The sequence below is a fragment of the Leptospira weilii genome (assembly GCF_006874765.1).
GTDB lineage: Bacteria > Spirochaetota > Leptospiria > Leptospirales > Leptospiraceae > Leptospira > Leptospira weilii.
In genome coordinates, this window is sequence record NZ_CP040840.1 from 3,527,501 (window position 1) to 3,585,171 (window position 57,671).

A 57,671-nucleotide genomic window follows, 5' to 3' on the forward strand; every position below is an offset into this window, starting at 1 on the left:
AAAAGAAGAAACTCTCAAATCCTCCGATAAGGAAGAACAAATTGAAATTTCGATCGAAGAACTCTCCAAGGTGGAACTAAGAGTCGGTCAAATCGTGGAAGCCGGTCCGGTAGAAGGCGCCGACAAACTCGTAAACGTAAAAGTGGATCTCGGCGAACTCGGGATTAAAAACGTTTTTGCGGGTATCAAAATCGCGTATCAACCGGAGAATCTCAAAGGTTTGAAAGTTGTCGTTGTTGCCAATCTCAAACCGAGAAAGATGAAATTCGGAATTTCGGAGGCGATGTTGCTTGCTTCCGGCGAAGGAGAATCCTTAAGTTTATTCGTTCCTCATAAGGACGCTAAACCGGGAGATCGGTTGAAATAAACGATCCAGTTCTGCGAGAATATAACATTTCAAAATTCAACAAGATCGTAATATGCCTTTACAATTGGATATCGCATACAGTTTTCAGAGGCTTTTAGAAAAGAGCAAGAATGTCGGCGGCCGACTCGTATCCAGACAATTGGCTCATATTGTGGATTCCTTTATTCTTTCCAAGTTTGAAAGCTCCAAAGTCGGATTAAAATCCAAAGACAAACTCTGTATCGTCGCGTTAGGAGGATACGGAAGAATGGAAATGGCTCCTCATTCCGATATCGACCTACTGTATCTACACAACGGAATCAAAGAACAAAGACTAGAATCAGTTATATCCAAAATCAACACATATCTCTATGACTCCGGAAAAGTAGTCGGACATTCCTGTAGGACGATCAAGGAATGTTTTCGATACCTGGACGATATGTCTTCTTATCATGCCTTTTTAGATGCTCGTTTTCTTACGGGATCGAAAACCCTATTCGAAAAGTTTAAAACCGATTTTTTGGAAAAACTTCCCGTAAAATGGACAAAACGTTATAACGAAATCAAAGAGAAGATCTTAACCTCCCGGTTTCTTAACGAAGAACGTCCAATTTTGTTAAGCGAACCGAATCTCAAAACGGATCTTTGCGGACTCCGGGACATACAATATATGTTTTGGATGGAAAAATCCGTTCGAAATCTTCCTTCTATAGGAGGGTTATCCATACTTCCGGTTTTTCAAAGAGGGGAAATCCAACTTCTACAAGAAGCTTACGATTTCATCCTACGGGTAAGAATCGCGATGCACATGCTCACTACCCGAAAGACAGATCGTTTAGATCTTAGTCTTCAGCAAGAAGTTGCAGAATATCTAGGCTACGGAAAAAAAGAAGAGCTTTCTTCCGTTGAAAAATTCATGCATACCTTGTATCGTCACCAGAAAAACATCTACTTCATCATCCGTACTTATTTGGATTCCATTATCGAAAAAAGAAAGAACTCCAAAGGCGAAAGTTTTTCCTACGAAGATCTTCACTTTTTTAGAATCGGAGACACTGTTTTTCCGCCCGTGATCGGAACATTATTCACAAATCCGCATACTATCTATCGGGACGTCATGCGTTCTTTTAGAATGATTCAGGAAAAGAACGTGCAGATCTCCGGAACATTGTTAAACGAATTCCGATTTGCGGCGAATTTTTTGGACGACGACTTTAAATATGCTTCCGAAGTAAACGAAGAGTTCTTAAAAATTTTAAGAACTCCTTCTCAGAGAGGAAGGGTTTTAAAGTTAATGCACGAATCCGGAGTTTTAGGAGCAATTCTTCCCGAATTCGGAGCCTGCACCAATTTTCCCCTATTCAGTTACCATCATGAATTCACCGTAGACGAACATACATTATTGATTTTGCATGAACTCGACCTTTTAGAAAAAGGAGAATTCGAAGACGCCGAAGTTCAAAAGGTTTATAAGGAATGTTCTAAGATTGAACTTTTGGCCCTTGCAATCCTGCTTCACGACGCTGGAAAAGTAAAGGAAGGAGACCACTCCGAATACGGAGCCGAGCTCGTAGTTTCCGTGGGAGACAGACTCGGACTCGACGAGGAAGACACGGATCTCTGCCGTTTTCTTGTGGAAAAACACACTCTTATGTCGGAGTTGAGTTCCAAAAGGGACATAGGAGACCCGAAACTAATTCTGGATTTTGCGAGAATCGTGGGAAACCAAGAAAGATTAAGAAAACTTTATATTCTTACCGTAATCGACACGAAGTCCGTAGGAACGGGGGTTCTCACCAACTGGAAAAGTTCGATATTAAACACTCTCTATCAAAATACGATTCCGTATTTCACAAGCGACTCAAAGGACGATCTTTGGGAAGCAGGTCCCACACGAAACATTCAGTTGGAGAATTTAAGGAGTTATCTCGTTGCCAAAGAAGATCTGGACGAAGAAATCGTCAAATCCATCGTCGCGTTCGCGGATGAAGCAACGCCCTCCTCGTATCTCAATACGGTATCCAATCGTAAAATATTAAGAAATTTTAAATCGATCGGAACACTTGCGCAAAACCCGTCCCTTGGAATGAAATTCGAAACGGAACAAGATCCGGCCTTTGTAACGATCGACGTGGTAACCGTAAATCAACCCGAGATTCTTTTGGATTTATCCTGCGCCGTTTCCTCCGAGGGCCTCAGTCTTTTAGGAATGAAAAGTTATACTTTCGGAGAATATTGGATCACGACGGTCCAACTGACAGATTCGACCGGAGGTGGAAATCTTCCGAACGAAAAACTGGACCGAATCGAAGCAAAGCTCAAGTCAATCTCTTCCGGAAATTTGAAACGGGAAAGCATCGCCTTTGAAAGGACTGATTGGAACCCGCGAAAACCCACTCCGGAAAGTATTATCAATCGATCAGTTCTATTTTATAACGACGATCTTCCGGACGTAACCATCATGGAAGTAAGAATGCCGGACGTCGTAGGTTTGGTTTATAGAATTCTCCAGATCATTCTTTATCTGGATTTAAAAGTTCGTTATCTGAGAGTATCGACCAGCGCCGATTACGCATACGATTCTTTTTATCTTCAAACTTCGAACGGAGCCAAGCTGGAAGATCCGGATCTACTTTTTACATTGCGGGAAAAAATTCTTACGATCCAATTCGGAGAACAAATTTTAGAAGAAATCCCTCTTTGAACGAAAATTCCCACTTTGGAAATTCGATTCCAGTCTATCTGAAAAGCTTTCCACTTTGTCTAGCAAGATCGATACGATCCCGTCAATATTTCCGAAAAGTTGCAGTCGAACCGTTCTTGAACAAATACCAGCACTCCATTGAACCCTTTTTTCGCTCGCTTGAAAACGAAGGTGGACTTATACTTTCCAAAGAATTTCCTTTTAAAAGTCAAAGATAGAGTGATTCGCTTCTAAAAAAGTTTAGCGAATTAGGAGAGAATGATGCAGTATCCTTCAAATCAAACCGCGAATCCAGGCCTTGCGCCTTTTGATATTTCGAATTATCGCGGCAATCGAGGAAAGAATTTTTACGAAGAGGACCGAGTATTACAGACCCTTGTGGAAAAATATTCCAAAGATTATGGTGCCGCACATAAGAAAGCGATGATCGAACATCTCTTAGGCTACGGCGCCTTAGTAGGAGGAGTTCTCGACGAACTCACGGAAGCTTCCCACAAAGAAGGAAAATACGGAGAAGTCGTTAAATACGATCGAACGGGAAATAGAATCGACGCGGTAGTGTATTCGAACGAACAAAAACTTTCCAGGAAAATTTCCTATGACTATGGAATCGTCAATCTCAATTACCATTCCTCTTGGAAATATCCTTTCACTGACTTGCATCGCTACGCACTTGCCTATCTTGCCAACCAAAACGGAGAAGGAGGAGTCACTTGTCCTCTTGCAATGACCGAAGGTATGATCAAAGTTTTGGAGGCGCTTGGAACTCCCGAACAAAAAGAAAAGTATCTATCCCTTGTCGCAGGAGAAGGAAGCGATTCTCATTTTATGGCGGGTCAGTACGTGACCGAAAGAGTCGGTGGTTCCAATGTAAGCGCAAATCGAACCATCGCAAGGAAACAGGAAAACGGTAAATGGATTCTTACCGGAGAAAAATGGTTCTGCTCCAATCCGGGAGATCTTTGGGTAACCACGGCAAGAGTGGAAGATACAAACACGATCGGAATGTTTTTGGTCCCAAGAATCAAAGACGATGGAACGTTAAACGGACATCATATTCTCCGCAAAAAAGACATTATCGGCTCCAGAGGAAAACTTACCGTCGAAATCATTTATGACGGAGTCGAAGCAGAGGCCTTAGGAAGGCCTGCTCACGGAATCGCCAATTTGATCAAATACGTAATCGGTATTTCAAGACTACATGTATCCATCGCCGCTTCCGGAATTTCCAGAAGGGCTTGGATGGAGGCCTACGAATACGCAAAGTTCAGAACCGCCTATGGAAGTAAAATATTAGAATTTTCTTCTTTACTGAAACAACTAAGCGATCAAAGACTTAAGCACACCGCCATGTTGACCTCCATCTTTAGACATTTCCATACTCCAGAACCATTAAAACTTGCTGGAGAAGTGCTAGCGCCTCTTCTGAAGTATAAATGCTCCTCCACTTCCACTGAAATTACATACAACTCGATCCTCGTATTGGGCGGCAACGGAATTGTGGGGGATTTCTCCGCGCTTCCCAGATTACATAACGATTCCATCATCAATGAGACATGGGAAGGGACACATCTATTGTTAAGCGAACATGTCCTTCGCGGATTTAAAAGGGAAAAGGTAGCAAAAGCGTTCTTCAGATACGTGGAAGAAATAACGGATTCAAAAGCCGCGGAAACGATCCGGAAAAAATCGGAACTTTTACAAGGATTACTGGACAATTCAAGTTCAGAAGAATTGGATCTGAACCGGATTTACATCGCGGATTTGGCTTTCGAAACGTTCGCTCTAGCCGCACTATCTGACGTTTCCGGTAAAAACTCGCCGAGTCTTCAAAAGGACATGTCCATGTTTCGAGACGGTTACCTGGATTTGACAAATTCCTCTCACTCGTTTTCAAAAGCAGGGAGTTTTTCAGGAAACGCCGAACGCCTCAAATCGGTGATTCATTTCTAAAAAGAATTTTAGAATTTGCTCATGAACTTAGGCCACCGCGGGTCCGTGCGATTTTAAAAAAATCCACGGATTCCGTTTTTTGATTTTTTTATGGCTTGTTCCGATCATTTCGCAAAAATGGCCCGATTCGTTGCATTTTCAACAGATTCCCTTGAAACTCGATGCACTCATAGTTTAACGTAAGTTCGGCGTAAGAAATCTATGATTCATTTTTCTCTAGGAAGTTGAAACCTGAACTTTGTGAATCGATTCTTAAAACATGGAAGCTACAACAAATTACGATTTTACGAACAAATTTTAAAAGTAGAGACTTCTATTTTTAGAAAATTCTTCTCATTTTCAACCGCCGAACTCACGTTCAATTACAAAAGCTCTTCCATCTTTTCAATAAAACGAAGACGTATCAATTGAGATTACGGCAGTTCCCATTTTACAAAACTTATCACCTAATGAACCACACCTTTCGCTAATCTCAAAATCCTGTTTAAGGTTGATGAAAAAAACGAATATAGATTGGCTAAAAAAGTTTGAAGACTACTCCAAAAGTAGACTTTCCCATTTGTCATATTCCCGCTTCGGTCGACGAATCCGAAAAGAGCGACTTTTACGTTTAAAAAAGTAAAGATCTCGTTTTCGTAAAAATTTTCAATCTATGGGAAGCAAATACGTTGTCTTGTGTTCCGTGAGAGGTTCGTAAATTTCCATGGACGCCCTTTCTTTTAGATTACAACCTCTTTCTTCGCAGGCCCTAAAAAGTTTCGGATAAACTTTGTAGATTCCGAGAAAAATGGAAAGAAAGTTTTTCAGAGGAAATTCCGCGAAGATATATCTTCGGGAAGGAATGATTCTTGTTTTAAGATCCAAAGAAAGTCCTTCGGGAACTTTTGATAATGGCTCCGCAAAAAGCGCGCCTACTTCGCATCGTAACTTTTCCTTCGGAACTTCATTTGGATTATCCAAATAAATGGAGAACAATTTAAAATCACGGATTCCTTTCTCGGGCAACTCCTTTTGAAGCGCTTCAAACGTAAGACCTACGTTTCTATAATCGCCGACTCTTTCATGAGAAAGAACGTAAAAAGGTCCTTTCGTTTCTTCCTGAATCCGAACTCGATCGAACGCGCCCATGTAGAACAAGAAAACAACGAACAACAATCCCAAAATTAAAACACTCAGCGCGAAAATTTTCATAAACTCCTCAAAGAATTAAAATTAGAAAAAAAGGGACTATCAAACTCATATTTATATAGAACATGTAAGAATACCTCTTGAAAACGGATCGTTTCTTTTTAAAGAGAAATAGATCTTGGACAAGTAGGATTCCGGCGAGAAACAATAAAAAAAGAAAAAGGAATTCCATGGAATCGTTTTTTTTGTAGGGGAAATCATGAAAAAATTTTAACCATCCCGGTCCTCTTACGAACAAACTTGCAAAAATCATTATTAAAAATAAATTCCACGGAATCAATATCGTAAGTCCGAAAGCGGAGCGATGATCGTATTTCCATAAAAGTCGAAACGATCTTAGCTCATTGAATATCCTTTCCTGTAAACCTGAAATCAGAATATCAAATAAATGGAATATTTGAAAAGATCCCTCCCGATAAGAATCCTCCAAATGAATCTGAAGGGCAACTTTCATTCTTTTAGAATAAGAAGCTGGATACGCAATTTGAATGAGAATTTGAAAACATCGAAAAACCATTTTTAATTTCCTAGAAGCTTCAACTTTTTCGCTTTTTTTAAGGCTATTTCTAATTTTTTAAGTTCATAAACGAGTATTTCTTTTCCATCGGAAGTGATTTCGTAGTAAAGTCTTCTCGGATCATCATTTTCCAGGATTTTTCTCTTCGAATGTCGAATCCAACCGAAACCGCGAATCGATTCCAAGGTTCTATACAAAGTTCCAGGTCCAAGACGGAAGTTTCCTTCCGAGGAAATCTCTATCGATTTTCCAATTCCATATCCGTGTTGCGGTCCCTCCGCCAAGGAAAGGAGAATATGAAACATTGCGGGAGTAATCCCTTTTGCCTCAGCGGATTCCTCTTTGGCTACCATATATCCATTATGGATATATCTAATTCGGACTCAAGCATTTTTCGAAAGAGAATTTAGCTATCATTCGCTACTCGAAACGTAAACTTCTTAATCGACCTTCCAACAAAATAGCTTTACTGATGTCTCTATGATAGAGTTCCACGAATTTTGAAACGATTCCCCGTTTTAAAGGTAGAATTCCCGGCACCTATTATATAGCACCCAGTAAAACCTTGGGTGTGGGAACTCCAACAGGAATTGAAACGAAAAAGGCTGTTTAGAATCCACTCAAAGAAACGATTTCTATGGGAACTCCCGCATTTATTACAAATTTACTGAATGATTGTAGCTGATTTATTCTAAGGTTTTAAATGTGGTTTTTACTGATCTCTACATAAAGGAGTACCGCCAATTTAGCACAAATTCCCGTTTAGACGCAGAATTTTGGGCACTCTATTTATAAGATAAGTAGTAAGATTGATTCATCGATTTATAATCGGAAAAAATTTCATTTTAAATTTGCTTTAAGCATCAGAATACGTGAAAGAGTCTTCAAAAATTCATAGTTTAGTTTTAGGAGCGAACCCTCTCTCTTTTATTTTTAAGACATTTGCTCTAAATTTAGATTTTTGTGGAAGTTTAATCACAAAACTGCATCTCTTTACCATGTTCGGTTGTGAAGTTCCCACATTATTCGGATACGGTAAATACATATTGTGCAAGAGTTTCTGAATATCAAATCTTTAGTTATATTTTGGATAAAGTTCCCATCTTCACGATGGCACCCAATCTTTATATTCCAAAGTGTGAAAGTAGATTTCCGGTTCGCAGTGGAGTTTGCGCGTAACTCGGTTGTTTGGCAAGTCTAAGTGAAGGATATAACTGTAAGATCGGTGGAACGCGGGAACTCCCCGAGAATCCACGGTAGAATTCCCAGCTCCCGCGGATTCTAACCGCAGAAGATAATTGAAAAGATAACAACGAGACACGCCATGGGCCATAGCAAAAGTTCCAAAAAGAGTCCAACTTGCAGAACTCACCCGAACGTTGATTCGCTTCATTTTTCTCTTTCCCGGACTGGGTTGATACAAGGTTCGTCCAGCTTTTTTACCGAGACGTCCTGAAGCAGAAAGAAGCTTACCATACGTTTTCAAAAATTGAGGAATCTTCTTTGGAAGAAGTTTCAAATCTTTTTCGGAAAAACGAAGCCAAGTACCTTCCGGAATCAAAAGAGTAACCGTTTCAGAGCGACCTTCTTGAAGAATCGAACTGATTTCATGATCGGAATTGAGCAACAAGTATCCCATACCGAATACGGTTTTTGGAAAGAATGAGACGGACTTGATTTTTTTGAAAGTTTTATAATTTTACCCACGCAAAAGAAAAAAATTTTCACAAAATGAGGAAAAGAATAACTCAAAACGCCGTGCGCCAAAGAGATAGTTTGATGAACCATAGAAAAGAAATCCGGCATATTTTAACATGAGTTTGGTATAATAAGATTAAAAAACTTTTTAAAAGTAGGAGTTCCCGCATTTAAGTGGCACTACTTCCAGAATGAGTGATTCGTAAAAGTCCTAGTATCTCAACTACTCTTATTTTTCACAGAGAATGTAAAGTAATAAACAGACACTTTCGGATTCCTTTGTGCCAAATTCTATCATTTTAGATCAAACTTCTAAATGGATTGTCATTTTTTTATTTTATATAGACGCCTAATATTTAGCCTGGTGTAAGGAGTTTAAAATGAAATTCAGTATAATCGAAAATTTGAATATAATAACTGTCCTACTCGTTTTATCTGCTTGTAAAGACGATAGGATCAAAATAAGCGATTTAGGCGTAATCGACAAAGATAAAAAGAATCAAACCGCCTTTGTTCTTCAACCCGAAAAGCTACTTGTGATGGTGCGGACAGATTCGGATTTGGATGGCAAAACGGATCTTTGGACCTGGGTACGCGGAGATGATAAGAATCCAAAAGCAAGCCTTGTCCTTTTTGAGGAACTCATCCGAAAGGGAAACCATAGTCGGACTTGGTATGGTCCGGGTAACAGAAAGTTAATCGAACAAAACGATTTGGATGAGGATGGTCGTTGGGAATCGATGGTTTATTACAACGCATTCGCCATTCCCAAGGAAACGATGCGGATCGTAGCTCATGTGGAAATGGATCTTTACGGAAAAGGAAAGCCCAGTTTATGGATTTTTCCGGAAGCTCGTATGGAATTGGATCTAGACGATGACGGAAAGCCGGATCATCTGCTTACTAAACAGGAACTTATGTTGGAAAATTTCGCAAAACTCCAAAAGGGAAAAGAAATCTCGAAAAAGGATTTCAGTCCGATGTCGGCGAGTAGTTCTTGGGTCTCCAACCCGAAACAAATCGTAAATCCTCGTTACCAAGCGTTGATTAACCAAAGTCTTTTTCCGGTAGATTCAAAACCAAATATTAGCAAACCTTAAAACTTGTTTGCGGTTGATTGGCAGAAAAATTTTTAAAATCAGAGAATTTCTCAAAATCCTCATCTCAAAAAAAGACCGCACTAAAAAGTGCGGCCTTTCCCATTTTACACAAATTCTAAAATAGAATTAGTATTTAGGATAATTTGTAGGGCAAGTTCCGATATTTTTTACGTTCGTTTCGGTTCCGACAGTAGTTTTGTTACCTGCCGCTTCTTCATCAAAATCACCGTATTTACATTGGATGGAAGTAAAGAGAACCTCTTTGACAGATTCTGCTTGTGCCGTAGTAATGATACTATCTATAACTCCACCAGTTATCGCCCCATTAAATCCCGCAGCTTGATCATGAAGAGCAAAAGCAATATTCTGAGCTGTTTCACTTTCTTTGGATAAAAGATCCTTAGCGCAAGCTCGAGTAGCTGTTCCAATCGCGTTTGCTGGATTTGCTTGAATTATTTGCCCAGCAGCTCCAAAAGCAACCAACGCTGCTCCTGATTTACCTACTGTTGTTAACTCAGACACATTGATCAAACGCCCTTTACTAGCAGCATCCGAAGTCCACTTATAATTCGATGCAGTAACCGCAGCGGTTTTTTGCTTAAAAGTAAGATTGGTTGCCATATCCGTTGCGACTGATCCAGCAATGGTTGAAAAATTCAGAGTATTCAAAAGAGCTATCTGTTTTTCTTTTGCTTGTTCAGAAGGACATGCCAAAACAGTTTTTCCAAAATATTCAGAATTAGGATCCACGCTCACTATACTCCCACCAGCAACTAGTAAGTTAAGATTCCAACCCGTACCCGCGTTCGAACAAAAACCACCACCAGCTGCAAGAGTTTGTTCCACTTTAAGAGATGTTACAGCATCAATCGCTGTTTGAAGACTTGTGCTAACAGCTGCACAATTGGCACCTGCAGTGTCTGATTTATCCTTAGCTGCCTGATAAGCGGCCTTAACCGAACTTGCAACAGCTTCTACATTGTTTATTATAAAAACTGTGTTAAAAGAAGCTGCACAAGCCGCTTTTGGTCTTGTACTACCAGTTGCCGTATAAGTAGGTTTTCCGTCTCCGGCTCCTCCACCAGCATGTGCGGCATCGTTTTTAGAAAGAGTTACGCAGTTTCCACTGGTTTGATCCACTAAATACAACAATGCTAACGTGATTGTGTCGTCATCGCTTTCACTTTTTTTACAAGCCGACAGTGCAACCGTTAAAGCGGCTACTGCGGCAAATTTCATTATGTTTTTCTTCATAAAGAAAAAACCTCTTGTGATTTTTAAGTGATTTTTGAATCACTTTCTTAAGTTCATAATATTCTTTTTATAGGGAATTTCGGTCAAATACTATACAAAAAAATGGAATTTTTGAGACCATCTTTTTATAACAATTAATAATATTTAGATACTCTAATTCTGATAATTTTTAATTCAAAATATAATATGAGATCATTTTTATTGGATATAAATCTATTGTGGTTTAAATATCCTCATTTTCGTTTCAAAATTGAAATCTTTACATTCCACAATTCTATATTTAACGTGAGTTCGGCGTAAGAAAGTTTGGGCGAATAAAAAACTAAAGTGTTGCTACCTACAGTCGTAACATAATGCACCAATTCCTTCGGAATTTAATTCAATGTTTCTCCCTAAACTCAGTGAAACGGCTTCCTAAAAGACACCGTTAACTCAGCGAATGCCTCTCTACGGGTTGGCATTCAGGTCACAACATAGAATCGCTTTCGCATTTGTTATATTGAACTCACGTTAACCAGTTTTTCAAGGGGGTAGAGCCAAGTAAGACCAACCTAAGACTTGAACAAACTCTTATTTTCAAAGCTAAAAACCGAGAACAAATTGTAAGTTTTATGGAAAACAACAGGATGATACGATCAACTCAGATTCAATCGATAACGACTGACTTGACGGCAAAATGGCACACAACTCTTTATTCGTCTGAAAAGAATAAAGCGATTTAAAAATTTTTAGAGTCTTCGGTTTATTTCTCTCTAATCGCCACTATAACCCATAGTAATCACGAAAAAGTCATGCTTCATTTTGATGCAAAAATTCAAACTCGTTTTTCAGATACTGGTTCCGATTCTTTGGACTTTAATCGGAGAAGTATTCTCATTTTTCTTTTAGACAAAATACGCACCTTCTGAGCTTGAAAAGCGTGGATTAGACACAAGGCTTGCATTTACTAGAAAGCCAATAGAAGGAACTACTACGAGAATTTAATAACAATAAAACTTATTCGAAAGTCCATAGGGACGACTATTTACTTCGTTTTAGAAACTTTCCGGACATTCAGAAATATTTTTTGAGGTTTTGAAACGGGATATGCATATAACCGGTTTCTTAGAAGAATTTTATCAATTCTTAGAGAATGCCTATTTTTTTTTAACAAAACGAAAACAATCCGTAGTATGATCCATAACCATGCCCGTCGCTTGCATAAATGCATAGCAGATCGTAGAGCCTACGAATTTGAAACCGCGCTTTTTGAGTTCTTTGCTCATCTTATCCGAGTTCGGGGTACTATTTGGAACTTCTTTGATGGTTTTCCATGAATTATAAATTGTTTTGTGATTCACGAAACTCCAAATGAATTCGTCGAAAGAACCATATTCTTTTTGAATATTCAAAAATTCTTGTGCATTAATGACAGCTGACCTGATTTTTAGCTCGTTGCGCACGATCCCCTCTTCTCTAAGAAGAGAGCGAATTTTTTCTTCCTTATACGCGGCAACTTTTACTGGATCGAAATTGTCGAAAGCATTCCGATAATTTTCCCTTTTTTTCAAGATCGTGATCCATGAAAGACCTGCTTGTGCGCCTTCTAAAATTAAAAATTCAAATAGCATTCGATCGTCATGAACGGGAATCCCCCATTCTTTGTCGTGATAATGAGTATAGAGCGGGTCTTTCGTAACCCAATCACAACGTTTTAAAAATTGTCCCAAAATTTCGCTCCCATTGTAACAAATTTCTGTTTTGACTTATTCCGAAAAACTACTCGAATTCAATCTTCCTAAAATAGAAACGATGATGTATTCCATTAAACAGAGATTTGTGCTACTAATCCCTATAAAATAGAGTACCGTTAATTTGAGTATAAATCCCGCGTTTAGACGCAGAATTTTAGACACTCTATTACGTAGAGATGAGTAAAACTGACGATATTTCCTTATATAAAGATCAGTAGAATAAAGTTGTTGAAAAATTAATTCTCCATTTGTTTTTGTTTCACTGAAATGAACGTTGAAGCAGTTTTGTTGTAGTTCCCACATTTTAAGAATAGATTTACAGAGTTCAAATTCCAACTTCCTATAAAAAAGATAAATCATGAATTTCTTACGCCGAACTTACGTTAATTCAGATCCTAAGTTACCATCTTGCGATGTGATCTTCCGCCCACCCCTGACCGTCTGTAATTTTATATTCGTTTTTTCCGAGCCGTATAATTCCCTCGAACTTTCCTATCATCTGATGAACAGAAGACGCGAAAACTCCCACATTTGTCACGGCCTTTCTATGAAAATCCGGAATAAACTGCAAATCGATTGCTTGGGAATCTTTCGTATAAAGACGCCAAGGTTTTATCCAATTCTCCCGATCCACTTCAAAAACAGCATCGGAAGGAATTTTATAAATTCTTCCATTGATTAAAATAGCATTTTCGGTCGTACCAGTTTCGTCCGTCCATCCGGCTCCCAAATTCATTCCAATTCTATTTCCTGCGTTATGTGTCATCATAGAGGCCCAATTCCATTTTGTGTAATAAGGCCATACCCCTCTCCCGTAATCCATACAGGCAAAGGAAGATTCGAGTTCGAATTTATATTCCATCGCTCCGTAGCGAACGCTTCCCTGCGCCCCGACTCCGAACAATTTTTCGGTAAATTGAAATCTTCTTTTGGACCAAGGAACCACTACGTTTAGAGTTTCCCAGTTCTCCGGAACTGGAACCAAAATCTCCGCCTGAACAGGAATTTTATTTTTGAGTGAGATGTTCACCGAAAGACGATAACCTTCTTCTTCCCTAAAAAATTGTAAACGAGCGTTATTTCCTATATACGTCGCATTGCTTCCCACGAGTTGACCGAGACTGATCCCCGAGCCGAAAGGAGTGAGAATGGTATCTTCCTCAAAGTCTCCCGTTTTTCGATTTAACCAATAAACAAAAACGACTCCTGCATAATCCACATCCGAAATCGTAAAAGATACCAAAAAATTCTCGTCGTAAATACACCAGTAATTCCATTTTTTCTTTCTCAAATAATGTCCGCTTAAATTACATCTGTGCAGGGGTTTTTTAGACCAACCTACCGAAGTTAAATTGAGATTTCCGGATTTATCGCAAAGATTCGTTTCTTGTCTAATTTCAGTCTCTAAGTTCATTTGAAGAACGCTCTCTTTAAGTTATCAGCACGAATACCATTCCCGCTCGAAAAGTCGATCTCTTTCTTCCACATCTATTCTCATCCTTAAGATAGGATAAAATACCCTACTCTTTCGAGAATTTCTTTTCGTAGAATTTTTAATCTTTGTAGTCGAAAAGTACATTGAGATTAGAAGGAGTATTATCTTGGTTCGCTTTTACCTTTTTGTTTTTATATTCATCCAAGCTTGTTCGCCCATTGGAGGATTGCTTAACTTAAACAAATCCGATTCAAAAGCAAACGATTACTGGTGGATAGGACTTCTTCAAGGGAATAATCATCCTGCTCCTATTGAAAATTCAATATCTTCGAATGAGGATGTCGTCGAAGAAAATGTCCTAAATGAAAACGCAGATGCCTTAGGATGGACCTTATTAGTCGGAGCGCCTAACGGGCACACTTCAGGTTCAGGACTTGCTATTGATACAAATGGATTTATCTACGTTGCCGGGGACACAAACGTTGGCGTTTACAACGAGAATCCTATCGGAACTAGGGATCTTATTCTCGCAAAATACAATTCTCGGAAACAAATCATTTGGTCAAAACAAGTCGGAGTCCGGGGTGTAAATTTAGATGTTGCCGATGTAGGAGTAGATGCGAGAGGAAACGTTTACGTAATCGCTAGTAGAAGTATCGCTCGTGGAAATAAAAATTTATTTGCATTTAAATTCGATACGAACGGGAATGAAATCTGGAGACGACTAACAGAACCCGGAGGGAGAAACGAGAGCGCTGAACCTGAAAAAATTTTCGTAGATTCGTCCGGAACTTCCTACATAGTCGGCACGTTACACACACAGCCTAGAAATTGGGACGACGCTCTATACGACGGATTCCTCATTAAGATCGATACTCAAGGAAACTGGGGTAATACCTCGCGCATTTCCATTCCCAACGCCCGGGTCTTATTAACAGGGGTGGTAGTTGCAAACAACACAGGAGATATATTTGTAACCGGCATCGCAAATGCAAACTTGGAAACCAACACTGCTCCGGGAATAGGAAACTTTGACCTTTTCATTCTTAAATACGATAGAAATGGAAGAAGACAATTTTTCGCACAACTTGGTCAGGCATTGAGTAGAACCGAAGGTAACTCCATAGCTTTGGATCCGTTCGGAAACGTTTTTGTCGGCGGAATGAGTAATGCAAATTTCGAACCAGAAGGCGGAGTTGTGGAGAGTGATCGTGGTATCTTAGTAAAGTATGATCCTCTCGGCGTTCGACAATGGATTCGATACTTGGGCCCGGCTAACGGTCATAGAACTACTTCCATCAACGCAATCATGACGGATTCGGAAGGAAATGTTTTTACGGCCAGCAAAAGCAATCATATGGAGGATGGAAGCCAGAACGGAATCGGAATGGATTTACTTCTGACCAAACACGATTCTTTAGGAAATCGGGAATGGATCCGACAAACCGGATTCAACGGAGGAACAATAATAGGCAACGGAATCGGACAAGACCCCCAAGGAAACCTTTACTGCACGGGAAGTACGGACGTTTCTTTAGACAACGAAAATGCCCGCCGTCAAGGGGATAGTGATCTATTCTTTCTGAAGTTAAGATAATTTAACGTGAGTTCGGTGTGACAAAATGCGAAAGCGATTCTATGTTATGACCTGGCTGCCGATCCATAGAGAGGCAGCCGCTGAGTTATGCCGATCCATAGATTAGTATGATTCTTGAACGTAAGACAGCTCGAAGTGTGATATTCTTGATTCGACGGAGTCAAGAAGGCCGGTGGAGTAACTCAGCATCTCACTTCCTAAGGGTCGTTCGATGGATTGATCGCTCTCTGAACTCAGTGTCTCACTCTCCAAGGATCGTTCGATGGGAGTGCTGGTGTTATCACCCGACTTTGTTAAGTCCTTCCGCCTCTGTCATTTTAGGAGAAAAGAAATGAAAAGTCAAGATGGCAAGTATGTAGGAATTGATTGTGGAAAGAAAAGTTTAGAGGTTGTTCGAATCAATACGGAAAACTTGCTCGAACGTCGACAATTCGGTACAACGGAAAACGGTATCAACAGTTTATTAAAATGGTTAACCTTGAATGATATTGTAGGTTTAGGTTTCTTAGCTTCGCTAAGAGCCAACAGCAGCGCTCCGCTGCTTTTTGGCAATCTCGCTCTCAACGGATCGCTCGATTGGATCTCAATCTTTTAGAATTGCAAAATCAATACTCAACAAAGGGATTCAAGTAATTGTCCTAAATCCCGGCGACTTAGCAACGATCTATCAATCTTTAAAAAAGACCGATAAAGAAGACAGTTTAAAAATAGCCAGACTCATTCAACGATATCCAAAAGAAGAGTTCCAATTCCCACAACGTGCCCCATAGGAAGCGTTGTGTTGAGTTTCTCCCGACGAAGAGGAAGACAATCGAAGACTTTGCACGGAACATGAGAACTGGACGAAACAACTAACGCAAGGAAAGAATCGACTTCACAGTTTATTCACTCAAGCAGGTTTGACTCATATTACCAAAAAGCATTTAAGAACAAAAACATCCGGAGAAGCTTCTGTAACTTTACTTCCCGATCGATACAAAAAGGAAGCGGAGCGAATCTTAAAGGTTTTAGATTTAGAACCGGTCTCAAAACTACCTATTAAAAAAGTTAAAAACAATGATTGAGCTTGCAAGATAAAGAGAAGCCAGATAGTTTTCTGCTTTTCTTTCCCAGCGAATCAAAATAGCTCTGAATCGATTATGCCAACTATTTGTTCTTTCAACGACCCAACGTCTAGGTTTTCCTTTGTATTTACCAATGAGAGGTTTTTCACCTTTTTTCCGAATATGAGGTCGAATGTTTCTTCTTTTGATTAATGCTTCTATATCTTTGAAGTCATAACCTTTATCTAAACAAAGGTGTTTTGGTTTTTTTCTTTTTCTTCCGGAAAAAACCAAGATGGAATTCAATGTATCTTTTACATTGCGTTTATCATGAACGTTCGCTCCACTCAACGTAATTGCCAATGGAATTCCGTTTCCATCCGTAAGAATATGCCGTTTAACTCCCAATTTGGCACGGTCTGTAGGATTTTTCCCGGTTAAACTCCCCCTTTGGAAGCCTTGACCATTGCGGAATCCATCGAAGCCCAATCCCAAGCTATCTTATTCTTCACATCATAATATTTTAAAATAGATTTATAAATCTTTTTGAATACTCCCGCTCGTTCCCATTCTTGAAATCTTCTGTGACAAGTTTGACCCGATCCAAAGTCATTCGGAATTGCACGCCACTGACAGCCTGTTTTCATTCGATAGATGATACCTGCCATTACGACTCTTGTTGGAACGCGATTGCGACCACCTTTCGGCTTTGACTTCTCTTTTGGGATCAAAGGGGCTATTTGTTTCCAAAGTCCCTCGGGAATCTCTGAATAATATTTGTCCATTTCACAATTATAGTATTACACTCTCAAAGTACAAGGAGTTTTGAGACCGGTTCTAAGTCGATATAAACTTCTTCTAATTTTAGGCGGAACTCCGCTTCCGTCACCGCTCAAAAGAAATCTTAACGATTGATTCTAATTTGCAAACTTCCGGACTTCGTTTATCTCGACGGCGGCCTTCTATAATTGCGGAAGAATTCTTGTTCTCTTTGGACTCTTTACCGATCCCTATAAAATAGGATACCGTTGTTTGAGCACAAATCCGTGTTTAGACGCAGAATTTTGGACACTCTACTATATAGAAGGAAATTTAAAAGATAGAAACCTGGACATTTTATGTTTAACGGATCATTTAGGAAAGCCCGCAAGCAATCGAAAGTTGTCTTTGGAAAGAATCTCTAAAATTAAAAAATATCTTTGTTCGAAGCGAGTTTATTTTCGAATCCTAAAAGATCGTACCGGCGGTTCTATTTTTAGAAAGATCGGTTTTTAGCAAATTTTGACAGTTCTTCCCTTGCAAAAGTTTTGAAAAAAGGTATGATAACACTAACCTAAAAATCTGGAGGTGAGCTATGGATCGTTTGAACCGTTGGCTACGAGAACATCGGGATTGGTTGGTCGATTTCCTTCGAATTTATCTTGGAGGAGTTTTAATTTATAAAGGTTTGGAGTTCTTATACGACACGGATGCGCTGATTCGTTTGATGGAGATGAACAACGCCCCGATGGCATCTACGTTACTCGCTCATTATATAGTAATCGCACATATCTGCGGAGGGATTTTGCTTTTGTCGGGATTATTGACTCGCTTTGCGGCGCTTCTTCAAGTTCCCGTACTGGTCGGAGCGGTTATATTTATTCACGGGAAGGAGGGATTTATGGCTCCCGGATCAAATCTTCCGTACGCCGCGATGATTCTCCTTTTGCTTTTCCATTTTTCTTTATACGGATCGGGAAGAATTTCAGCGGATTATTATATAGAAACTCATAAGAGTGTATAACGTGATAAAAACGTTTTAGAATTTGAAAATTTTCTTCGGTCAAAGCTTCATGCTATCGAACGGCGATCTTAAAACCTAAAAATGTGGAAACTCCCACATTTTTTGGAAATACAGGATCATTTAGAATTTTTTTAAGGTTTTGGGATAGATTCTTAGTTCCCCTTCCGTTGGTTTTCTTGTTTTACGGTTCATGCTTCGCATCTAACCCACGGTTTTCAAGCTCAGAAAGGCGCCCGGCGCCAATTTATCTAAGAGTTTGTCCCAAAACGTAGGAACAATTGCAGTGATCCGCAGGGATTCTGATAAGATCGAATGGTTTTGGGACGGACTCTAAATAAAAATCAGATCGCGGAACTCCCTCTTTCTCCGGTTCTGATTCGAATCACATCCTCAAGAGGAGTAATAAAAATCTTTCCGTCTCCGATCTTTCCGTCTCCGGTTTTTGCCGCTTTGAGAATCGCATCCACAGTAGGTTTTACAAATTCGTCGTTAACGGCAATTTCAAGACGAACTTTTCTTAGAAGATTCACTTGATACTCGTGACCTCGAAAAACTTCGGTTTTTCCTTTTTGTTGACCATATCCCTGAACATCGCTCACGGTAAGTCTGTAAATTTCATTCTTCGTTAATTCCGCTTTTACCTCTTCCAATTTATGAGGCTGAATGATAGCAACGATTAATTTCATAGAATCTCCTTATTCAAAATTCTGCAGTAGTTAATTAAAGAATATAACCTTTTTCGCCATGGATCTCCGAATCCAAACCAGTGATTTCTTTTTCTTCCGAGATACGGAACCCGATCGTTTTATCGATCAGAAATACAAGAATCACAGACACTATAAAAGAATACGCCCCGGTTGCAATGACACTGATTATCTGAACCAGAATCTGATCTCCTCTGCTTACAACGCCCGCGCCAAGAGTGAGAGTGAAAACTCCGGTAAGAATAGCGCCTAACGCGCCACCCACTCCGTGAATTCCGAAAGCATCCAGACTGTCATCATATCCGAATTTTCCTTTCAAGAGAATCGCACCGTAACATACGGGGCTTACGAGAAAACCCATGATAATGGCACCTTGAACGCCAACGAAGCCGGATGCGGGAGTAATCACAACTAAACCTGCAACGATACCGGAAGCAGCTCCGAGAGCGGTAGCTTTTTTCGTATGAAGATATTCGATTACAAGCCATGCGACACCGGCAGCCGCGGGAGCAATCAATGTAACTAAGAATGCTCTTGCCGCAACTCCGTTTACCGCGAGACCGGAACCCGCGTTAAAACCGAACCAACCGAACCAAAGTAAACCAGCGCCAATTAAAGTGTAAGTAAGATTGTTCGGAGCGATCAGAGAAGGACCTTCTCCTTTTCTTTTTCCGAGAACAAGTGCAGCTGCAAGACCCGCAATTCCGGAAATCAAATGCACCACGGTTCCTCCCGCAAAATCCAAGGCACTCAACTTAAAGAGCCAACCATCCGCCGCCCAAACCCAGTGCGCAACCGGATCATAAACAAGAGTGGACCAAAGAAAAATAAAAACTATATAACCGCCGAATTTTACTCTTTCAGCAATCGCTCCCGAAATCAGAGCAGGTGTGATTAATGCGAACATTCCTTGAAAAAGAAAGTGAATATATTTGGGAATCGTTAACTCCAAAGTGTTCTCGTCGATGCCGGATAAAAAAATGAGATCAAAATTTCCAAAATAAGGATTAGTTCCCGAAAACGCAAAACTATACCCAAAAATTGTCCATTGTAGAGTTAAAACCAAGATCGCCACAAAACTATGCATCATAGTCGAAAGAACGTTTTTAGATCTTACAAGACCGCCATAAAACAGCGCCAATCCAGGAATCATAAAAAATACGAGAGCCGATGCGACGATCATCCAGACTGTATCTCCTTTATCCGCTACGGGGGTCGCTTCTTGTCCAAATACGACAAATGGAAGAAGTAGAAGAAGTAATAAGATTAATCTTTTAGTCCAATTCATAATCATTCTCATCCCAAATCAATTGATGCCTATTACATGCAAAATCGATACCAACTAAAGAATAATTTAAGAATTTTCAGAATATGAAAAACTTCTCTGAAATACAGTAGATCCCACATTTTTTGAAAGAAGAGCCAAACACAAATCGGAACCAAAACTAAAGTTATAAAAATTTCAAACCCAGAATGAATCAAATGCTTCAGATTGCCCAAAAAATAAGCAATTTTTGAGATTTAGCTATTTCTCTATAATAGATGCTAATAAAATCTAAAAACTGCTATTCTTCTAACGTGAGTTCGGCGTAAGAAAATGCGAAAGCGATTCTATGTTGTGATCCGTAGAGAGGACCCACAAGTTAAGAAGGCTTTTGGGATCATAAGGGTCAAAAACTGATATTTTTCAAGTGTTCCGACAAGAATGATACTTTTTACTTGCAAAAAGTATCATTTTCTGATAGAGAAAAATCTCCCGAACCTTTCCAACCCCCACCCAAAAATAAGGGTGGGGCGCAAGTTTCACAGAGGATTTGTCGTAATTCCGACAGATTTATCTTCGGGTCCAAGTATTTGTTGGTTGGTTATGATAGGAGAGGCATTCGCTGAGTTAACGGCTCCCCTTAGGAAGCCGCTTCACTGAGTTTAGAGAGCAACACTTTAGTTCAATTCCGAAGGAATTGAAGCATTATGTTTCAACCGTCGGGAAACATTGAGTTCAAGGTTGTCGCGAGTTATCTTATTTATGAAATTCGCAAGCTGTTGCGACAACCCATCATCTTTATAAAGGATTTTTTAAATTCGCACTTTCGAAATTAACTGATTTTTTCCATATTCGGTTTTTACAAAAAGGTTATATACATTTTACTCATCCCTATAAGATGAGTACCGCTAATTTGAGAACAAATCCCGCGCTTAAACGCAGAATTTTGGACACTCTATTATGTAAAGATGAGTAAGATGAAACTATCCGAAGTATAGATGTGTCCTTAAAAAGGGTATTCCCTTTAAGGCAATGTCAAAAACAAGGAATGGAAACAAAAAAGAAAGTAACTGATACGATATACATTTTCAGTTCAATCAATCGAACTGCGGTTTAAAATTTTCTACATTCTAAAAATTCCATAACGAGGGTATTCCGGCCTTTTGGAATGGTCCGCATAAAGAGTGATTCCTAAAACATCCCTCGTTTTGGCGGGATCGATTACCCCATCGTCCCAAAGCCTCGCAGAAGAATAGATGCAAGAAGATCTACTTTCGTAATCGTCCAAGATCGGTTTACGAAATGCGAACTGCTCGGCTTCAGAAAGTTTTTTGCCTTCTCTTTCCAACTGCTCCATCTTTACCGTCAAAAGTACATTTGCCGCCTGCTCTCCGCCCATTACGGAGATTCTTGAATTCGGCCACATCCATAAAAATCTCGGATTAAAAGCCCTTCCGCACATTCCGTAGTTTCCCGCTCCGTAAGAACCTCCGATTACTACCGAATATTTAGGTACGACGGAAGTTGAAACCGCATTTACCATCTTAGCGCCGTCTTTTGCAATTCCGGAATTTTCGTATTTTTTACCGACCATAAATCCGGTGATGTTCTGAAGAAACAAAAGAGGAATCCCTCTTTGATTACAAAGCTCGATGAAGTGCGAAGCTTTCAGCGCACTTTCTGAAAACAAGACCCCGTTGTTTGCGATGACTCCGACCATTTTTCCGTAAATTTTTGCAAAGCCGGTCACGAGAGTAATTCCATAATATTTTTTGAATTCTTGAAAGCGGGATCCATCCACGATTCTCGCAATGATCTCTCGAACGTCGTACGATTTACGAATGTCCTTTTGTATGATTCCATAAATTTCTTCGGAAGGATATAAGGGTTCTTCCCAACTGATTGAACCTTTTGCGGCAACGTTCCCCGCATGATGTAAGGTAAAAACGATGTTCCTTGTGATCTCAATCGCGTGCGCGTCGTCTTCCGCATAGTGATCCGTCACTCCGGAAATTGTACTGTGAACCAAGGCGCCGCCCAATTCTTCCGGCGTAACGATTTCCCCAGTCGCCGCCTTTACAAGAGGGGGACCGCCTAAGAAAATCGTTCCGTTCCCTTTTACGATAACGGATTCGTCGGACATCGCGGGAATATACGCACCGCCCGCAGTACAACTTCCCATCACCACTGAAATCTGCGGAATCTTAAGAGAGGACAAATTCGCCTGGTTATAAAAGATCTTCCCGAAATGATCCTTGTCGGGAAATACTTCGTCCTGCATCGGAAGAAAGGCTCCTCCGGAATCCACGAGATAAATACAAGGGAGAAAATTTTGAAGAGCGATCTCCTGCGCTCTGATATGTTTTTTTACGGTCAGAGGATAATACGTCCCACCTTTTACAGTCGCATCATTCGCGACGATCACACAATCGATTCCGCAAATCCTCCCGATGCCGGTCAAAATTCCCGCTGCGGGAACGCCATCAGGATAAACACCCTCCGCAGCCAAAGGAGAAAATTCCAAAAAGGAAGTTTCCGGATCAATCAGGGAAGAAATTCTCTCTCTTGCGGTAAGTTTGCCCCTTCCTTTATGGCGTTCGATTGCTTTTTCGCCGCCGCCTAACTCGATTTTACGGATTAGTTTGCGTAAAGATCCCACCTTCTGTTTTAGATCTTCAAAATTCTCTTTATATTCCGACGAGGACGTGCGTATTTTGGATTCTATGATTTCCATAAAACCCTCCGGATTTTTATTTTTTTACTTTAGATTCGTACAAAATGCGAATCAATTCGGTTTCGGATAACGTGAGTTCCCTGTTTCTTCTCGCCATAATTTTTCGAGCGTCTCTTAAAAACAGATCGAGAATATAAGGTTGCCCCGATTCCGCCCAAGTAAACGGAAAAACATATCCGCCGATTCGAGAGGATACGACGTTTGATCCGAAATCCACTACGGTTCCCGTATTCAACATCACTCCGATCGCGATCTTACAATAGTCCGAAATCACGGAACCGAACTTGATGGAGCCGGTGATACATTCGTCGCTCTCTTCCCTAATTTTTACGACTCCGTAATTGTTTTTTAAATCGGATGTGGTCGCGAGTGCGCCTATGTTCACCCAACTTCCAAGAACGGAATGTCCTAAAAACCCTTCGTGGTGTTTGTTCGTAAAATCTCCGATCAAACAGGTTCCCACTTCTCCGCCGACTCTGCAAGTCGCTCCGATACTCGTGGCACCCGTAATTCTTGCGTTATCGATTTGAGAATTCGGTCCGATGTAGACCGGGCCTTCTATAAAAGAAAAAGAGGAAATCTTTGCGTCCTTATCTACGATCACGGGTCCCGAAGTCGTATCGAATACGACTCCGGGATATATGACGGCGGACGAGTGTACATGAAGATGTTTGGATTTTCCGACAACGTGAAAATGATTCGATTTCACTTTGAGTTTTCGAATCCATTTCTGAACTTCCTTACTAAGTTCGAGATCGTCTTCTATATGTTTTGCGATTCCGTCGATTAAATTCCACGGCAGGCAAGACTCAGGCGATAAAACCAAGTCCACGTCCTTTTCATCATAAGGAAAAAGTTTCGGATTTCTTTCTAAAAAAGCCTGTTGAAAGGTAGGATTCGAATGCGCATAAAAAATCTTCGCGTCCGGATGAAGTTCCTTCGTTCTTTGAATCGTATTCAAAATTCCATTACGAATCTCCGAAAAAGATCGAATGCGCGTCAGAGAACGTAAACCAACAGGAATCTCTCTTTCATCAATGAGAATTCTCTGAACCTTCGGCATTGAACTTACTCTACGGTTACGGACTTGGCCAGGTTTCTGGGTTGATCCGGAGGACAACCCCGAGCGATCGCGGAATAGTATGCGAGTAATTGCAAAGGAATCACGTTCAAAATCGGACTTAAGATCTCGGAACATTCCGGGATCTCGAAAGAATAATCCGAAAGAGATTTCGCTTCTTGATCTCCTTCGGTTACGATCGAAATGATGATTCCTTTTCTCGCTTTGATTTCTTGAATGTTGGAAACCATCTTCGTATAAATTTCGGACTTGGGAGCGATACAAACTACGGGAACCTCGTCGGTGATAAGCGCAATCGGTCCGTGCTTGAATTCTCCGCCCGCGTAACCGGACGCGTGAATATAAGAAATTTCCTTTAGCTTCAACGCGCCTTCGAGCGCAACAGGATGGTTGTAGGTTCTTCCTAAAAAGATAAAATCCTTTGCGGTCGTAAAGTGGGAAGACATCTCTTCGATCTTACTCACTTGCGCAAGAATCCGATCCATTTTAGCCGGAAGTAATCTGATTTCTTCGATAAGAGCTTTTTTTTCTTCGTCGCCGATCAACCATTTGAGATTGGCCATGTAGATGGAGAATAAAAGAAGATTCAAAACCTGAGCCGTAAACGCTTTCGTACTTGCGACTCCGATTTCGGGTCCCGCGTCGGTTCGGATATAAGAATCCGATTCCCTCGCGATCGTGGAATTTACGTTGTTCACAAGAGAAACCACTTTGATGAACTTAGCTTTCGCTTCGTGAATGGAAGCTAACGTGTCCGCGGTTTCGCCGGACTGAGAGATTCCCATGATGAGAGTATCTCCCTCTACGACCGGATTCCTATAACGGAATTCCGAAGACGCTTCCGTATCGGTTTGAATCTTTGCAAAATTCTCAAGATAATGTTTGCCGATCATTCCGGCATAATAACTGGTTCCCGCCGCTTGGATAATGATTCTATTAACTCTGGAAAGTACGTCTTTGCTGAGTTTGATTTCCGGAAAAACAATTTCACCGTTGTCTAATATTCTTTCTTGGATAATTTTACGGAAGATTCCCGCTTGTTCGTGAATCTCCTTGATCATGTAGTGAGGATAACCGCCTTTGTCCAGATCTTCCCAGCGAAGTTCCTGCTTTTTAAATGCGGGAACAAGTTCCTTTCCCGAAAAATCGAATAATTTAAATTCGTCTTGAGAAAAATAACCCCATTCTCCGGAGTTTACGTAATACACTTCTTCGCAGTTTCTGGTAAGGGGAGAAATATCAGAGGCCAGAAAATATTCTCCCTTTCCTTTTCCGATTAAAAGTGGAGCGCCGTCTTGGGCGAAATAAACACGATCGGGTTCGGTTTCAAATACGGTGGAAACCGCCCATTTACCGTGGATCTTTCCGAAGAGTTCTAAAAATGCGTCCTTGTTGGATTTGCCGTTCTTTTTGCTTTCTTCGAGCAAATGAGGAAGAACTTCCGTATCGGTTAAACTTTGAAATACGTGCCCCCTCTTCTTTAACTCACTTTTGAGTTCGAGATAATTTTCGATGATTCCGTTATGCACAACCGCAACGGTCGAGTTGGAATCCGTGTGCGGATGGGCGTTGATCTGATTCGGTTCTCCGTGAGTCGCCCAACGAGTGTGTCCGATCCCAACGTTCCCCGGCGCAGGAAATTCGCGCAAGTAAGCTTCCAAGTCTTTGATCTTTCCTTTGGCCTTTCGGACCAGAATATCGCCTTGATCCAAAACCGCAATCCCGGCCGAATCGTAGCCTCTATATTCGAGACAGATTAGACCTACTACCAGTACTGATTCCGCATTCTTTTTACCGGCATAACCGACGATTCCACACATATTCAGGCATTCTCCATGAGACTTCCCGCACGGTCGAGCAGAGAATTGAGATCTTTTTTGGTCCTCGCTTCGGCTATGATTCGTATGATCGGCTCCGTGTTAGAAGGACGAATGTGAATCCAAGAATCCTCGGAGGCCAAGCGCAAACCGTCCAGAGTTTCTTCGGAGAAAGCCGAAAATTCTTCACTGAACTTGGAATAGATGTCTTGGAGGTTTTTCCCCGCCACTTGAAAACTCGTTTTCTGCATATGAATGGCGGGGAATTCTTCTAAGATAGAATCGATCTTCTTTCCCGTCGCAGCCATTCCATTTAGGATATGTGCGATTCCGGAGAGTGAATCTCTTCCAAAAGAAGCGATTGCGGGATCGATCACTCCTCCGTTTCCTTCTCCGCCGAAAATCGATTTTTGGCGAAGCATTTCGGATACTACGTTTGCTTCCCCGACTTTAGAACGAGAAACGGGAACACCGTATTGCCCCGCTACGAACTCGTTGATAAAACTTGTGGAAAGATTTACGACCAGGTTGGCTTTTTTAGGCATTTTCCCCAACGTGAGAGAAAGAAAACTCAAAGGAAGAGTGTATTCTTCGGAGATCGCTCCTTTTTGGCGAGTGAGAACGACAAGACGATCCGCGTCCGGATCCAAAGCAAAGCCGATATCGGCACCGGAAGATTTCATTCTTCGAGAAGTTTGTTTGAGCGCGTCCGGAGTCGGTTCCGGTGGTCTTGGAAAGGTTCCGTCCGGGCTGCAATGTAAAAGGATCGGCTTACATCCGAGTCTTTCCAGAAGTTCCGGAACCAAGAAACTTCCCGCTCCATTGACTGCGTCTAGGAGAACCTTATATTTTTTCTTTCGAATTGCACTCACGTTTACTCGTTTGAGAACGGATTCGATGTGTTTTTCAGACCATTCTTTTCCGGAAAAGATCTTAGAAGAAGGTTTGTATTGAATTTGTCTATAGGATTGATTTCGAACCGTGTCCAGAATTTGCTCCAAATCCGCCGTTCCGGTAAAGAATCCGCCGGGGCCTATAAATTTAAACGCGTTCCATAGGATCGGGTTGTGAGAGGCGCTGATCATGATTCCACCTCCCGCTTTGGAAAGATTGACGACCGCTTTTACGGTTGGAGTGGGAACAATTCCGAGTTGCAGGACGTCTTTTCCCATCGCCTGCATCAAGCCTAAGGCGATGTTTTCGATATAAGGTCCGGAAGGTCTGGAATCGCGACCGATTACAATTTTAGATCCTTCAATCCAAGTACCGAAAGCGCGCAGCGCATCAAAAATAACTTCAGGAGAAAGTCCTGTGGGAATGATCCCTCGAATCCCAGAAACGGAAACCATGAGATCTGGATGATTGAATACGGAAGCATTTGTATTCATAAGTTTTAGAAATGGTTAATTTCTCCGGAAAAGTATATGGGCGATGACAGGATCGAACTGCCGACATCCTGCTTGTAAGGCAGGCGCTCTACCAGCTGAGCTAATCGCCCTTTATCATTCCGTAGTTTTAGGCTGCTGCAGATACTGTGTTGAGGCGTTTTGCCATTCTACTTTTTTTTCTATCTGCGTTTTTAGAATGGATTAAGTTTGTTTTTGCAGCTTTATCTAAAAGAGAGGTATACTCTATAAAAAGAGCCATTGCCGCTTTTGGGTCTTTTTCTTTGATGGCTTTCAGAACTTTTTTAGCCTGAGTTCTGAGCCTGGACCGATTCTGGGAATTGGCCGCATTTCTGCGTTTCGTTCTCCGAATGTCCTTTTCTGAAGACTTGATATTAGCCAAGGCCTACACTTCCTATCGAATAAGTTTTTCCAGCTTTTCCGTACCCTAACTTCTGTCAAACGAATTCTTCTAAAATTCCGCACCGATTAAAAGGCTTTAGAACCTCTACGAACGACTTCCGAAACCGCTAACAAAAGAAGAGGCAAAAATGAGGCAGAATCGTTTTGGAAATATTTTTTTGACTATTTTATTGGATCGGGACTTTTTTTCCCGTCTTCAAGAAGAGGAAATAGATCTTTCCGAACTTGCAGAGTTAGGAGTTGTTTTTCTAGAGGACTTTGAAAAGTCCGGGAGGTGTTTTTTGTCGACTGAAAGAGAAAAGATTTCCACCTCGTTATTAATTCGGAAAAGTTCTTATTTACAAATTTTTAATTATTGTTTCCATAGTTTTCGTTCGTTCGATTCGTTGATGGAAGAGATTTTGCATAACGTATATCTGGATTTTCACTTACGTTTGAATCAAAAGCCGGATTCTCTTCTTTTTGACAAATACGGCGTATTTCATCCCAAAAACTTTCTTCAACACAATAATATCGTATTTGAGGAAAAATCGTCATGTTAAAACGATCCGAATACATCGAAATCGATTCCATTTCTTCGGTAGATCCTAACGCGCTTTCCTTGGGCCAACTCAGTCAAAAATTTATCGATAAACAAGGGAACCGCTTTGCTCTTCGATTCAACCGAAATACCCGAAGAGCAGAATTCGTGAGAATTACTTTAGAATCTCCGAATGAAGCTCAAAAGCACAAACACGTTCCCCATCCGACTCATAGCCGACAAAGTGTAAAACCGATTCCCGTGCAAAAAATCTCTTCTTTGCAGGAGATTATGACCAAAACCCAGGAACAATCTTCCGTAAAAATTCCGAAGTCGAACTCAGACTCCGCCCAAACGACCAACGAAGTGGAAGTTCAAAAAAACGTCTTTCAAAAGACCGCTCCGGATCGTCATAAATCTCAAGAAAGTTCCGGTTTAGACTTAGAAACAATGGATCTCAACATCCTGGAAAGTCCCGCCCCCAAACAGGACTTAGGTGAACCTTTCTTAAAAATGGAATACGATTCCGTTCCTTCCTTCATTGAAGTAGACGTCATTGAAAAAAAAATCTCCGAACTTGCAAAGATGAAGGAAAGAATCAATTCTGTTTTGAACAACCTTCAGAATTCGAAAATTTTCGAAATCACGGGAGACCCTTCCGAAAATAAAAATATCGTTGGAAACTTAAACCGGGAATTCGACATAGAATTTTTTCAGAAACTGGATCGAATTTTGAACTACCACAAAGAGCTGACCACATATCCAAGATCCGTAAATTACTACACTGCAAAATACGAATCCTCTAGAAAACAAATCCTCCAGTCCAAAAATACCGACGGCGAGAAACTTAAACTCGTGACTCTTTGGGAGATGCAGGAATTGATGTTTGGATTGGTTCAAAAACTGAAAAAAATGGTTTTAAACACCTTGAACATTCTAAACATGAAAAACGACAATCATATCAAACAGCTTTCATACAATCAGCAACAAATGTTCCGAGATTCCAGAACCGCGCTTCTGTATTGTTCCGAAGATATATCTTCTTTGCTTATTTCCTTGGAAAGATGGGTCGATACTGAATAGGAGAGATCTCCTATGGAACCCCTACAAAGCTCCGAAATCAAAGCCGTTCTAGAAAAACTCAGAACGGAATATTCAGAAAATTCCAAAAAGAATCCGAAAATCTTCGATTTAAAAGCGTTTGAGTCAAGGCTTACGATGATTCTCCAGCAAAAAGGAAACCTTGCCCAGTTTCTCAAAGACGAAATTCAATTTATAGAAACCTTAAAGGCCAAGCACAAGGAATTGGAAGACAAAAAACAAGCGGCCAAGGGGGAAACGATCAATAAGATCCTGGAAGAACAAGAAGCAAAACTCAAAAAGTATCAGAAGATCGATTTTCATCCTTTGGCAAAACCAGAGATTCGTTATTTTTACGGCGCAATTCTTTCCTTTGCGGAAACCGAATTACCGGCTTTGATTTACGTCTTCAAAGGAACTCCCGAATTTGCGATTTTCAAAGATAGGATCACCGTCATTGAAAGAATGGGAATCAGCAGAAGGGGAATGCCTTCGATCCGAATCAACGAACATATCAAAGCTCTGTTGGACGCGAACGGAAATCAAAGCGCGATGGAAAAAGACGGTCAGAACATTCTGAAAGAAGTTTGTATCGCTCTGAAAGAAACAATCACTTCAATTCGGGAATGTATGGAAAAAAAGAGAGTTTCTCAAACCCTTTCCATCAAAATGGACGAGAGAGAATTTCCAAAAGCAGTGGAATCGTATCAGAATTTGGTTTTCGGAATCGCTCTTGAAAAAATAATAGTACGAGCTGATACGATTATCCGGGATTTCCGGATGGTCGAAATCACAGGTCTGGAGTTAATATGAAAGTTTCCATCGTCATTCCTTGTTATAACGAGAAAAATACGATTCGTAATATTCTGGAAACAGTAAAGAAAGTTCCGATCAAAAACAAGGAAATCATTCTCGTGGACGATTGTTCCAAGGATGGAACGAAAGATCTTCTTCAAACTCCCGCTCTTAAAAAACTGGCCAACCAGATTATTTTTCACGAAGTCAATTATGGAAAAGGAGCCGCTCTTAGAACGGGTTTTAAAGCCGCAACCGGAGATATCGTAATCGTTCAAGATGCGGATTTGGAATACGATCCGTTTGAAATTCCGGAAGTGATCGATCCGATCTACAAAGGCAAAGCGGACGTCGTATTCGGAAGCAGATTCCTGAGCGGACGTCCGCATAGAGTTGTTTATTACTGGCATCGATTGGGGAATATGGTGCTAACGACCCTTTCCAACATGTTCACCAATATCAACTTAACGGACATGGAAACTTGTTATAAAGCGTTTCGTAGAGAAATCATCCAGTCCATCGATATCAAAGAAAATCGTTTCGGCTTCGAACCAGAAATCACCGCAAAGGTTGCTAAAATTCCGGATGTTCGTATCTTTGAAGTAGGTATCTCCTATTACGGAAGGACTTACGCGGAAGGAAAAAAGATTGGTTGGAAAGACGGTTTTCGCGCAATTTATTGCATTCTTCGTTATAACTTATTCGACTGAAAAATGATCTTACGTTTAAAATTGTAGTTCCTACATTTTGATGTTTTGAGTTACCGCTCTAAATTTGGAAAACTCCCTGTTTTGTAATTCTCATTTGTTTTTTGGAACCCTCAGGAAAAAACTCAAAAAAACTTACGAAAGAACCGGGTTTAAAATCTCTTTACCGATCCTTTTTTGTCTTCGGGAAAATTCTTTTTCAAAAAATCAAACGGCATATTTACATACTCAAAATTATCTCGAAAAACCCAACCCAATCTTTTTGTCTTAATTCAAACCTGAGTTTAGGGTTCATCTCAAAATTCAAATTTTCTATTACAGAAAAGTCTAAAATGCAATTACCCTTTCACACTTCTCTTTGGCTCCAAAAATGAGGCACGCCAAATCATGTTAACTCGACAGGTTAGCGTTTTTGTTATTGCAACGCAAAATATGATGTTCGAATTCCGTTCCGTTTTTTCTTGTGGAGTTTGAAAAATCAGAGGATGAAACATTAAATCCCTTGCGAGATCAATCAAAAATTTATTTCTCATTTGTTATTGAATCTACGGATTGATATAATTAATATGAATAAAGACATCTTTGGAGAAAGAATTATGGAAACCAAATCCGACCCCCTTAACCAAAAATCCAATGAACTGAAACTTTCGATTGAAAACATTTCCTCCGCCGGAACCCTTCCCGGCCCAGCGATCATAGTTCAAATACAAGGAGACATCAACATATTCTCTGCCAAAAAATTAAAAGATGCCTTTAACGAAGCTATAGAAAAAAAAGTTTATATTCATCTTATAGATCTTTCGGGCGTACGTACTATGGATTCCTCCGGAATTGCCACCTTTATCGGAGCTCAGAACCAATTGAGCAAAATTCCCGGCGGTGGGCTCGTGCTCTATTCTCTCACTCCTCAGATCGAAAAAATGCTCGAATTAACGAGACTCAAAGCGCTTTTCCGTACGGCTTCCAACTTTTCAGAAGCGATTCGAATTCTTAGCGTATAACTGATTCCATTGGAAAACGTCTGAAAAACAATCGAAAGAATTTGTATTTTGAACTTGTTAAAGATTGATTCGGGATCTATTTTAAAAAATACCTTACAATAGGAAAAATTACAGTTTGAAATTTACGGAATCGTTAAAATGTTTCATCGAAATACAGTAAAAAGAAATTTTTATGATTTGAGACAGTGCACGCTACAAACTAAAGATATAAAGGAAAATCCCTCAATGATCAATTAGAATTTGTTCTCTCCGATTTCTCCTTCTAACATAATTCGAATCAATTCGTTTAGAATTGAGTAAAAACGAATCCTTAGGTAAAACGTCTTTTAAAAGCTTGTTTCGGTCTCAAAATGTAGAAACTCCTACAATTTTAAACAACGGGGAAAAAACCTCAATACAACATAATCTGTAGGAACTCATAACCAACCCCACAAATACTTGGATCCGAAGATAAAACCTGTCGGAATTCCAACCAAATCTTCTGTGAAACTTAGTTCCCACAACGCGCCCTAAACACCGACCCATAGGAAGGTGTTTACTGAGTTTAGGAAGCGTTGTGCTGAGTTTCCCTTATTTTTGGGTGGGATGACGAGCTCTGCTGAAGAGCGAGGCGCTGAGTTTGGAGGCGGAAAGACTCGGGAGATTTTTCTCTATCAGAAAATTATACTTTTTGCAAGTAAAAAGCCTTATTCTTGTCGGAACACTTCAAAAATACCAGCTTTTGATCCTTCTGACTCCAGAACCCTATGCAGCTTGTGGGGTTGGTTATGATAGGACCTCCTACATTTTTTTAGAAACTTTACCGGATTTAAAGATTTTTTTAGGTTTTGAAACGGGTTCTAATGTTCAAATAAAGTATCTTTCACACGGTATGCAGTTTAATTTTATTTAGAAAAATTTAAAAAGACATTCAATTTTTGAGATTATTTTTAACGCGATATTTACTCAAAATAAAAAATTATATTTTTATTATATAGATTCACTTTGGAAATAATAAAATTTTCCGTAAAAAATTTCGTTTGGTTTTTGTAAAAACGATACTTCCCGCTTCTATTCTTCGAAAACTTAATTTGGATCTAATTTTTCGACCAAATAGTTTGCAATGGAAACTAAAAAGCAGAACTCCGTCGACATTAACAGGCCTGAATTTACAATCTATGGAAAAAACATAGTCAGAATGAGTCCCCTTGCATTTTAGTATTTTTAAGATACTAAAGCGGAGATTTTTCACTTCTAATTCCCATGAATTTAAATCAAACTCGAAATCTTAAGATTTCCTTGAAGAACGTCATTTACATTCTCATCTTTTATTTTTCCCCGTTTCCCGTGTTTTCGGAATCTCAAACGAAAAGTACGGACCAGCAAAAAGTCATTCCTTTCATACAGGCAAACTCAGAAATTCAAACGGAACAAATTCTCCCAAACCAAACTGCATCTGTCGGAACAAAGGAATCGCCAAAAAGAGTGGATCAGAAAAAAGGAAGTTGGAGTTTTCAGTGGGGTTATAATCGCGATTCTTATACACAAAGTGATATCAATTTTCACGGCCCCGGATATAAATTCACTTTGAAAGACGTGGTTGCAAAGGATAGACCCGAAAAATTCGATCCTTCCGTTTATCTGAACCCGAGTCTTTGGGAGATCCCTCAATATAACTTTCGTCTAACTTATTATATTACGGATAGATTCTTCTTCGCTTTTGGCCAAGATCACATGAAATACGTGATGAGCCGAGGACAAGCGGCAAACATTTACGGTTATATCGACCCTCTTTCAATCCAAAAGGCTCATCTCGGAACTTCTCCCGATTCGACGGTTTATCTATACCTATTCCCTGACGCGTATAAAAAACTGGAGGGATATCACAACGGAGAGACAATTAATATCACTCCAGACTTCCTCAAATTCGAACATACGGATGGATTAAATTTTCTTTATATAGATGCGGGAACGATCCAACCTCTTTTGATTTCGTCCGATGGAGAAAATGCTCTTAGCTTCGTCGCATCCGTAGGCGGAGGCCCGATCATTTGTAGAAGCGACGTTCGCCTTTTCGGGGAAGGGAAAAACAATCGTTTTCATGCATCAGGCTACGGAGTTTCCGGTTATGTTGCAAGTCGTGTCGACATTTATCGACTCGTTTTTTTCGAACTCGGCGCCAAAGGCGGATATATCGATCTTTCGAGCATCTTTACAAACGGACATTCTAAAGACCGAGCCAGTCAAAATTTCGGTTTTTTAGAATTAGTGATTTTTGGAGGAGTGAATTTCTAAACATCTGCTACGAAGAATGTTTCGTCCAAACAGATTTTCATTGTATTCTGTCTAAGATCGTTCGATTTTTTACGCGATCGTTCAGATACACAAGATAAATCTAATATAATGTGAGTTTGAATTTTTCACCAATATCTCTATAACTTCTGAAAATACTCATATCATGGCGGGAAGTTTATCAATGTTCAGAACTCTAATTCGGGATTTATATGTGTTATATCGCTATTCCCGAAACAACCCAAAAAAAACGGAAAAGCGTTTTCAGTACGAACCCGACGGATAATCCAGCAGATAAAAAAGTACGGATCCGATAAGAAAGAGTAAAATACGCCCAACGGCTTGAGAAAAAACCAAGTATCTACGTACCGTTATACGGAATGTTTGGAAACAAACTTTCGAATCAACTCCGTCACTACGTTCGGTTGTTCTCGGTGCACCCAATGGTTGGAATCTAGTTTATGAATTTCTAAATTATCAACATAATCATATGTGTTTTCATATACTTCCGGAAGAACGATAAAATCCTTTTGAGGGATAATTAACTGTACGGGAATTTTGATGTTGGAAGGGGCGGAAATTACCGTTCTACCGAACAATAATTCCCGAAACAGATTGATGGGCGCGATTGTCGTACTGTAGATATCGTTTCGATTTACTTTTCGAAGGAAATCCTTTTTGGGAACTCCGCCGAGGTCCATGATCCATTTATAGATCAATTCACCGAAATTCTGCCACATCAATTCGGGGAGAATTGGAATTTGAAAAAACCAGATATACCAGGAACGAAAGCTCTGATCGACCACTTTCTTCCAATTATCAAAATTGAGACTGAATAGATCGTCGATCATTCGTTTGCCCGCAAGCCAGGGATGAGGACCGGAAATCGCGGTAAAAGAATTTACGTACTTAGAATATTTCGAATCGCTAATAAATAGCCAACCGAGTGTAGCTCCCCAATCGTGACCGACTATGTGCACCTTGCTATTCTTGGAAAGAAAATCGATCGCCTTCACAAGATCGGGAAGAATCACCGCGTAGTTGTACTCGGATTGTTCCAAAGGTTTGGAGGACCTTCCAAAACCTCTTAAGTCGATCGCACCTAACCTGAATTTTTCCTTTAAGGAATCGATCTGCAAGTCCCAAGTTTTATGAGTATCTGGATATCCGTGGATGAATAAGATAACATTCTTCGAATCCGTTTCCGAATAGGAGAGAAATAATTTTACTTTTTGATTTTCTATGTATGTGTATTTCAAAATTTCAACTCCCTTCTTTGATCCGTATCCTGCAATCGTCGTCTTTAGCGACAAATTTTCCAGTCTTTTTACGGAATCTTGATTCCGTTATGATTGGATTTTAACTGATATTTTCGTACATTGGCCCCATGTCGGAAAAACGATCCGAGAAATTTAATTCGCTTAACGATTTTGGAAGTCCGATGGCGATGTTTCGCAACAGACTTTCGAGAATGTCCAAACATTGGAAAAAGTGGGCTCGCAAAAGAAACATAGAATGTTTTCGAATTTACGACCGAGATATACCTCAGGTCCCCGTAAGCGTGGATCTTTACGGACCATACTGTCAAATCTCAGCCTATAAGAACAGTTATGAAATTTCGGATGAAACAAGAGAAAGGGAAAACGCGGAAATCGGGCGGATCGTCGCGGAAACGTTGAACCTCGATGCGGGTTCCATATTTTGGAAAAAGAGAGAACCTAAAAAGGGTAAAAAACAATACGAGAAACAATCCGAACAGTCGAAGTTGCTAGAAGTAAAAGAGAGCGGACTTCGATTTTACATAAACTTATCCGATTATATCGACACTGGGTTATTTTTAGATCATAGAATCACAAGGGATCTTATTCGCAAAGAATCAAAGGGAAAAAAATTCCTAAATCTTTTTTCTTATACGGGATCGTTTACCGTCTACGCAGCGTCAGGTGGAGCGACCCAAAGTTTAAGCGTAGATCTTTCCAATACGTATTTGGCTTGGGCTGAAGAAAATTTGAAGTTAAACGGACTCTCTCTTACAAAACATCGCCTACTCAGAGCGGATGTGATGGAATGGCTTTATAACGAAAGAAAAAAGTCGGACCGGGAAAAGTACGATCTGATTGTTCTCGATCCACCAACTTTTTCCAATAGCAAAAAAATGACGGGCATCTTCGACATACAAAAAGATCATGTGGAAATTTTAAACATTCTCTATCAAGACTTTGCTCTTCCCGGAGCCGTATTGTATTTTTCCACGAACTTTAGAAAGTTTGAACTTTCCCCAACGTCCATTCTCTGGAACAATCCGAAAGACATTACAAAAACGACCCTTCCGGACGATTTCAGAAATCAAAAAATTCATTTTTGCTGGAAAATGGAAAAACCGGTTTGATCTTACAGCTTATTCTAAAACGGAATTTCCAAAAAAACACAAAGTCACAGAACCAAACATCACGACTCTCTATGGGTAGCCGTAATATTTTATAGATCGCTATGACAGAGAATATTATTTTTAAAATCGCATTTCTATTCCGAAGTTGAACATCGGAATCTTAGTTTTACCAACGTCAAGACCGTTTTGATTGATATATCCAGTAGCCGGATTCCGACCCGGAAGATAGGGAGCCAACGTATTATAAAGGGTATTTGAAACCGCAATTCGATTCCCCGTAAGATTGATGATTTCAAGATATAAATCCAACTTTGCCCAACTCGTCGTTATAAAACGATCGAATCGAATATCAATTTGGTTATACGACGGAAGCCGCGCAGACCGAAGGTCCCTTGAATAGACCGGAGTGTAGAGGTTTACGGAATTAACCGGAGTCAGTTCCGATCCGACAATCGGAGTATATGCATAATTCGTTAAATGAATGATTCTCGTACCAATTTGCCAAGTATCCTTATACTTCCAACCTCCGACTATACTAAGCATATGTGTTCGATCGAGATCATAGTATTCTTCTTTCGAATTTTTCTTTAGAACTTCGATACTCCCATTGTCATAAACATTAGTGTAATAATCCTTAGATATGTCCTGATATAAAGTCCTATGATTTTTTGCTAGTTCGTTATGGATTTGAAGTTCAGTATCGTTGAGAACGGGCTGATTTCTATTTCGTTTTGTCAAAGAGTTCGTATAGGAGATCCAACCGAAAAAGCCGGAATCCTCCGGAATTTCCTTTTTTATCATCAATTCAAATCCTTTGGACCAACCAGACATAGAATTCGAATAATTCAAATTTCTCTGAGAGACAAATTCCGTGTTTTGATTGTTAACCCCGGAAATGAGATTGTTGATGTTGGCGGCGGAGGAATTGTAAATGAAATTGTCCCGAACGACTAGATTATCAAACGTGTTTTTATAACCCTCCAATTTTACGGAATAACTCGATAAAAATTTCTGCTCAATTCCAAAATTGGAATGTTGGGATTCTTCCATTTTAAGACTAGGATTCCCCATCCTTTTAGAAATATAACTGACGTCCGTGGGAGCTTGAAAGAACTTCCCGGTTCCTCCGAAAAAAGTAGTTCTAGTGGAATCTAGCTCCTTCGCAAACATAAGTCTTGGACTTGTTTTCCATTCGTCCGATAAATCGTGATAGTCCCGTCTCACTCCGAGTGATACTACATTACCCATATAATCAAACTTCATCTCGGAGAAATATCCTATCTGCCTATGAACCATTCTATCCCCTTGTAAAGTTGCGGATGTGTTCGGGTTGGAAAGTATAAAATTAGTGATTTTAAGGAATTCGGGATTTTCGTTGATGTAGATTATTTTACCCTGAAAGCTGGATACGGTTTCCCTATATTGACCGCCCGCCCTAAGCTTTAAGATTTTCTTGAATAAGTTCAATTCCATTACGTCTTCAAAATAACGAAGATCTTCCGAAAAATTGTTTCCGAGAGTATTCGCTTTTTGTAATCCCTGCGCCAAAGCGGCGAGAGCTCCTTGAGAAGTGTTAAGAAGATAAGTACTATTTTGAGTTCTTTCTTCGAAATAACTTCTTGATATGTTCATAGTATTAGAAACGGCTTCAAACGGTTTCCAAACATATTGAACTCCGTCGGTTCGAAAATTCCTATCAACAATCAAAGCATCGTTGATGCTTTCCATCGAGTCATACTTAGGTTTGTATTGTTTGTTCGCGGCAAAAGGATGACGATAGTCTTTCGTTCCGAAAGAAGAAAGCGTGATAGAGTTTTGATTATCGATGTCCCAGTTGATCCGAAATTGATAATCGCTATAATCGGAAACAAACGTTTGATTCGGTACTAAATCCGGAATTCTTCCCAAAACGTAGTTCGGATAGTATTTTCTCCCCGACACGTTTACATTCAAATTTTTTGATATATTTTTAAATACGTAACCGTCCACCAAAAAAGTATTTAGATTGAGAACAACGGAATCGTTTTTCTTTTTAAATCCTTCGACGGCAATGACTCCGCCTGTCGCAAATCCGTATCTGGCGGAATAAGTACCCGAATAAATTTCCAAAGAACGAATCGCATTATTGTTCAAAACGGAAGTGATCCCATCTGCGTGAAATGGGTAGATTAAAGGAAGACCGTCGTAATAAAATTGATTGGCTCGAGTTCCCGCTCCTCGCATCACTAGAAATCCTCTCTGGCTATTGGAAATATCCGGGCTTTTATTATTGGGAGCGGTCGGATTCAATCCGGTTGCCATTGCAGATTGAAAGCCAGCGTTCGTATAATTTTGAAATATAGGTGCAATTCCCGGAATATTGAATACCGCCTTTAAAGAATCTCCGAATGTACCGGGCATTTTGTTAATTTCTTCCGGCTTTAATCGAACAAAATCCGGTCTATCTCTTTCGCCTACTACTTCGATCCCTCCCTCTTCTTTTTCTTTTGTTTTATTTTGAGCGTATATATCCAAAGAAAAAGTACATAAAACGTAAAATAAGAGTACATAAAAAAAAGAAAGTTTATTTATTTTCAATTTAGTTCTATGAGAAAGAAAGAAAGAAAGAAAGAAAGAAAGAAAGAAAGAAAGAAAGAAAGAAAGAAAGAAAGAAAGAAAGAAAGAAAGAAAGAAAGAAAGAAAGATCTTCTAATACTTGCACATACATCCGAAAGCTCCCCGAAATCCATTAGTATTCTATGACATTTTAAACAATGGCGCAATCCCTAAGTAACACTTCATAGAGTAAAAGTGCTGACAAGTTTTTTTCAAACTTTTTCACAAAAAAACAATTCTAAGACAAAGCTTATTGAGTGATACTTACCTTAGCAACATGGGTACGGTAGAAAGCGAAATTCTAAAGTTTATAAAGCCTAACGAGCGGTTTCGGAGAATCAAAATGTCTTGAAATATCGGGAACTTCGTTTGAGACGAGTTCAAAATCGCATAACGTTTATTGAAAACTTTCTTTCCCAATCAAAACTGCATTTGTAAACGAACCTACGAATTCCCGATTTGTTTATAAACCGGCTTTTTGCGACAATTTATAAAAACCACTCGGGAAGAACGATATTTAGACTCTATACGTTATCTCAAAAATATCTTAGAGTTCGTTATTTTAAACAAAGATAAAACATTTTTAAAATAACTTATAGTTGTTAATCATCTCCACATCATAGGGTGTCTAAAATTCTGCGTCTAACACAGGATTTGTGCTTAAATTAACGGTACTCTATTTTATAGGGTAGTATCATTAAGAATAGAGTTGTTGAAAAATTCCATGGTTCAGATTAGAAAAACCGCTTCAAACATCCATTTCAATAAAGTAGAAACGGATAGAGAATTAATTTTTCAACAACTCTAATGAATACCTGATCTTCGAACGATTTCAAACCGCTTCCCAAAGCGGTTTCTCTTTAGAACTATATCGATATCTAAAGAAGTCGTTTTTTACCGGGAAACGGAAAGACGATTCGACGATACCTCAAACCATAAGATTTTTGGATTGAAATAAAAAACCCTGCACTAAAGGAAACCCCATTTCTGCCGCTATCAAAAGATCCTCTTGAGTTTCAATTCCCTCCAAGATACACAGGATGTCCGCTTCTCTCGCAAAGTCCAGAAATCCCCAGACGATATTTTTATAATATGCCTTGGCTTTAAAGAGATCGAGCCAGTATTTGTCGAATTTAATAAATTTTGAATATTCTAAAAAATCAAAACAGAAAAGGTTTCGTTTTCCGCCCACGTCGTCGAGCGCGACCGGAATATTCGACCGTTTCAATGCGTCCAAACAGAATCGAGTATCTTCGATCAGAGTGGAGTCCGTATTCTCTATGATTTCACAAACGATATTTCTTTCCTTGCTTAAAAGCTCGTGCCAATCTATCGACTGCGATCGATTTTTACAGACATGGGGATCCAAATTTAAAAATAATTTTTTCCCCTGCGGACGGTTTCTGATCTGAAACCGTTTTAAATTCTTTTCGAATTCAAAAAACAAATCCACTTCCTGATGTAGTTCGTTAAAAACAAACTTGGGAGAGATACTTTCTCCTTCGACGTAAAATCGTGCCAAAGCTTCGTATGCGAAAACTTTCCCCGTTTCCAAAGACAGGATAGGCTGATACTCGGTGTGAAAATCCCCGGTTTTCAAGATATCGGTCAATATCTTAAAGAGAGTTGAGCCAAAAGTCCGTGTGTCTTCCTCAGAAGGAGAAGAAAACGGTGTTACGGTTTCAAACTCCGCAATCATTTTCTGAGCCGCTTCACGTTTTTCATTGAAAGAGAAAAGACTTTGAGCGACTCGCTTGTCTAAAGCTGAAATAGGTTTCGAAAAATCCCAATTCACGTTAGACGACAGATCAAGAATTTCTTTCATTGTGAGACCTCTTCGCTTCCAAAGTAGAAAAGAGATGGGAAAAGTCAAGAAATATGAGAATGAAACTCAAAATCAAATTTAACTTTTAAAACAAGAAAAGGGCTCCAATCATTTCATTCGAAAAGGAATTGGAGCATTGTGTTGCGACCGTAGGCAGCAACATTGAGTTAAAGCGCGGTTCGCGAGCCATTTTATCTATGAAACTCACGAGCTGCGACGACGATCCATAGCGAGTCGTTGCACTTTAGTTTCTTATTCGCCCAAACTTTCCTACGCCGAACTCACGTTAGCCAATATCTTGAGTAATGTCGAATTATGCTTTTGCTTTGCTAAATACCTACTACAAAAGGTGTATAAAAATCCAACCACGACTCTCAAAACAAGATCACTCTGGTAGATTTCGTCTTTGAACGCGACAAACACGATGAGCATTGCCGAGTCAGAGAAATTCAGCATCAATTTTTAATATCAGAGTTTGTCCCAAAACCTCAAAATCTAGGAACTCCTATGAAACTGGGGAGATTTTAGTATTGTTTGAAAATGTCCGATGCGGCGGTTTTTGTAAGAACTCTTATATCGGATAAAATTTCTAAAGAATGATCCAGAAGTTTTGGAACGAACTCTCAATCATTCGACCTCACAAACAACTTCAGGAAATGGGAAAATTCCAGGAAATTCTACAGTGATAAAATGATTCGTAAAATCCCACTCAAAGCGAAAGCGTTCGCTCAAACTCTAACAAAGCAAAGGCGAACACTCCCATAACGTCTTCAAAAGAATTGCGATCTAAGGGAAATAACGTAGTTCTTTTTTCCTGGATTTTTCCCTGGAATTTCTTTTTTTCTTTTCTTTCTTTGCAGCAAAGTAAGATTGTTTTAACCTCTTATGCCGGATCTAAAACCTAAGATTGGAAAAAGTCTCTTCCCTCCGGTTATTTTAAAGTCAGGGCTTTCGCCTAAATTTTTTCTCAACCTTCTCAAGGAAATTTCCCCTATCGTCGCAATCGACGATAAAAGGATAATTCTATTTGCCAACGAATCCTTTCGGAAAGAATTTGCAGGAAATTCTCGCAATTTGATGGGCAAAAATCTGTTTCGAATCTTCGGTCTCAATCCGACGGATCAAGAGGAAATGGAATCGAACATCAAACTTTCCAAAAAAGGAATGGTTCAGAACCAAGAATTCAAAAAACAAAAGATTTACTACGGTTATTCCGTGTTTCGCTTCGGGGAAAGTATAGGAATCATTCTTAAAAATATTACGGAAAATAAAAGGTTGGAAAGAAAAATCGCCAGCCTTCACACCAAACTTTTACAATCTCAAGAAGAAGAGAGAATTCGACTTTCCAGAGAACTGCACGACGGAGTCGGTCAGACAATTCTCGCAGCCAAACTCAACTTCCAAGCATACAATAGAAATCCAAAAGTTTACGGTGCTCAGTTCGATACCGGCCTTCTTTTAATCGATAAAGCGAGTCAAGAACTGAGAGATATCTACACGAACTTACATCCTTCCACTCTTCGGGAAATCGGTTTGGAAGCCGCGATTCGCGTTTTGAGTTCGGATTTGTTTCCGTCCATGGATGTGGAAGCCGATTTGGATCTTAATCTAAAGCCGGATCTGGAACCCACGGTCGCAAATCAAGTTTTTAGAATCGTTCAGGAAATCTTTCAGAATGTGATCAAACATTCTCAAGCAAGAAAAATCTATCTCAAGATTCACGTCAAAGGAAGACAGCTGTTTCTTGACGCAAAGGACAACGGAATCGGTTTCCAGGAAAAAAAAGCAAGAGCCAAGTCCCCCGGTTTTGGACTTGAAAATATCCGCAGAAGAGTAGAAGATTTAAACGGTAAATTTAAGATCGAATCCTCTTCGGGAAAAGGAACTAAATTTATCGTCCGAATTCCTTTAGAAAAAACAAAAACACATTCGCCAAAAAAATATGAAACCTACTAACACAAAAATATTCTTAGTTGATGATCACGCTATTCTCAGAGAAGGACTTAAGATGATCCTTTCCGGACAAACCGGATTTGAAATCTGCGGTGAATCCGGAGACGCTGAAAAGGCTCTGGACCAAATCGGCAGATTGAATCCCGATTTGGTAATTACAGACATTTCTATGCCAGGTTTAAGCGGGATCGATCTTGTCAAAAATCTAAGAAAGCATTATCCGAACATTCGGATCATCATTCTTTCCCGACACGACAACAGAGAATACGTTCAGAAATTATTGGAATTAGGAATCAACGGTTACGTTTTAAAAGACGACGCCGGTAATGATCTCCTTCGAGCAATCGAAGCGGTTCACAAAGGAGAAACGTATTTAAGCCCAGGAATCACCGCCCATTTCCTATCCGGCTTTGTAGGTTCCGGTAAATCGGGTGAAGAAAATCAAGACGCCAAAAAAGCGTTTTCCGTTCTTTCGGATCGAGAAAGGGAAATTTTAAAACTGGTAGCCGAAGGGAATTCCAACGAATCCATCGGTAAAATTTTAGGAATTTCTCCGGCCACCGTAAAAGTTCACCGAGCGAACATCATGAAAAAGTTGAATCTTCATAAGGTTGCGGATTTGGTTATGTATGCAATCCGCGCGGGTTTGATCGAATCTTAATCTTTTCCTACATAGCGTGAGTTCGGTATAACAAAATGCGAAAGCGATTCTATGTTGTGACCTGGCTGCCGATCCATAGAGAGGCAGCCGCTGAGTTATGCCGATCCATAGAGAGGCAGCCGCTGAGTTATGCCGATCCATAGAGAGGCAGCCGCTGAGTTATGCCGATCCATAGAGAGGCATAACCAACCCCACAAATTGAAAAGGTTTTTAGAATCAGAAAGATCAAAAACTGATATTTTTCAAGTGTTCCGACAAGAATAAGGCTTTTTACTTGCGAGAAGTATGACTTTCTGATAGAGAAAAATTCCACCCCCCACCCAAAAATCAGGGGAAACTCAGGCACAACGCTTCCTAAACTCAGTAAACACCTTCCTATGGGTCGGTGTTTAGGGCGCGTTGTGGGAACTAAGTTTCACAGAGGATTTGTCGGAATTCCGGCAGATTTATCTTCGGATCCAAGTAATTGTGGGTAAGGTTATGTTAGAGAGCGTTTTGCTGAGTTCAGGGAGTCGTTGCACTTTAGTTTCTTATTCGCCCAAACTTTCTTACGACCCTGCTCACATGAATGGGATCATTCAAAGAGCCCGGCTTTGTTGATTCATTTTTGACTTGATCGAAGAAAGATCGGACAAAATTCTTATGCGAAAGGTTTTTTCATGTTACGTCCATCCACTCTCGACTTTCTCAAAAAATTGGCCAAGAACAACAATAAACCTTGGTTGGAAAAGAATAAGGATCTATTTATTGAGGCTAAGGCGAACTTTGAAAATTTAATCACGGAATTGATCGTAGGATTAGCGAAATTAAACCCATCCTTGGCTGAAGTAGATCCAAAAAAATACATCTTTAGAATCCATAGAGACGTTCGTTTTTCTAAAAATAAAGAACCTTACAAAACTAATTTCGGCGCAAGCATAGGAGCAACTGGTAAAGATTTAGGGAAACCTCTCTTTTACATTCACGTTCAGCCGGGAGGAGAATCTTTTCTCGCCGGCGGTCTTTATATGCCGGATTCTCCCACATTGAAAAAAGTTCGCGAATATATATTAGAAGATTCTAAATCTCTAAAAAAAATAGTTCAGGAAAAAAAGTTTGTCAAAGAATTCGGCGGACTCGCGGATATGAAATTGAAAACGGCTCCGAAAGGTTTCGCCAAAGATCATCCCGACTTAGAATGGATTCAGTATACGAGTTATATCGTGGAAAAAAGACTGAAAGACGAAGACCTTCTGACACAAAATTTCATCAAGAATACGATTGAGTCGTATAAAATCCTGCAATCGTTTCTTAAATATCTGAACGACGCCCTTTCCTAAGATTACTATTTTAACGTGAGTTCGGCGTGATGAAGTTTCTGTAATGGAAATGGGGCGAAGGTATCATGTCAAATCGGTCTGTGAACGGAATCAACCGCTTAAACGGGGAATTTCAGAATATCAATCGAAACGGCTTCTTCATTCAAAAATAATTTGGACGAAGAAGCCGAAGCCATTTATAGACTACAAGTCGAAGTTGCAGTCAAATACTTATCACCGGTCGTCTGGTTTGGGATGACTGTCGTAATAGAATTTAAACCGCAGTTCATTCGTTTATAAAGAGGGGGTCTCATCATAAAAACTTCCGATTTCAAATCGTTGAATTGCCAGTTTAAAAACCGATACATTTCGTCATACGTCGCAGTTTTTGGAAACGAAATTGTGGCAATCGAAGAGTTACAAATCGTTCCTAACGTAGGATTTGGATTCGTGAAACAAGTGGAATTTACGCCGAATGTTGTATCTCGAAAATCCAATTGATCCTGTGTTGGACGCGAATAAGAGATCGGTGTTTGGAACGCCAGCGGTCCTTCACAAGAATAAAGCGCCAAAGGATAAAATTGATTCGAAGATTTGTTAAAATAAATCTCACCCATTCCGCAGCTCATACTTCCGAAATTGTTCACTCCATTGGTTTCCAATGTTGAAATCAAATTGTTAATTCCCGAATTCAATTCGGACCAAGCGGCAATCCAATCCGGACTCGAACGAAGACTTCCGGTTATCATACCTCGGCAAGAAAAACGACCGTTCATCCGGAATGCCGCAGTCGTACACTTTGCCAAATGTCCGGTGGAAGTCGTTCTAAAAATCGATTGAATGACAGCCGGATCATTGGTGGACAAATTTGCCAAATCCGGCGCTACGGTCACCGGGTTGGTAAGCGTATTTACATTCAAAACTAAAGAGTTCAAATAAGACTGATACGAAGTATTGAGCGACATATCCTGAGACATTTGAGTCACTAAAGAATCAAATGCCGCAATATTAGAATCGCGTAATGCTCGAATCAGATCTCTCAAAACATCCTTCTTGTAGGTATAGAGATACTGGAAAAAATTACCGGCATATCGGTAGAACTTGAAATCTCCGTAATGAGCCGTTACAATCTGTGAAACGTTCATTCTAGAAGAACCGTCATGTTGGATTTGAGAAACCAAGGCTTTACGCGGTCGAATTTCCTTTGGGGTACTACCGGCCAAAAATTCCGCGATCCCTTCGTCGAACCAAGTCAATCTTTCGTTCGCATAAACCGGTCCATGACCCCACATGCCGGGAATTATAAATCTCCCCACAAGGTAATGAACATATTCGTGGCGTAGCAGCTCTTCAAGGGTGTAAATACTTTCCGCAGAAGTGCGCTGATACGTATAAAACGACTTATCGCTTTCTATATAAATTCCACCATTGTTCGTAGCCATATCGAATAGAAAAGGATGATAAACCCGATAATCTCGCAACGATCCGTATATATACATCGAGATAGTATCTGTTGGATCCCCGGACACGGGAGCGAGAATTTCTATCAAACGAAAAAATTGAGATTCGACTTGTTTGAGAGCGTGATAGAGAGGTTGAATCGATGCGAGCGATAGAGGCGTGTAGACAACTTGAATACCGTCATCAAAAGAATAAGAATTCGGAAAGGCCACGGCCTTGAGTGAATTTTTAGTTGTACTCAAACAAATTTGTCCAATACTCAAATTCACACAATCTGAATTTTGAGTCACTCCTCTGACCGCCCAAAGATATGGTTCCGAAAGATACGGATATGTGCTTAGAGCATCGGTCAAAGCCAACGTAATCGTCGGTCGCCAAACAGGAAGGTATTTATAGATCGTATTTAAATCGTAGATGGCATTATCGATGATCCAAACTTGGGAATCCGTGTTGAAATTCGTATTCAAAGCTAATTCCGATAGTCTATCAATCAATACAGCATCTATACTCGCCAGAAATTGAGGAAAACTAGGATGAGTCTGACGAGATATCAAATTGAAAACGGCAAACAAGGCGTTGTTCTGCCAATAACTATTCGTCAATCTCTGCTGGTCTTGTAAAGTTATTTCAAAAAACGCGATGATATTGGAATAAACCGCATCTCCGATGCCTGCGTTATTCGCCGTTACAAAAAAGGAATGTAAAATCTCTCCGGCTTCTTCGGTCGGATCTAAGAAATTGCCGCTATTTCCAAAAGTCTGCAACGGATCGATCAAAGCTTGTGAGATCTGATTTTGATCGAATGGAAGGGATGGATAATAGGATTTTAAATAGAAGCCTGCCCAAAACATTCTGTACAATTGCAAAAACTTTAAATCATTCGTACCATTGTAGGAAGAAGCAAGATCGTTAAACTGTTTCACTACTGCAAGCATATTCGCTTGAGAATAAATCGAATTTGAATACTGGTCATAGTTCCAGGCAAAATTATCTATACAATCCAGATCATGCGTTCTCAAAAAAGAAACAAACTCATTCGGTTGTAGATTTGCAACAAAGCTTCCGATACATTCCGAAGTGATTATACCCTGTAGGGTCTTTTTTGAATGTTCAGGTATAGAAAATTCAACGGTTGGAATAAGAATTCTTTTTTTTGAATCCGTCCTTACGTCGAAGTTTAGGCTATTTTCTCTTTCTACTTGGTTAAATCCAAAACCTACCGGTTCGTTTAACGAAGCAACGCTTCTCGTCACTGATTTCATCGTAGGCTGCGTAGTTATTCCAAACAAAGTAGCCAAAAAATTACGATCATTCTTGGAACCGTTCGTTTGTTTGCCACATCCTAATAACGAAATAAAAATCATGCTAAAGATTAGCATCATCTTGCATCTTATACTTTTTATCACTTTTATGTTTTCTCCTAATTTCTTTTAAAACATTCGTGATTAAAATATTCTCAAGAATTTGAGAAAAAAAATATTTCATCATACTCATAAGAGAAAGCCATGATAAAACGACAAGACTCGTATGCCATTTAACACGAGTTCGACACAACAAATACGAAAGTGTTGGCCCCAACATAGTTTAGAAAAAACTATCTGAATGCTTTCCTATGGATCGGTGTTCAGAGAGTTGTTGTGTTCAGTTTCTTCGCCCAATTTACTTTCTTTAAAATAAAACTCGATGTTCTACGTATGGAATGACGGAATGACAAAGATTTGAAAAATAAAAGTTAAAATGACCTTTCTAATTTGCTACTGATCTCTATAAAATAGAGTACCGTTAATTTGAGCACAAATCCCACGTTTAGACGCGGAATTTTAGGCACTCTATTATGTAGAGATGAGTAAGAGGACATACTTCTTTCTAAGGTTAAAAGAGACGTCACATTCCTATCGGATCATCGTTTTTTCTAAAACTAAATTTTAGTAAACACACTTCATTTTCAATAAGACGTTTGGAGGAAATATCCCACTTCGTTTAACATTGTGACTGAAAAAGATAAAATTGCATTCAAACGATCCATTCAGAATAGAAGTTATAATTTTTTTCCAACTTTGTAAGAACTCTAACAAAATCCAGTGGCACTGAAAAAAACGTGTGAGCGGGGATCAGTGAGCCCGAAGGCACACAACTCGAAGCCGAGGGTAAAAAGAACATTCCATTTTCGGAATATATTGGCGAAAGGCACGCCCAAATAAAAAAGCGATCCTGAAATTTTAAGACCGCCTTTGCGAATCAAATATCGACTTGAATCCGGTATTTTCAAACAACACACATTCAATGTTTGCGTCTATTTTGGAAATACCTCTTAAGAATCGAAATCTTGACTTGTACGAAGTTCGCGCTTTTACTTACCCGATTTCCGTTTTACGAAATAAGAATCCACGTCATCCGTAATCGGACGAATCGCTTCCTCGTATTTCAAAATCGACTGAACCGCTTTTTCGTAGATGCTCATAAGAAGAGCCTGAGCCGCGTCGCACATCTGTTCCTTTCTGAATTCTTCCACGTGAAGAGTTTCGGTAATCGAACCGTCCGGATTAAACGGAAGAGAAGCGAGAAGATTGGCGATCACGATTTTGTCGTCGCCCGCAACGTGGGAAGGATCGTAGATCACCGGAAGAATTGTCTGATTCTTTACGTGAGTGATCACGTTCAAGTCCGGAGTATTTCTGCAGTAGCCTTCCTTGATAAAAAGGGTTTTGACCCCTCTTTCGCAGAGAACTATATTCAAATTTCCTTGATTAGCAATGTATTCTGCGGCGGAAAACCATTCCACAGCTTCGTTTCCGAAACCGCGCTTTAAAATTACTGGCCTTCCCGTTCTTCCCACCGCTTCGAGAAGTTCGAAGTCTTGCGCGTTTCTGGTTCCGATCTGAATCATGTCGGCGTGTTTTGCGACTTCTTCCGCCATCGTATGATCCATAACTTCGGTCACGTAAGGAAGACCTGTCTCAGTCTTTACCTTATCCATCAACTCGATTCCTTCCCAACCAAGACCTCTCCAGTCGGTAGGACGAGTGCGAGGTTTAAAAGCTCCGCCCCGAAAGATGATTCTATCTAGGATATTGTATTTCTTTCCGAGTTCGACCGCTTGTTTTGCGATCGTCAAAGTTTGCTCGTAGGTTTGAGGAGAATCGGGTCCCACGATAAAGATATGTTTTCCCGTTCCGAACTTACGAACCAGTCCGTCCGGACCTTTGACTTCCACGATTCTCGTTTCTCTGTGAACCACTTCTCCGTTTTTACCGGCGGCTGTTTTTGCGATGTTTTTATAGGGAATGGACACGTTCCAGATTTTTGCGACCCCGGGGAGTTCTTTGACATAGCCTTCTTTTTCGGAAATTTTACGGGTATCGCCTATGAAATGAATCGTATCGGATACCGCCGCGCCGCGGATGATTTCGGTTTGATTCCCGCATTCTTTTGCCAGATCTTTGATTTTGTTCTCCGTTTCCGGATGGCCTTTTTCTAACTCGACTATGTCCACACTTCACTCCAAACGGGAGATTCTCCCTTAGTTTACAAGCTTCTATTGTTCTCATTATCGTCAAGAATTCGTCAGAAACTATGATCTTTCCCGGGAAACTCTCCGGATTTTACTTCGTTGTTATAAGTCCCGACGGCGTCCTTTACGATCGAATGCAGATCGGAAAACTTCTTCAAAAACTTGGGTTGGAAATTCGGATCCGTCCCGAGAAGATCGTTCAACACGAGAACCTGTCCGTCGCAATCCGGCCCCGCTCCGATTCCGATGGTAGGAACACCGACTTGTTCGCTTACTTTTTTTCCGAGGTCGGCCGGAATCATTTCCAGAACGATGGAGAACGCTCCCGCAAGCGCGACCGCCTCGCGGAGAAGTTTCGCACTCGATTCTTCCCCTTTGCCCTGAATGCGATGACCGCCGAATACGTGAACGCTCTGCGGAGTCAAACCGAGATGCCCCATGACCGGAACTCCGATCTGTTTGAGAATGGCGACTAACTCGCAGATAAAATCCGATCCGCCTTCTATTTTGACGGCGTCGCAATCGGTTTCCTTCATCATTTTTCCGGCGGAACGAATTCCTTCTTCGATCGAAGTTTGATAACTTAAAAAGGGAAGATCCGCGACGATGAATTTGTCCGGCGCGCCTCGACGAACCGCTTTCGTATGATAGATCATTTCTTCGAGCGTAACCGGAAGGGTGCTGGAATTTCCCTGGAAAACCATTCCGAGAGAATCGCCCACGAGAATCGAATCGATTTCCGTTTCGTTTAGAATTCTCGCGAAACTGAAATCGTAACACGTAACGACGGAAATTTTTTCTTTCCCTTTCTTTTCCGGAGAAAAGATCTTATGAACGTTTTTCATATTCGTCTCCCGTAAAGTGTTCGTATAAAGAACTCTCACCGATTGATTCCAAAATTTCTCGAATAAAAGGACGAGTAAAAAGAGAATGATGGGGAAGATGCAAATCACGCGTACGCATTGTCACGACGTCGTATGTAAGAATATCGATGTCGATTTCTCTCGGCCCTTTTTCGATTTTTCTCATTCGGCCCATTTCCTTTTCGATGCGCAGAGCGACTTCCAAAAGTTCTTCGGGAGAAAACGTAGTTTCGATTTTCAAAATCTGATTGAGAAAATCCGATTGATCCGTAACTTCCAAAGCTACGGTGTTCAACGGTTCCGATTCTTTGATCACTTCGATTCCGATCGTATTCTTCAATTTGCGGACTGCGATTTTTAAAAACTCGGCTCGGTTTCCGAGATTGGACCCTAAGGAAAGAAACGCTTCTTTCATCCTCTTCCTCCGGATTCCGAAAGCTTCAAACGATAGTCCGCGCATTCCAAATGAATTTCTTGTGTCATTTCTCGAAGCCTGGAATAAATTCTTCCTTCCGCCTTGTCTTTCCATTCCGCCGGAGAAGTGTTCGAAGTGAGAATCGTGAGTTTCTCCTGTTCGTATCTCGCGTCGATGAGATCGTATAATTTCGAATTCGACCAATCGGATTCTTTTTGAACTCCGAAATCGTCCAACACCAATACTTCGACTTCCGCGAACAAGGTTTCGATCGTCTTTTCCATTCCGTGCGTTTCGGAATCTTTCTGATAGGTTTCGCGTAACGTGTTTAAAAAATCCCGGTTAATCTTGGCGTATTTACAGTTCGTTTTATATCGGAAGATCAATTCGTTTAATATAATGCAAGCGAGAAGCGTTTTTCCCGTTCCCGGTCCGCCCCAAAGATACAATCCCTGAGAATGTAGATTGGAATCCGACCAGCGGTTTACAAGATCGTTCGCCCAATCGTGAGCGATCGTAAAGGAAATTCCCACATCCGCGCTGTGATCGGCTTGATCCAAAGTTCTATATCGATACTTGGGAGGAATACCGGACTTTTTGAATATAGTTTCGAGATGGCCGAGTTCCATTCTCGCGTTGTGACAAACACAAGGAACCATTTTACCGAGGCTTTCGTCGTAAACTCTCCAAGGTGGTTTGCCTTGGCAGGGACAATTCTCCGAAATACAATGACAAATAGAAAGTACACCGGAACTGTACCCGGCAATATGTTCGATGAGTGTAAAACCCACTCCCCCGCACTGAGGACAGTTGGGAGCGCCTTCTTGAACGGGTGTGTATTTCTTGAGAATCATAGAACTAATTCCAGTTTTTTCACCAAAAGACAGAAGGAAAACCTTTTATAAAAGAAGAATCTGCTGGAAAAATGCGGGGAACAAAAGAAAGTAGGAACTTGCTTTTTCGATGTGGAATTCCGACCAAAAGAAAAAGGTTTTGCCCAAACCGAGAAAAACGACTCTTATGTCGCCTATTTGGAAGAAAGCAGAAAAAAAATTCGTTCCGAGTTTATATCTCGGATGCGAAATCCGATAGTTATACAGGAGAAAAGGCACAGGATGTACCTTTTTTCTAATACCATTGAAAGAGAAGTAAAAGGTGTGAGCATATGAAGGTGATGAAAAGCATATTCATTCTTCTGGCCGTGCTGGGACTCAACCTGTCTGTTTTAGCTCAGACCGGTAATCAGCCAGCCCCAGCCAACAATGAAGCGGTAGAAAAAATTGATGAGCTGTTAAAAGGCGAGTTGGTTCCCGAAGACGATGACAAGAACCTCACGGAAGAGCAGAAGCGTCGTAAAAAAGCAATCCAGGAACAAGAAGCTCTGTGGAAAAACCCCGATTTTAAGGGTTATGATAAGAATTTCCAAGAACTCCACCAGCTCTCCAAGGCATTCGCGAACAACAAATTTAGATTGGCATTATCCAACTACCAATCGGGAGTGAACACGGTTCTCAAAATGAGAGAATCCGTCGAACAATACCGCAAAGAAGAAGCGGAGAAAAAGCGTCTCGATGAAAAGTGGTATTGGCAAAAGGTAGACCGCAAAGCGAGAGAAGACCGTAAAGTTTCTCACGACAAACTCGTTGCGAAACAACAGGCTCTGAACTATTTCACTAAGGCGATCAATCATTTAGATGAAATTAAAAACCCAGATTTGAGAGAAAGACCGGAGTTCAAAAGACTTCTTTCCGACACTTATAGATCATGGATTCTCACTGAGTATGATTTACAAAATCTTCCGCAGTGTATCCCCATTCTCGAACTTTATATCGAAATCGATGAAAACGAGAAGGAATATCCCGCTCATAAGTATCTGGCAAGTTGCTACGCTTTCGAAGAGAACATGATCAAAAAATACGGCGGGGCATCCGAAGACCAGATGTTCAAATACCGTTACAAGAAAAACGTTCACCTTCTCAGAGCAACCGAGCTGAAATACGGCAAAGACTCTCCGGAATACAAACACATCGTAAACCTCGTAAACAAGGACGAAGTGATTTCCGTAAGACCGTAACCTACTCTCTTTCAAACGAAATGAAAATAAGACCCCGTTGATTTTCAGCGGGGTTTTTTATTGCGATAATTGTATTTTGGAAAAGAGACTGAATTCCAAATTTTACGTTTTATTGATAGACACGATTCGAATCATAATTTACGTTTTTCCGTTAAACGAGGTTCGATTATGCTTCTGCCCGAAAAGATACTTATCATCGCAGGCGTTTTGAATTTGGCTTACGGAAGTCTCACCGGTTTTCCGTATGCGCTCGCAAGGAAGAAAGCCGAATTTCCCTCGCGTTATTTACAGGCGGCGCATATCGGTTCCTTGATGCAAGGTGCCATGCTATTGGGATTGGTGGTTGCGTTTCGATACGTAAATTTATCCGAAGTACTCGCTTTGACCGGCGCGTCCTTCTTTGCGATTTCTTCCCTTTTCTTGGCGCTTAAGGACACGGTTAATTGGCTTCAAGGAATTAAAGACGAATTTCAAGAAAATCCTATATTAGGAAAATCTTTAGGAACGATCGGCGTTATCGCCAATTTAGGCGGAATTGTCGTGATCTTTTATGGAGTATTGCTTACTTAATGATCTCTACATAATAGAGTGTCTAAAATTCTGCGTCTAAACGTGAGATTTGTGCTCAAATGAACGGTACTTTATTTTACGGGAATCAGTAATCTTAAAAACGAAACGAATTTTTGCGTTCTATCGGATTTTATTCCGGGAACTGATTCGGGCGTTCCTGCTCACACTGCCTCGAACAAAGAAAATTTCAGAAAAAATCGCAGGCCCGGGGGCTTGTTTCGCGCTCCGGCTAACGCCTGCGGTCGTCTCGCTTTGCGAGTCGACTGCTTCGCACGCTTCACATCCCTAACGCGCCGGAATCATGAATGTTTTGAAGAAAAATTAAAGTAAGAACTCCTGCAAACCCCAATCCTTTACAAATCCACTTCGTTTCGCAAGAGTTCGTTCCTGCACAATCCTCCAACAACTTTGAATTTTTGCACGGATACGGATTTAGGTCGATTTGTATGAGTTCCTACAAATTACGTCGCCTATACAAACGATCGCCAATCCGAAAATTTACTTTTTCTGTGGTAGTCCTACATTCGAAAAATATTAACAAATCCTTACGCCGCCCCTTAACGGACGACTTTAAAATCGAATTTCGATTTTAAAATTCCGTTGATATGAATTTCCAACGTATGTTTACCCGGAACATGAATCCTGGTTGTCATCTGTTTAAAAGATTGTTTCTTATTGTACGAAACCGATTCTTTCGGTTGAAACGTTCTTTCTTCGATTTGAAACACCTTTCTCGAAGTTTTACCGGATTCCTTTGCATAATGAATCTTGTATTCGATTCTGAGACGGCTCGGTTTTGTATCCAAGGATTGAACTTTAAATCCGAAAAAAAGATCTCCTCCGATTTTAACCGTTTGCGATTTCAGTTTTAAGTTTAGAATTTTTACATTCACCTTGGAACCGAAACCGAAAATTTTCATCGCTCGGGGATTTCCTTCTTTTAAAAGACCGCGTAACGCGTGTTTTAAAAGAGAGTCCCTTTCACTCGAAAAACCCGCCCATTTTTCCGCAATACCGAGAATCAACTCGGGATGATCTTTGGAAATATCGTTCAAATGATTCGCAACGCTTCTGCGAACGACTTCGTCTACGTCGTCTTTTAGATTTTCAAGAATCGGAAGAGTTTTATGTGGATCTTGTTTTAAACTGGGAATCCCCATTCCCCAAGGAAGTCGCGGTCTACTTCCTTCGGATGCAAGACGTCGCACATCGGCGCTCTCGTGCAAAGACCAATCGAACATCTGCTTCCAAGTAAGCTCGGGATGTCGGATTAAAAAAGGGCGAATCGAAAATTCACAAGAGATCAATTGTGTGATTCTTTCAAAGGCGATCATGGATTCGTTCGGATAATCGATCCCGAGAAATTCAACGGTATCCCCTAAGAAAATCGTGAGAAAAACTTCTTTCCCTTCGAACTTCTTTTGGAGAGAATCCGTAATTTTGAGCAAAGGTTTTAAGGTTTTAGGAAACGGTTTCGGTAAATCTTCCGCCAAGACTTCAGCAACTCTGCGAATTCTTTGTTTGAGTTCGAGTTGTTTCCAATCTTTTTGTTTGAATCGTTTGATCCATTCTTCCGAAGAAACGGAAGAAATTTCTTTCGAAAAAGAATCGGCGATTTTTCGTAACGCGGTTTCGGTATAAAGATCTTTGAGTAACCCAGCCATTTGAGAATTCCTACTCTGTCCAGTATTTTAACAACGTCGATTTTAATCGTTCCGACAAACGAAATCGTAAAAAGGAACTTGCCAGTCGAATCGAAATCCGATCTCGATTCAGGATTTCTTGTTAGAGCGTGTCCCAAAAACCTCTAAAAGCATTAAACCAAGCAAAAGTGCGTTCGACAGTCCGTCTAAAAGGTTTTAAGGGTAATCTTTTCGGTTTTATATCTTAAGCACCTTCCCCCAAAACCTGAAAAAAGATCAGCTTCAGCAAGCTCGTAATAAAACGCAATAGTTTTTATAGATTACGTCTCCTCTTGGTAAAAATTTATTTTAGGGAACCTCGAACAACGGATTTTATCGTTGTTAAATTTCCATTACCGATTCCCACATAATAAGAACTCCAAAAATTCCGCTTTTAAACGGAAGAGACTTGGCCAAAGCCAACGTTACTCTTTTTTATATAGAAGTTTAAGAGCTCCGCATTGATAAGCTTCTAATACAATTACAAAATACTTTGGGCAAATGTTGCTCTTAACTTGGATAAAGGAAATTTTAATTTTTTACTCTGAAAAAGAATATATTTGAGATATAAAACTTCCTTTTGAGTGCACGTATCGCTTCCTTGTAATGATTTTTTAGGGATAATTTCAAAATTTATATTCATTTTCTCTAAGTTTTTGGATTAAGTTATAACTTGATTCATTTTCTCTGACTTAAAAAGCAAAAATGAAATGTTTATTTATTTGTGAATTTTTGAGGAGATAACAATGAAAGAATTCTTATGGAAGACGATAACAACCACTCTCTTTATCTTATGTTTAACATCGTATTGTAACGGAGAGAAAGGAGCCGACAATTCGTCCTTGTTGCTACTTTTAAGCCCTCAGCAATCTTCAGGTGTGAATGGTTTAACCAATTCCGATATCGCGGCTGATTCAGACGCTCAAGTAGTTTCGAATTTTGAGGATTTAAATGTAAATCAAGGTGAACCTGATTTGGTTCTTTTCGATCCAAATCTTAAAGCTTGGATCGATCCCGCAGACAACAACCAATGTTTCTTTCACTTTACCTTAAAAGTAAAAAATAGAGGAAATGGCGTTTTCAATCCGCATTCCAAATTTGCACCGTCTGTCGAATCAAAACCCAACGTAAAGCCAGATCATAGGATAGGAAACGCCATTGGAAATTTACGCCCTGGGGAAATTCAAAACTTATCATTCCTCTCCAGATACCATATTAGAAGTATCGTAGACCGGAATGGTGAATTAAAAATTCGATCCGAATTTATTGGTGTGACCGACGGTTCTAAAACAGATAGTCAGTCCGCGTTTGCTTCCACTTTTGATTGCGGGGCTAAGCCCACCGAATCCGGTTCTCCGGATCTGATCGTCGCTCTCAACGGTGTAACCGAAGTGAAACCAGGAGAAGACATTTCTCGGAAATTAAAGGTAGAAGTCTCCAATATAGGAAATTCGCCGGCAAATGGAAGTCGCCCGGGTAATGAAGGTTACATGGTGGATCTCATATTGTCCAAGGACACGATCGTGCCCGAAGGATATGCTCCTTATTCTCCGGATTATCAGGAAGACGGTTTGTTACGCGGCGGAAGAATCAGTAACACTCCGGATCTAGCAGCGGGCGCTAATGTACTTGTAAGCGAGGGTTCTAACTTCATTCCTAACAATGTTCCATCGGGTAATTATTTTCTTTGCGCAAGGGTGGATGTCGGATCCAAAGTAACTGAGTCGGATGAAAAAAATAATACGGCTTGCATTCCGATTAAGGTTCAATCCAACGAGCCGCAACCGGATTTGATCATTCCACGAGCATCCATCTACCCAAGCGGAATGAAGTGCAGAGCAGGGAAACCTATGATGTTCATTACCGCCGAAGTAAAGAATATCGGAAAAGCGCCGAGCCCACAAAATTTAAATGTCGGCCTCATAAACGCGTTGGATACAAACGGAGAAATATGGGGAAAAGGGAATGGAGTTTGGGGAAATGGAATAGGACTCGAATCCGTCGAACCAGGGGAGACGGTTACCGTAACGTTCCCGATTTACTATCTAGTGAACGAACCTTCCTATATGGAAGGAAAGCACACCTTTGATTTAAAAGTCAATCGCGGAAATTGGATTGAGGAATCAGATCTTAAAAACAACGGGTATAAAAAACTTTTGGAGATTACGATTCCGGAAGGCTATTGTGAAAACCATCCGGGTTGATCGTTTAGAAAATTTGATTTGAAATCCTGTCATCGGG

The 57,671-nt window shown here is 40.3% G+C and carries 45 protein-coding genes, 1 tRNA gene and 1 pseudogene (1 of these 47 cut by a window edge); 22 read left to right on the forward strand and 25 right to left on the reverse strand.

All coding sequences use genetic code 11. The features are described 5' to 3' along the window. The 3 genes from metG to FHG67_RS17245 form a co-directional block, all read left to right on the forward strand. On the forward strand, positions 1-367 hold the 3' portion of the coding sequence (gene metG / locus FHG67_RS17235) for a methionine--tRNA ligase (RefSeq protein WP_004500118.1). The gene continues 1,742 nt to the left of window position 1, outside the view; the window shows 367 of its 2,109 coding nt (coding positions 1,743-2,109); its start codon lies off the left edge, out of view; its stop codon occupies positions 365-367. A 52-nt stretch (positions 368-419) separates the two neighbouring features. Further along, a complete protein-coding gene (locus FHG67_RS17240) occupies positions 420-3,050 on the forward strand; it encodes a [protein-PII] uridylyltransferase family protein (protein ID WP_004501105.1) in 2,631 nt (876 codons plus the stop codon). Positions 3,051-3,311: 261 nt separating this feature from the next. Beyond that, entirely contained in the window at positions 3,312-5,003 is a 1,692-nt protein-coding gene (locus FHG67_RS17245) for an acyl-CoA dehydrogenase family protein (RefSeq protein ID WP_002630965.1), read from the forward strand. A 645-nt stretch (positions 5,004-5,648) separates the two neighbouring features. Here FHG67_RS17245 and FHG67_RS17250 read toward each other — a convergent pair. The 4 genes from FHG67_RS17250 to FHG67_RS17265 form a co-directional block, all read right to left on the reverse strand. Beyond that, a complete protein-coding gene (locus FHG67_RS17250; protein ID WP_061218147.1) occupies positions 5,649-6,194 on the reverse strand; it encodes a GyrI-like domain-containing protein in 546 nt (181 codons plus the stop codon). 7 nt (positions 6,195-6,201) lie between these two features. Then, complete coding sequence (locus FHG67_RS17255; protein WP_004501050.1) at positions 6,202-6,708, reverse strand: hypothetical protein; 507 nt, start codon at positions 6,706-6,708, stop codon at positions 6,202-6,204. Positions 6,709-6,710: 2 nt separating this feature from the next. Next, positions 6,711-7,061, reverse strand: a complete 351-nt coding sequence (locus FHG67_RS17260; protein ID WP_002630979.1) for a PadR family transcriptional regulator — start codon at positions 7,059-7,061, stop codon at positions 6,711-6,713. A gap of 752 nt (positions 7,062-7,813) precedes the next feature. Beyond that, a complete protein-coding gene (locus tag FHG67_RS17265; RefSeq protein WP_232423605.1) occupies positions 7,814-8,347 on the reverse strand; it encodes a DUF1564 domain-containing protein in 534 nt (177 codons plus the stop codon). 439 nt (positions 8,348-8,786) lie between these two features. On the opposite strand from FHG67_RS17265, the gene lsa25.6 reads away from it, so the two are divergent. After that, the gene (gene lsa25.6 / locus FHG67_RS17270; protein WP_004496823.1) at positions 8,787-9,506 is read left to right on the forward strand and encodes an adhesin Lsa25.6; all 720 of its coding nucleotides are present in this window, start codon (positions 8,787-8,789) and stop codon (positions 9,504-9,506) included. Between the two features lie 126 nt (positions 9,507-9,632). On the opposite strand, the gene FHG67_RS17275 is transcribed toward lsa25.6, so the two are convergent. The 3 genes from FHG67_RS17275 to FHG67_RS17295 all read right to left on the reverse strand — a co-directional run bounded on the left by FHG67_RS17275 (position 9,633) and on the right by FHG67_RS17295 (position 13,907). Further along, positions 9,633-10,760 carry a lipoprotein LipL36 gene (locus FHG67_RS17275; protein WP_080634860.1) on the reverse strand — a complete coding sequence of 376 codons (1,128 nt, stop codon included), beginning with the start codon at positions 10,758-10,760 and terminating at the stop codon, positions 9,633-9,635. Between the two features lie 1,136 nt (positions 10,761-11,896). Beyond that, positions 11,897-12,469, reverse strand: coding sequence for a DNA-3-methyladenine glycosylase I (locus tag FHG67_RS17285; protein WP_004496801.1), 573 nt, complete (start codon positions 12,467-12,469; stop codon positions 11,897-11,899). A 424-nt stretch (positions 12,470-12,893) separates the two neighbouring features. Beyond that, on the reverse strand, positions 12,894-13,907 hold the full coding sequence (locus FHG67_RS17295) for a DUF2804 domain-containing protein (RefSeq protein WP_004496956.1): 1,014 nt from the start codon (positions 13,905-13,907) through the stop codon (positions 12,894-12,896). A gap of 187 nt (positions 13,908-14,094) precedes the next feature. On the opposite strand from FHG67_RS17295, the gene FHG67_RS17300 reads away from it, so the two are divergent. After that, positions 14,095-15,525 carry an SBBP repeat beta-propeller lipoprotein, LipL53 family gene (locus tag FHG67_RS17300; protein WP_142499865.1) on the forward strand — a complete coding sequence of 477 codons (1,431 nt, stop codon included), beginning with the start codon at positions 14,095-14,097 and terminating at the stop codon, positions 15,523-15,525. Positions 15,526-15,856: 331 nt separating this feature from the next. Beyond that, positions 15,857-16,541 (forward strand): annotated as a pseudogene (locus tag FHG67_RS17310) (transposase); the annotation flags it as partial. 15 nt (positions 16,542-16,556) lie between these two features. Here the strand turns inward: FHG67_RS17310 and FHG67_RS22905 are convergent. Further along, a protein-coding gene (locus FHG67_RS22905; protein ID WP_376767523.1) for an IS5 family transposase occupies positions 16,557-17,353 on the reverse strand; the annotation gives its coding sequence in 2 pieces (ribosomal slippage) (positions 16,557-17,008 and positions 17,008-17,353; 798 coding nt in all). A gap of 247 nt (positions 17,354-17,600) precedes the next feature. Here FHG67_RS22905 and FHG67_RS17320 point away from each other — a divergent pair. Next, the gene (locus tag FHG67_RS17320; RefSeq protein ID WP_004497206.1) at positions 17,601-17,843 is read left to right on the forward strand and encodes a hypothetical protein; all 243 of its coding nucleotides are present in this window, start codon (positions 17,601-17,603) and stop codon (positions 17,841-17,843) included. Between the two features lie 88 nt (positions 17,844-17,931). Then, a complete protein-coding gene (locus FHG67_RS17325; RefSeq protein WP_026054514.1) occupies positions 17,932-18,351 on the forward strand; it encodes a DoxX family protein in 420 nt (139 codons plus the stop codon). Positions 18,352-18,692: 341 nt separating this feature from the next. Here the strand turns inward: FHG67_RS17325 and FHG67_RS17330 are convergent, their stop codons facing one another. From FHG67_RS17330 to rpsT, 8 genes are all read right to left on the reverse strand, one after another. Continuing rightward, entirely contained in the window at positions 18,693-19,037 is a 345-nt protein-coding gene (locus FHG67_RS17330) for a P-II family nitrogen regulator (protein WP_002619748.1), read from the reverse strand. Positions 19,038-19,071: 34 nt separating this feature from the next. Continuing rightward, a complete protein-coding gene (locus FHG67_RS17335) occupies positions 19,072-20,343 on the reverse strand; it encodes an ammonium transporter (RefSeq protein WP_004497224.1) in 1,272 nt (423 codons plus the stop codon). Between the two features lie 1,099 nt (positions 20,344-21,442). Then, positions 21,443-23,053 (reverse strand): carboxyl transferase domain-containing protein, encoded by a 1,611-nt coding sequence (locus FHG67_RS17345; protein ID WP_004499321.1) that lies wholly within the window; start codon positions 23,051-23,053, stop codon positions 21,443-21,445. A 16-nt stretch (positions 23,054-23,069) separates the two neighbouring features. Continuing rightward, a complete protein-coding gene (locus FHG67_RS17350; RefSeq protein WP_004501062.1) occupies positions 23,070-24,116 on the reverse strand; it encodes a GlmU family protein in 1,047 nt (348 codons plus the stop codon). A gap of 5 nt (positions 24,117-24,121) precedes the next feature. Beyond that, the gene (gene glmS / locus FHG67_RS17355) at positions 24,122-25,954 is read right to left on the reverse strand and encodes a glutamine--fructose-6-phosphate transaminase (isomerizing) (protein ID WP_002635108.1); all 1,833 of its coding nucleotides are present in this window, start codon (positions 25,952-25,954) and stop codon (positions 24,122-24,124) included. Positions 25,955-25,956: 2 nt separating this feature from the next. After that, entirely contained in the window at positions 25,957-27,339 is a 1,383-nt protein-coding gene (gene glmM, locus FHG67_RS17360) for a phosphoglucosamine mutase (RefSeq protein WP_004497203.1), read from the reverse strand. A gap of 37 nt (positions 27,340-27,376) precedes the next feature. After that, positions 27,377-27,449 (reverse strand) — tRNA-Val (locus tag FHG67_RS17365). A 17-nt stretch (positions 27,450-27,466) separates the two neighbouring features. Next, complete coding sequence (rpsT, locus tag FHG67_RS17370; RefSeq protein WP_002747260.1) at positions 27,467-27,739, reverse strand: 30S ribosomal protein S20; 273 nt, start codon at positions 27,737-27,739, stop codon at positions 27,467-27,469. Positions 27,740-27,887: 148 nt separating this feature from the next. Between rpsT and FHG67_RS17375 the strand changes: the two genes are divergently transcribed. The 6 genes from FHG67_RS17375 (at position 27,888) to FHG67_RS17410 (ending at position 34,136) form a co-directional block, all read left to right on the forward strand. Further along, positions 27,888-28,301, forward strand: a complete 414-nt coding sequence (locus tag FHG67_RS17375; RefSeq protein WP_004499312.1) for a hypothetical protein — start codon at positions 27,888-27,890, stop codon at positions 28,299-28,301. Continuing rightward, positions 28,295-29,362: an LIC_10450 family protein gene (locus FHG67_RS17380; protein WP_004499320.1), complete on the forward strand. Its 1,068-nt coding sequence runs from the start codon at positions 28,295-28,297 to the stop codon at positions 29,360-29,362. The genes FHG67_RS17375 and FHG67_RS17380 overlap by 7 nt, the downstream gene beginning before the upstream one ends. Before the next feature lie 12 nt (positions 29,363-29,374). Beyond that, complete coding sequence (locus FHG67_RS17385) at positions 29,375-30,172, forward strand: hypothetical protein (RefSeq protein WP_002635129.1); 798 nt, start codon at positions 29,375-29,377, stop codon at positions 30,170-30,172. Continuing rightward, the gene (locus tag FHG67_RS17390; RefSeq protein ID WP_002635104.1) at positions 30,169-30,864 is read left to right on the forward strand and encodes a glycosyltransferase family 2 protein; all 696 of its coding nucleotides are present in this window, start codon (positions 30,169-30,171) and stop codon (positions 30,862-30,864) included. The genes FHG67_RS17385 and FHG67_RS17390 overlap by 4 nt, the downstream gene beginning before the upstream one ends. Positions 30,865-31,457: 593 nt before the next feature. Next, positions 31,458-31,862, forward strand: a complete 405-nt coding sequence (locus FHG67_RS17400) for an STAS domain-containing protein (protein WP_004501066.1) — start codon at positions 31,458-31,460, stop codon at positions 31,860-31,862. A 1,242-nt stretch (positions 31,863-33,104) separates the two neighbouring features. Then, complete coding sequence (locus tag FHG67_RS17410; RefSeq protein WP_061217808.1) at positions 33,105-34,136, forward strand: hypothetical protein; 1,032 nt, start codon at positions 33,105-33,107, stop codon at positions 34,134-34,136. A 368-nt stretch (positions 34,137-34,504) separates the two neighbouring features. On the opposite strand, the gene FHG67_RS17415 is transcribed toward FHG67_RS17410, so the two are convergent. Beyond that, complete coding sequence (locus FHG67_RS17415; protein WP_026054481.1) at positions 34,505-35,392, reverse strand: alpha/beta fold hydrolase; 888 nt, start codon at positions 35,390-35,392, stop codon at positions 34,505-34,507. 128 nt (positions 35,393-35,520) lie between these two features. Between FHG67_RS17415 and FHG67_RS17420 the strand changes: the two genes are divergently transcribed. After that, positions 35,521-36,522 carry a class I SAM-dependent methyltransferase gene (locus tag FHG67_RS17420; RefSeq protein WP_004504376.1) on the forward strand — a complete coding sequence of 334 codons (1,002 nt, stop codon included), beginning with the start codon at positions 35,521-35,523 and terminating at the stop codon, positions 36,520-36,522. Positions 36,523-36,642: 120 nt separating this feature from the next. Here FHG67_RS17420 and FHG67_RS17425 read toward each other — a convergent pair whose 3' ends face one another. Next, complete coding sequence (locus tag FHG67_RS17425; RefSeq protein WP_004499305.1) at positions 36,643-39,099, reverse strand: TonB-dependent receptor plug domain-containing protein; 2,457 nt, start codon at positions 39,097-39,099, stop codon at positions 36,643-36,645. Between the two features lie 9 nt (positions 39,100-39,108). On the opposite strand from FHG67_RS17425, the gene FHG67_RS22070 reads away from it, so the two are divergent. Continuing rightward, positions 39,109-39,264, forward strand: a complete 156-nt coding sequence (locus tag FHG67_RS22070) for a hypothetical protein (protein ID WP_216368155.1) — start codon at positions 39,109-39,111, stop codon at positions 39,262-39,264. Positions 39,265-40,045: 781 nt separating this feature from the next. Here FHG67_RS22070 and FHG67_RS17435 read toward each other — a convergent pair. Next, positions 40,046-40,942, reverse strand: a complete 897-nt coding sequence (locus FHG67_RS17435; protein WP_002617961.1) for an EAL domain-containing protein — start codon at positions 40,940-40,942, stop codon at positions 40,046-40,048. Positions 40,943-41,827: 885 nt separating this feature from the next. Here FHG67_RS17435 and FHG67_RS17445 point away from each other — a divergent pair. From FHG67_RS17445 to FHG67_RS17455, 3 genes are all read left to right on the forward strand, one after another. Then, entirely contained in the window at positions 41,828-42,898 is a 1,071-nt protein-coding gene (locus FHG67_RS17445; RefSeq protein WP_004499307.1) for a sensor histidine kinase, read from the forward strand. Then, complete coding sequence (locus tag FHG67_RS17450) at positions 42,885-43,556, forward strand: response regulator (protein WP_002617930.1); 672 nt, start codon at positions 42,885-42,887, stop codon at positions 43,554-43,556. The genes FHG67_RS17445 and FHG67_RS17450 overlap by 14 nt, the downstream gene beginning before the upstream one ends. A gap of 659 nt (positions 43,557-44,215) precedes the next feature. Beyond that, entirely contained in the window at positions 44,216-44,875 is a 660-nt protein-coding gene (locus FHG67_RS17455) for a DUF2461 domain-containing protein (protein ID WP_004499317.1), read from the forward strand. 176 nt (positions 44,876-45,051) lie between these two features. On the opposite strand, the gene colA is transcribed toward FHG67_RS17455, so the two are convergent. The 5 genes from colA to zapE form a co-directional block, all read right to left on the reverse strand. Then, positions 45,052-47,721: a collagenase ColA gene (gene colA / locus FHG67_RS17460; RefSeq protein WP_036086299.1), complete on the reverse strand. Its 2,670-nt coding sequence runs from the start codon at positions 47,719-47,721 to the stop codon at positions 45,052-45,054. 944 nt (positions 47,722-48,665) lie between these two features. Continuing rightward, positions 48,666-49,808, reverse strand: a complete 1,143-nt coding sequence (locus FHG67_RS17465; protein ID WP_004499315.1) for an N-acetylneuraminate synthase family protein — start codon at positions 49,806-49,808, stop codon at positions 48,666-48,668. A 71-nt stretch (positions 49,809-49,879) separates the two neighbouring features. Further along, entirely contained in the window at positions 49,880-50,671 is a 792-nt protein-coding gene (gene panB, locus FHG67_RS17470) for a 3-methyl-2-oxobutanoate hydroxymethyltransferase (RefSeq protein ID WP_002617917.1), read from the reverse strand. Further along, complete coding sequence (folK, locus tag FHG67_RS17475; RefSeq protein WP_002617948.1) at positions 50,655-51,104, reverse strand: 2-amino-4-hydroxy-6-hydroxymethyldihydropteridine diphosphokinase; 450 nt, start codon at positions 51,102-51,104, stop codon at positions 50,655-50,657. The genes panB and folK overlap by 17 nt, the downstream gene beginning before the upstream one ends. Continuing rightward, on the reverse strand, positions 51,101-51,958 hold the full coding sequence (gene zapE / locus FHG67_RS17480) for an AFG1/ZapE family ATPase (protein WP_002617962.1): 858 nt from the start codon (positions 51,956-51,958) through the stop codon (positions 51,101-51,103). Before zapE ends, folK begins: the two co-directional genes overlap by 4 nt. Before the next feature lie 311 nt (positions 51,959-52,269). On the opposite strand from zapE, the gene fcpA reads away from it, so the two are divergent. Next, positions 52,270-53,178: a flagellar coiling protein FcpA gene (gene fcpA / locus FHG67_RS17490; protein ID WP_002617921.1), complete on the forward strand. Its 909-nt coding sequence runs from the start codon at positions 52,270-52,272 to the stop codon at positions 53,176-53,178. A gap of 168 nt (positions 53,179-53,346) precedes the next feature. Next, positions 53,347-53,748, forward strand: coding sequence for a hypothetical protein (locus tag FHG67_RS17495; protein ID WP_004499304.1), 402 nt, complete (start codon positions 53,347-53,349; stop codon positions 53,746-53,748). Between the two features lie 557 nt (positions 53,749-54,305). Here the strand turns inward: FHG67_RS17495 and FHG67_RS17500 are convergent. Further along, entirely contained in the window at positions 54,306-55,412 is a 1,107-nt protein-coding gene (locus tag FHG67_RS17500) for a DNA alkylation repair protein (protein ID WP_004499325.1), read from the reverse strand. A 764-nt stretch (positions 55,413-56,176) separates the two neighbouring features. On the opposite strand from FHG67_RS17500, the gene FHG67_RS17505 reads away from it, so the two are divergent. Then, positions 56,177-57,634 (forward strand): CARDB domain-containing protein, encoded by a 1,458-nt coding sequence (locus FHG67_RS17505; RefSeq protein ID WP_004500504.1) that lies wholly within the window; start codon positions 56,177-56,179, stop codon positions 57,632-57,634. The last annotated feature ends 37 nt before the right edge of the window (positions 57,635-57,671 follow it).

Bases quoted from the DNA above. Each gene is read 5' to 3' on its own strand.
- FHG67_RS17240 (WP_004501105.1), top strand. From the start codon at position 420: ATGCCTTTACAATTGGATATCGCATACAGTTTTCAGAGGCTTTTAGAA.
- FHG67_RS17245 (WP_002630965.1), top strand. From the start codon at position 3,312: ATGCAGTATCCTTCAAATCAAACCGCGAATCCAGGCCTTGCGCCTTTT.
- FHG67_RS17250 (WP_061218147.1), bottom strand. From the start codon at position 6,194: ATGAAAATTTTCGCGCTGAGTGTTTTAATTTTGGGATTGTTGTTCGTT.
- FHG67_RS17255 (WP_004501050.1), bottom strand. From the start codon at position 6,708: ATGGTTTTTCGATGTTTTCAAATTCTCATTCAAATTGCGTATCCAGCT.
- FHG67_RS17260 (WP_002630979.1), bottom strand. From the start codon at position 7,061: ATGGTAGCCAAAGAGGAATCCGCTGAGGCAAAAGGGATTACTCCCGCA.
- FHG67_RS17265 (WP_232423605.1), bottom strand. From the start codon at position 8,347: ATGGGATACTTGTTGCTCAATTCCGATCATGAAATCAGTTCGATTCTT.
- lsa25.6 (WP_004496823.1), top strand. From the start codon at position 8,787: ATGAAATTCAGTATAATCGAAAATTTGAATATAATAACTGTCCTACTC.
- FHG67_RS17275 (WP_080634860.1), bottom strand. From the start codon at position 10,760: ATGAAGAAAAACATAATGAAATTTGCCGCAGTAGCCGCTTTAACGGTT.
- FHG67_RS17295 (WP_004496956.1), bottom strand. From the start codon at position 13,907: ATGAACTTAGAGACTGAAATTAGACAAGAAACGAATCTTTGCGATAAA.
- FHG67_RS17330 (WP_002619748.1), bottom strand. From the start codon at position 19,037: ATGAAATTAATCGTTGCTATCATTCAGCCTCATAAATTGGAAGAGGTA.
- FHG67_RS17335 (WP_004497224.1), bottom strand. From the start codon at position 20,343: ATGAATTGGACTAAAAGATTAATCTTATTACTTCTTCTACTTCTTCCA.
- FHG67_RS17345 (WP_004499321.1), bottom strand. From the start codon at position 23,053: ATGGAAATCATAGAATCCAAAATACGCACGTCCTCGTCGGAATATAAA.
- FHG67_RS17350 (WP_004501062.1), bottom strand. From the start codon at position 24,116: ATGCCGAAGGTTCAGAGAATTCTCATTGATGAAAGAGAGATTCCTGTT.
- glmS (WP_002635108.1), bottom strand. From the start codon at position 25,954: ATGTGTGGAATCGTCGGTTATGCCGGTAAAAAGAATGCGGAATCAGTA.
- glmM (WP_004497203.1), bottom strand. From the start codon at position 27,339: ATGAATACAAATGCTTCCGTATTCAATCATCCAGATCTCATGGTTTCC.
- FHG67_RS17375 (WP_004499312.1), top strand. From the start codon at position 27,888: ATGAGGCAGAATCGTTTTGGAAATATTTTTTTGACTATTTTATTGGAT.
- FHG67_RS17380 (WP_004499320.1), top strand. From the start codon at position 28,295: ATGTTAAAACGATCCGAATACATCGAAATCGATTCCATTTCTTCGGTA.
- FHG67_RS17385 (WP_002635129.1), top strand. From the start codon at position 29,375: ATGGAACCCCTACAAAGCTCCGAAATCAAAGCCGTTCTAGAAAAACTC.
- FHG67_RS17390 (WP_002635104.1), top strand. From the start codon at position 30,169: ATGAAAGTTTCCATCGTCATTCCTTGTTATAACGAGAAAAATACGATT.
- FHG67_RS17400 (WP_004501066.1), top strand. From the start codon at position 31,458: ATGGAAACCAAATCCGACCCCCTTAACCAAAAATCCAATGAACTGAAA.
- FHG67_RS17410 (WP_061217808.1), top strand. From the start codon at position 33,105: ATGAATTTAAATCAAACTCGAAATCTTAAGATTTCCTTGAAGAACGTC.
- FHG67_RS17420 (WP_004504376.1), top strand. From the start codon at position 35,521: ATGTCGGAAAAACGATCCGAGAAATTTAATTCGCTTAACGATTTTGGA.
- FHG67_RS22070 (WP_216368155.1), top strand. From the start codon at position 39,109: ATGAGAAAGAAAGAAAGAAAGAAAGAAAGAAAGAAAGAAAGAAAGAAA.
- FHG67_RS17435 (WP_002617961.1), bottom strand. From the start codon at position 40,942: ATGAAAGAAATTCTTGATCTGTCGTCTAACGTGAATTGGGATTTTTCG.
- FHG67_RS17445 (WP_004499307.1), top strand. From the start codon at position 41,828: ATGCCGGATCTAAAACCTAAGATTGGAAAAAGTCTCTTCCCTCCGGTT.
- FHG67_RS17450 (WP_002617930.1), top strand. From the start codon at position 42,885: ATGAAACCTACTAACACAAAAATATTCTTAGTTGATGATCACGCTATT.
- FHG67_RS17455 (WP_004499317.1), top strand. From the start codon at position 44,216: ATGTTACGTCCATCCACTCTCGACTTTCTCAAAAAATTGGCCAAGAAC.
- panB (WP_002617917.1), bottom strand. From the start codon at position 50,671: ATGAAAAACGTTCATAAGATCTTTTCTCCGGAAAAGAAAGGGAAAGAA.
- folK (WP_002617948.1), bottom strand. From the start codon at position 51,104: ATGAAAGAAGCGTTTCTTTCCTTAGGGTCCAATCTCGGAAACCGAGCC.
- zapE (WP_002617962.1), bottom strand. From the start codon at position 51,958: ATGATTCTCAAGAAATACACACCCGTTCAAGAAGGCGCTCCCAACTGT.
- fcpA (WP_002617921.1), top strand. From the start codon at position 52,270: ATGAAGGTGATGAAAAGCATATTCATTCTTCTGGCCGTGCTGGGACTC.
- FHG67_RS17495 (WP_004499304.1), top strand. From the start codon at position 53,347: ATGCTTCTGCCCGAAAAGATACTTATCATCGCAGGCGTTTTGAATTTG.
- FHG67_RS17500 (WP_004499325.1), bottom strand. From the start codon at position 55,412: ATGGCTGGGTTACTCAAAGATCTTTATACCGAAACCGCGTTACGAAAA.
- FHG67_RS17505 (WP_004500504.1), top strand. From the start codon at position 56,177: ATGAAAGAATTCTTATGGAAGACGATAACAACCACTCTCTTTATCTTA.